This is a genomic window from Leptolyngbya sp. 7M, from assembly GCF_018128485.1.
On sequence record NZ_CP070897.1, the window covers coordinates 6,247,651 to 6,302,196 of the forward strand.

A 54,546-nucleotide genomic window follows, 5' to 3' on the forward strand; every position below is an offset into this window, starting at 1 on the left:
TTTTGGCGTGCTGTGCTGGGTGTCGGGCTGGCATCAGGTGGGAGTGGGGCTGCTGGGAGCGGCGGTGAGTGCGTTAGTGCTGTGGCAATTTCAGCGGCAGATCGCGCAGAATCTAGAGCGATAAAACTAGAGCGATAAAAAAAGATTGCCCTCCGGGCATTATCCCGCATGAGCAATCGAGTATGGTTCACACGCAAATTAATCCAGTCCAGTAACCGCAATCTAACCAATCGCCACAAAATCGGAGACTGCTAGAGTGTTGGCCTGGATGCCCGTTAAAATGGCTAGCACTTCGCCGGTTGCCTTGAGGCTGATCAGCGTATCAGCACTGCGGTCGCCGCCACCTTGGGTGATATTCAAGTCTGCCGGTGTGACACTGCTGGGATGGCCGATTAGATCCTCGCCTTTCTGGAAATCGCGGATGATGTCGGTGCCTTTACCTGCCTCGATGAAGAAGACATCGTTGCCCGCTCCACCGACGAGAATATCAGCCCCCTCGTTGCCGCGCAGGAAGTCGTTGCCATCGCCACCCCGCAGCAGATCGTTGGTAGATTCGCCCAGCAGAATGTCATTGCCCTGCAACTACCGGCAATAACGCCAACAACGAATGGATCACCTACTACGATCCGCCCAACCGGCGCTGGGGTTACGATGTCGGGTTGCAATATGCTCCGGCTGGCCCTGTGGCCCAACGGTTCCAGTTTGCAGAGGATGTGCGCAGTGAGTTCTATAGCGAACCGCCAGCGAATGATCCTTATGTGAGCAACCTCTGTAATAGCCTGAAGTCCGAAAAGCCTGATCTAAACTGTCCTGAGTAATTTCTGCGGAGAATGCGAATCATGTCAGCGTCCAACCATGCATCTCAAAATTCTCTGCTGTTACTGCTACGGCGTTCCTTAAAGGTTTCCAGTCCTGGCAGGCAGCGGCCTACAGAACAGGGGTTGACCATCATGGAATGCCTGGTAGCCATCCTGTTGATTGGGCTAACCGTGGCGATGGTGACACCGCCCTTGCTGATTGCTACGGCCACACGGGTGCAAAATCGCCGGGCCGAGCAGGCCATCCAGCTTGCTCAAGATGAGATCGACCGCATCAATACCCTAGTCCAGCAAGGCAACCATCAAAGCCAGCGGCTTCCAGCTGTGGTAAACGCTGCCAATCTCAAGGCTGTTGGTCCTCCGACTGGACTGACCAATCAGCTCAAAACCACCCGTCGAGATGGAGCGGCTTGTCCCCCTGGGTCGCCATTCAACGGTGCTTCTCGTTATACCAATCAGCAAATTCCGGCCAATCAGGCCGTACCGATCGATGTGGATGGAGATTGTAGACCAGAGTTCTTCATGCAGATTTTTCGGACGAGGGGAACGTTACTCCAGGCTGAACAGAATAAACCGCCTAACGAGCAGCGTTCCGCTAGGTTTGAAGTTGGTATTCGGGTCTATTCCTATCCGTTGGCCCAACCCAACCTCGGTGCGTTGAATCCCCAACCTGAACCAGCTCCCCTGTTAATATCTGACCGCCAAAGTAGAAAACAGTCAGAGAATCCGATGGTGGCGGTATATAAGCAAATGATTTGGGGTGAGCAGGCGGATGTGGTTTGTGAATCGGTGAGCGGAAACATTGCTTCGTGTCCGCAGTAGCTAAAGTAGGCGTTCTAGCTGTTTACTACGGGTTTATTTCTGCTTTGTTATTGCTGCATCTGCATCTGCATCTATCGTTTGGATTATAGAGCTGAACCACTATGGCTAATAGATTCTGGTCTCGCCTGAAAAAGCTATTCCTAAGATCTCATTGTTTCAATGCTCCGGACAATGCTGGCGGTTTCACGCATTTTTCTGCTGGCGTTCGTACTTGTTTGGCTGGTGAATCCCTGGGTAACGAAACTGCGTCAATCGGCTTGGGCTAGCGGCTTTCTAGATGGCGTCAATGCAGCTTCGCTGGGGCTGATGGCAGGCGTCTCCTATACGCTGCTGAGGACCGCAGTAGTGGATGGATTAACGGTCATGGTTGCGGTTTTGAGCGTGCTTGCCGTGTTTCGCTTCAAAGTCAATTCGGCTTGGTTGGTGTTGGCAGGAGGAATAATCGGATTGATAGCTAATTTATTGACGTGAGAAATGGAAGTATAGATAACAGCAAATAGTCTAACAGCCTGCATTGATAAATTGCATTGATTGTTAAAGCAGGCAATCGCCTCCTAACTCGGGGCGATGCTGTATATATGGGTTAGTCTGCTGTATTGCTATTTGCAGCAAACCGTTCCAAGCTAAGTGGATTAACCTAATGTTTCGATCAAGTAGTGCGAACCCCCTAGCAGACAGGAGACGTTCTCTACGTTTGATAGTTAATTTTGCCTATCTACCTCAATAGCTACAAATTTTACTTCTTGCTGCCATTTGTGTACAGAAGCACATATGTATTTTGAATCACAAAATACTCATTTCAGTTCAAGAAGCTAAATATATAACATCCACTGATAAATCTACGAATGACTTGATCTTCTGCGACTGCCTGTGCTAACGTGCTTCATACGGTAAATCGATAAAGTTACCGTATTTTAGAATTTGCAAGCAAGCGCATCATACTCGGGGGTTGTGAAGGGGCAGCCCTTCCTATTCTTGGCATGTACGGTTTCTCAGCAGGAGTTTTGGCGATGGATGTTCTTTGGTTTTTTCCAACCCACGGCGATGGCCGCTATCTCGGAACTGCGCTAGGTGGACGGGCCGTAACATCCGACTATCTGAAGCAGTTAGCAGGAGCCATCGATGCGCTTGGGTTTACAGGAGCGCTGTTGCCCACCGGACGTTCTTGCGAAGATGCCTGGATCACGGCTGCATCCCTGATTCACGTGACCAAACGGATGAAGTTCTTGGTCGCCATTCGTCCAGGATTATCTTCGCCGGGTATGGCTGCTCGCATGGCTGCCACCTTTGATCGCCTCTCCCAAGGTCGGCTGTTGATTAATGTGGTCACGGGGGGCGATCCAGTTGAGTTAGCCGGTGACGGACTGCATTTAGATCACGATGCTCGCTATGACCTAACCGATGAGTTTCTCTCAGTTTGGCGGGAGCTGATGGCGGGAAGGTGATCAAAACGCCAAAGCTGACGAGGTTGCGTAGGCTAACAGAAACCCGACTCAAATCGCGCAGTTGCAGATTTAGACCACCCTCAAACAAAATCAGCGCTACCGAGAGGGAGACAATCACCTCTAGCCCAACACCCAGCAGATTAGGGTGTAGCCAACCCATACCGTCAGCCCCTAGCAGGATGCCAAACAGCAGCAAAAACACGATGCTAGGCACTTTGAGGTAATCGGCCAACACTTGGGCACCGATTCCCGCAATAACGGCCAGGACCATTTGGAGGGTAATTTCAAGAGCAGCAGCATTCATAAAATCTGACTCAGGTGAACTACCCGCTATTTCTGATTCCGAGCTGCAATGATGGATGGTCTTGGCTCACTGTTTGGTCCATTCACCACTAGCGAAGGTTGATCCAACTTCACAGCAATCATAAGAAATAGCAGACGTGGTCTTGAGAATCTGTCTTGAGAATGCCTAGCTTCAGTTCCTACTCCCAACTGCTCGATTCTAGTATCAACGGTTTCCGTCGTCGGACCTATGAGCGCGATTTATGTTGTGCTTCTATTTTATAAGAACAATTTAAGTAACACATCAGTTACCGTAGTCTACTTAGCATAGCACTGGCCAGGAGGGATACCTGTATCTCTCAGATTACGCTCAAGCCGGCTTGCCTCAAGCTAGGAACTAGGGGACTTCAACAGCAGATAGTATAGCTGCCCAGTGTGGTTGATTTGGCCTGCTTGCTCGCCTGCGGCAGTGCCAGTCCCGATAAACAAATCGACCCGTCCAGCGCCGCGAATGGCTCCGCCCGTATCCTGGTCCAGCACATAGCGGCTAACGGGCAGCGGAGAATCCTCTCCCTGGCTTTCAAGAAGCTGAGTATGAATCAGGGCTAAAGCGCCTGGAGGCATTAACGATTTATCGGTCGCGATCGAGCGTCCAGCCGTGACCGGAACCCGCAGACTGCCAGTGGCTGGTGAACCAGTCGTTTCCTTAAAGAAGACGAAGCGGTTATTGCGCGGCAGGTATCGATCTAGCTCGGCTGGGTATTGGCGAAAGTAGGTTCTGACGGCAGCTAACGTCAGGTCGGATTCGGCAATCTTCCCGGCATTCACCAGTTCCCGCCCGATACTGACATAGGGATAGTCGGTACGTCCAGCGTACCCAATCGACATCACCGACCCGTCTGTGAGCTGGAGGCGAGCTGACCCCTGCACCTGCACCAGATAGGCTTCCAAGCGATCCCGTGGAATTACGAGAGGAATTACGAGAGGAATTACGAGGGCAGATCCATATTTCACCTGATCGCCTGGATGTCCTGAATGCAGTTTTGGTTGATGCAGAGATGCAGGTGATCAATGACGTTCTGGCGATTGTTGCTAAATACGGCACGCCAGCAGAAATCAACGCTAAAGCTGAGCAGGCTATGCAGCTCTCTACCTTGCTACGACAGGTGGAACAGATCCGGCCCGATTATATTCCGCAACTGCATTGGTTGAAGGAACAGGCCGAGAACCAGGCTTTTATCAGCATTGCCGACTACCGCCGCCAAATATTGGCTGACGCTGACGCCAATATGAACTTTGCCGATGCATTTGGCGTGACGCTAGAAATTAGCGCTTGCCAATATTTTCCCTGGATCATTGCCGCCGCTGAGCAGGTGATAGCTCGCCAAGAGTTGCTGCCCGCTCGCTTCATTCAGGTGCGCAATATGAAAGAGCAGGAGGCCGATGGGGATCTGGTCGGCATTCTCGCCGCAATGCAACTGATCGGCGCTAGTTTTGTCGCCACACTCGATACCAAAGGCACCGACGGTTCTAACATTCATCTAAACGGACCCAGCACCATTACCGGCTACTTCGGCGGAGTCGGTCAACCCAATGCCCATGCACTGCAATGGTTGGATGAATATCTTTATTACTACACCCGCTATGGAGTACGGCAGGTGTTGAATCTCAATCCCGGTACCGTGTTGCTCGGCTATCTGCTGCATCGCCTTGGTGTAAATATCGAGTTCAAAATTTCTGTATTCATGGGCAACGACAACCCCTACTCAGCGCTGTGGACCCTGCTGACCGCCAAACTGTTTGCCAGAGATGATGGCTCTACGCCACTAGTTGGCTTCAACTGGAGCAATTCGGTAGACAACGACACAATTGAACGCACTGCTCAGGTACGGCAGGCGCTGGGTTTGGAACAACAGGTGCGGTTTGAGCATCACATTACCGAAACCTGGAAGAGCATCGTGCGGCAGCCCTACAATCGGCGGGCTGAGCTGTTGTCCCTCGCGGATCACATTCCCAACATTTCGGCCAAGCATGAGGGCGGCGATCCAGCAATTGAACAAATTCGCGAACATCCTTCTGATATTCTCGATTATTTTCGTGATAAATCAGAGATTATTGCCGCTGGCGATTGGCAACACTTGACGCTGAATTTCCTTGATAAGTTAGATGCCGTCAATCAAACAGCCGAGGCATTGACCAAGCGGGGGTTCTGGGCACCCATGCGACCCGCTTCGGTCAAGGTAGACAAATCACAATGACCTTGGACTCTCCGTTCTACGTTGAACGTACTTTCTCCATGTCGAACCAGAATGACGCGAGTAACCAGGGTTCCGTCCTCCGTTGAAGCTAAACATTAGAGCTAAAAAATCAACAAGATTTTACCTCTTTTGGGATAGGAACGGGGGAGATAGGAGAGAAGCCTCAAGACAGCTTCATGCTTCTGTCCGGCAGATGCGAAACGATTGATGCGAAACTATACAAGGAGCGCAGTCCATAACATCTAGGGAAATGGGATGACCGTATCACTGAAACGCCTATTCTTGGTCGCCATTACGCTGTTAGTCATTCCCCTGCTGGGGTTATCGCTTTGGAGCAGCTTAACCGAACCGCAAATCACTGACCGGCTCCAGCTTTACCAAACTGACTTATTGCTGCATGTTAATGAGTTGCAGGTTGATGACCCTCAGGATGCAAACCTGCTGGCCGCTCGCAAGGCCGTTCTGGGTAATGATCCGCTCAAAACTGCGCTAGAGCAATACCAAGACGTGCGCCAATCGGCTGCTACCAATTTGCAAAAGTTTCAACAGCAGCTTCCTGCACCTGCGGCTTCCGACAACCCAATTGCCGCACCCACGGCTCCCATTCCCTCCACTCAGGATAAACTCCAGAACAGCCAAACCCTGACCAACATTCAAAAACAGTCCGACCTGCTCCAGCAATTGGACCTGCGGATTGGACTGCTACAGGCAGACCAGGACAATATTCAGTCAGCCCTCGCCACTTGGGCTAAGTTGACTCAATCCGGCAATCCCCCTAGTCAATCTGCTCAACTGGCGAATGTGCTGACCGGTCTCTGGAGCGAACCGCCCCAAATTTTCCCAAACGCCGAAGAGTTATTGCAAAAACAGCTAGAAGGATGGTTTCGCTACAAAGCCCTATCCAGACTGTATCAACTCCAGCAGCGTACCGAAGCCCTGAATACGCTGGAGGATCAGGAGCAGCAGGTCGCCCAACGAACCCTGGTAAAACTCGCCTTGGTGAGCACGGTACCGGCTTTGGGAGCGATTATTGGCGTGGCCTTGATTGTTTGGCTGAGTATCCGCTGGCTGTTAGGAGCCGGGCAACCCCGCGAAACCACCGGCAGTTTGGCATGGCAAGTGCCCTGGGATTGGGAAACGATTGCCTGGGTGCTGATCGTCGGGTTCTTCTTTGCCGGACAAATTGCCATTCCGGGACTCTGCGGTTGCAATTGTGCGAAGTGAATACTCGGTAGGCGAGCAGTTTCGGTTTCCCTGTGTCACGTTGCATGAGCCACCCAAGGCAATGGTGCTGAATTTTCAGCCCGGTGATGCCTTCGAGCGGGAAGCCTTTTTGATTCTGCTGGACAACTCGACAGGGGCGACCTACGAGGCGATTGTCTCCTTGACCCAAACCAAAGTTTTGTCTTGGCAACACATTCCGGGCGTACAGCCCAACATCATGGCTGATGAACTGGCCGAGTGCGAGGCGGCGGTCAAGGCTCATCCAGAGTTTCAGGCGGTTTTAGCAAAGCGCGGTATTACCGATCTGGATCTAGTCGTGGTAGACCCCTGGGCAATTGGCAACTTTGGCTTTGCCGACGAAGTGGGGATGAGGCTATCGCGCTGTTTGTGTTATTTGCGTAGCCGCCCCGACGGTAACTTCTACGCTCGCCCGATTGATGGGGTAGTGCCCGTGGTTGACCTCAATCAAATGCAGGTAGTGCGGATCGAGGATATGGGAGTGGTGCCAGTACCGCCCGAACCGAGCGAATATGCGGCCCGCTTTATGCCCTCCCTGCGCCCAGATATTAAGCCGCTGCAGATTACCCAGCCCCAAGGCCCCAGTTTTGAAGTGGAAGGGCACTTTGTCCGCTGGCAGAAGTGGCAGTTTCGGATTGGGTTTACGCCCCGCGAAGGCTTGGTCCTCTACACCGTAGGCTACGAAGATCAGGGTCGGGTTCGGCCCATTCTCTACCGAGCTTCGATGGCAGAAATGGTGGTGCCCTATGGCGATCCACGCCCGCAGCACTTCCGCAAAAATGCCTTTGATTTGGGAGAGCATGGCGTCGGCATGCTGGCCAACTCTCTGAAGCTGGGCTGCGACTGCTTGGGCGAAATTCGCTACTTTGATGCGGTGCTGACTAACAGCCGGGGCGAGGTTGCTATCACCGAAAATGCCGTCTGTATGCATGAAGAAGACTATGGCATTCTCTGGAAGCACACCGACTGGCGGCTAGATGAGGTAGAAGTGCGACGCTCGCGGCGGTTGGTGGTGTCGTTTATTGCCACGGTGGACAACTACGAATATGGCTTCTTCTGGTATTTCTATCAGGACGGCACAATCCAATACGAGGTGAAACTGACCGGCATTCTCCTCTGCGCTGCCTTGGTCGATTATCCCAAATACGGTACCGTCGTCGCTCCGGAGTTGAATGCCCTCAACCATCAGCACTTCTTCTGTATGCAGACGATCAGCTCCTGTCCGCGTACCAAACGAGCCGCGTTGATTCCGGCCACGAGTCCCTGGGCGGCAGCTTCTTCGTAACCCGTGGTGCCGTTAATTTGCCCTGCACAGAACAGCCCAGCAATCTTTTTGGTCATCAGCGTCGGGTAGCACTGGGTGGCAGGCAGGTAGTCGTACTCCACCGCATAGGCTGGACGCAACATGACGCAGTTTTCTAGACCGGGCAGCGAGCGCAGCATTTGTAGCTGGAGATTTTCCGGCAAGCCGGTCGAGAAGCCCTGGATATAGAGTTCCGGAATGTCGCGGCCTTCGGGTTCAATGAAGATTTGGTGCGATTCTTTGTCGGCAAAGCGGACAATTTTATCCTCGATGCTGGGGCAATAGCGCGGTCCTTTGGCATCTACCCAACCACCGTAGACCGGCGACAGATGCAGGTTTTCCCGAATCAGGCGGTGGGTTTCAGCCGTGGTGCGAGTCAGGTAACAACACATCTGCTCCCGCTCGACCCAAACTTCTGGATCAAAGCTAAACCAACGGGTTTCGGGATCGCCGGGTTGGGGTTCCATTTTGCTGTAGTCTACCGAACGGCGGTCTACCCGTGCTGGAGTGCCGGTTTTCAAACGTCCGGTTTCAAAGCCAAGCCGATTCAGCGTATCGGTCAAGCCTTCGGCGGCAAACTCACCAGCTCGTCCGGCTGCCATTGATTTGTTCCCAACCCAGATGCACCCGCCCAAAAAGGTGCCTGTGGTCAACACCACCGCTTTGCACTCAAACGCTACGCCAAAGTAGGTTTCCACGCCAATCACTTCGTCATTGCTCCCCAGCACCAAATCCGTTACCATCCCTTCGCGCACCGAGAGGTTGGGCTGATTCTCCACAAGCGTTTTCATCACAGCGGCGTATTCCCGCTTATCGGTCTGTGCCCGCAGCGCCCACACAGCCGGTCCGCGTGAGATGTTCAGCACCCGCTTTTGCAGATAGGTGCGATCCGCCATTTTGCCAATTTCGCCGCCTAGCGCATCTACCTCGTGGGTCAACTGCGATTTTGCCGGACCACCCACCGCCGGATTACAAGGCTGCCAAGCAATTTTGTCGAGATTCAGCGTCAGCAGCAATGTCCGACAACCTAAGCGAGCCGCCGCCAATGCCGCTTCACAGCCGGAATGCCCAGCCCCGACGACAATCACATCAAAATAATCTTGCAAGGTAACGGCAGATGAGTTCATGGGGTTCATGCTTGGTTTGTGCTCGTTGAGCTGGGCGCGAGTAGGGCGGATGGGCATGCAGGTTGAGCTGATCGAGCAAATCCGTCACATGGACGAGCGCATCGTAGTCGATGCCATCTACCTCCCAACCAAAGCGGAGCCGCAGACCGTTTAATACCTGCTCTAGAGCCACATTCCCAGCTCGCTCACCAATGCCGCCAAAGGTGCCAGAAATGCCCGTAGCTCCGGCCTGAACAGCCTGGATCGTATTTTCTAAGGCTAACCCCATGTCGTTGTGAAAATGAACCGATAGCGGTGCATGTTGAGTGTATTCCAGCAAGTCATGCATCCAGATATAGGTTTTTTCAGGTGTGAGGATACCAACCGTGTCACAGAGGAGGAACTGCTGTAGGTAAGGTTTAAAGCTGTGAATGCACTCGACCAGGAAATCAAAATCAGCACGGCTAGCATCTTCTGCTGCAAAACAAATCTTTAAGCCTAAGCTGGCTGCATAGCGGAGGTGCTTGAGCACAGTTTCAATCATGCTTTGCCGAATCCGATTGATCACAGGCTGAGGAATTGTATCGTCAATTGTTTTAGTTGCGTAGATTGGATGGCAACGGATAGCCACATCTCGCAAAAATAGCAGCCGATCGGAGACGGCATTGAACAGAATAATTTGTCCTACGCCACAGGCTTTTGCCTGATCAATCAATGGCCGCACCATCATGGTTGACGCCACGAGTTGCTGGCTCAATCCTTCCTGAAGCAGCGTTTTCACCAGATGTTCCTCCGTAGCGTGAATGGCTGGCATTAGGGCAATTTGATGCACACCCGTTGCAGCGATCCGATGGGCTAGGGTTCGCTTGGTTTCGCTCTCAAAAAAAATGCCGACCTGCTGTTCCCCATCGCGCAGTGTTTCATCTGAAATCTGTAGGTGGATTGTCTCCATGATCCAAAGTGCTGTGTTTCAGGCGGTGAAGGCACAATTGTTTTAGCAAAATGGTAGGTTCACAAGCGGTCAAATCTAGATTCTGCTGTATTTTACCGCAACCAGATAAAACAGTGGTTGTTTATGGTGGTTGGGGTGCGCAGAATGAGACAGAAAATAGGTATTCTCCTTTGCAAAGGGCGCGTAGAATTTTTGAATGTGGAACAGAAGTGGGGCGACTGAGTCCTGAGTCTTGAGTTCTCTGCTCTCGTATTAAAGTCATCTGCTCACAGCATGGATACATCTCTTCTGGCACAACTCACTGGCGGTTTAACCGATCCAGACAATCAGCGCCTGATCCCACCCAAGCTAGCGCCAACTGGGACATGGTTAAACCCAAATCGGCTGCAATTGGTTTCACCTTTTGGACGGCAGAGAGCACCCGATCATTGGCGATTTCGTCCTTTAGGAAGGCGTTCATCTTGTCGTTAGCGGCCCGCGAGTCGGACGGAGGCGGTTGACCGGGCTGATACTTGCCGGTGAGAATGCCCTGCGCCAGAGGCGACCAGACGATTTGGCCGATGCCATTGGCAGCACAGAGGGGAAACCCCTCCGCTTCGGGTTTGCGCCACAGCATCGAGTATTGGGGTTGGCTAGAGACAAACCGCTCTACGTCTGTCATCGATAGCGCAGCTTTGATCTGGTCCGGATTCCATTCGCTGAAGCCAATATAACGCGCCTTTCCTTGCCGCACCACTTCGGTCAGGGCAGTCATGGTTTCTTCGAGGGGCGTGTTCACGTCATAGCGATGGCACTGGTAGAGATCGACATAGTCGGTTTGCAGCCGTTGCAGCGAGGCGTCAATTTGTTTACGGATTTGAGCCGCCGACAGTCCTCGATCGGTATCCGACATGGGAAAGAACACCTTCGTAGCCAGAATATAAGAGGAGCGATCAACCCCTCGCAACACTCCACCTAGGAGTGTCTCAGCCGCACCCCGCCCATAGACATTGGCCGTATCGATGAAATTAATCCCTACTTCAAAAGCTTTGTGGATGCAAGCTTCGGCCTTCTGCCGCTCCACCCCACCCGAATAGGTCAGCCACGAGCCGAGGCTAATTTCGGAGACGGTTAATTCACTATTGCCCAACTGTCGATATTTCATCTTGCTTCCCTCAGCAGTAGGATTCTTTCAGTTTAAAGACAATCTAGACAACCTACTTACCCATTGACCACTTCACCACCATTGGTATGCAGAATCTGACCCGACATGTAGGAAGAATCGTCAGAGGCTAAAAACACATAGCTGGGTGCAATTTCCTCCGGCTGACCGGCTCGCTGCATCGGCACCTGTGCACCAAAGCTTTCGACTTTCTCTTCAGGAAAGGTCGATGGAATCAGCGGCGTCCAGATTGGGCCGGGTGCGACTCCATTCACCCGAATTCCTTTGCTAACGAGTGCCTGCGACAGCGAACGAGTAAAGGCTACAATCGCGCCTTTGGTCGTGGAGTAATCTAAGAGCTGCGGATTACCTTTATAAGCTGTCACCGATGTCGAGTTGATGATGGCACTACCTTCCTTCAGGTGAGGCAAAGCTGCTTTGGTCAGCTGGAAGATCATTGTCGTCATGGATCGTCCCGGCTTGGGAATAGAAAGCCTGAAAACAGAAACACCAGTGATTGCTGTGATTATGCCCAATCAACAGGGGATCAAAGAAATGGCCTGGAAGAGCTATCGTACTTCCATTGATGCCATTGAACAGCTCACGGGCTATGACTTCCTCACGACTGTTCCAGAACCGATTCAGTCTGCCCTCGAAGCTAAAGCAAATTAAAGGGTATTCCAGGTTAAAGCTTACTCCAGACTAGGCTACTCCAAGCCCATCAGCATTTCTTCGGTCATGATTGGAGTAACTGGAGCCACCGGAATGGCCTCTGTTTCCGGTAAAGTAAGAGTGGGTAAAGCCAATTCAGAGGTAATCTGAGTTTCGGGATCGCTAGAAGGCGATAGCCACGAACCGATCCCCGCTAGCTGCTGCCAATTCGCAGTAAAGGGAGCCATTGCGAGAGAGCAAGTTTTCCAGCTTCCTTGCACCGGTACCCCAAGCTGCTGACAATATCCACCTCGACGCCCTTCTGCCCTGTAGGAGCGGCAGTGGCGGCAAGCAGAAATTCTGTCATTCACGGGTTTCATAGACGAGGCATTCCCAGAGCGAATCTTCCACTTCATTCTCATCTCAGCTATTTATAGGTTTTGAACGAATAACGGGCATGTAAAGCTCGTGTAGTAAAGTTTTCAACGATCCCAAAGAGAAGATAACAATTTAGATTCTCTTTAGACTCCTGTTAAGTTACGGATACATTTCCAGCACCTGAGTATTTTCACAGGGCTTCTGGGTAACTCTACGGATATTTCTGTAAACTAACTAGGGATCACGGAAAAACCACTAAGCCTCAAATATTAAGCATTTCTTTAAAAACAAAAGAAACACCTAAAAATAGATATATCGTTCGCTCGATTACTCGGCATCTGTCCTAATGAATAAAGCGAATTGTCGCAGACTAACGCGGGGATCACGCAAGATTAAAGGACAGCAGAAAATTACGTTCTGTAATAAACATGGCAATTTATTAAAAACTAAGTTAAGGAAACCAAAGTTACGAATTAAAAGTATGCGGGTTGTGATCTGGGCCTTATTAACTAGGAATTGAATTAATGATTTGTTAAAAGATTTAGTGCAAAATCAATAAGTGATTGTTTTGTCAACTTCCTTTCAGTTCATGACCAGTTCTGACAAAATCCCCCTTACCGTAGATGCTGCCTGCCAACTCCTGCGGCAATCCAACTGCTTGAATGGCGTAGTTCAATCGGAATGCCTCGTTGATGGCGTTGTTGGCGATATGGTCGGTCATCCACATCGCCACCTCGGCGATCATCGCCGGGAATTCCTCGTACTCGATGCCGTGGAACTGTTCGACCGTGACCCGGCTGAGCAGCGCGGCGTCGATCACCTGGTCGCGGTAGAGTTCCTTCAGGCACTCCAGTTCCAGCCGCCGGATTTCGCGATAGGCGATGACGAGGAAATTGCCGCAGCCGCAGGCCGGATCGAGGAAGGTCATCCGCGCCAGCCGCGCCTGGAATTCGAGCAGCGCCTTGTCCTTCGCCGCCTTGCGCGCCTTCAGTCCGTCCAGTTCCGCCCGCAGGTCGTCGAGGAACAGCGGTCCGATCACCTTCAGGATATTGTCCTCGCTGGTGTAGTGCGCCCCCTTCGCCCGCCGCTCCTTCGCGTCCATCACGCTCTGGAACAGGCTGCCGAAGATCGCCGGGCTGACCGCCGCCCAATCGTGCCGCGCGGCATCGAGCAATTGTTCGCGCATCCTGGCATCGAACGCCGGCGTCCGCAGGTTTTCGTGGAACAGCGCGCCGTTGATGTAGGGAAACTGGCTCAGCTCGCCCGGCAGGTTGGATTGGCGCTCGTCCTCCGGCGTGTCGAGCACCTCGAACAGCTCGTTGATCACCCGGCCCACGTTGCTGCCGTCGGGCTTGGTGTCGTGCTCGATCAACTGGAGGAAGATGTCCTTCGGCTGGAAGATGCCGGTGTCGTCGGCGAACATGCAGAACAGCAGGCGCACGAGGAAGCGTTCCAGGTCGTGGCCGGTGTAGCCGTTCGCCTCCAGTGCATCGTGGATGCGGCCCATCAGCTCGGCCGCCTTGATGGTGACGCTTTCCTGCCGTTCGAAGCTGACCCGGCGGCCAAGCATGAAATCGAACGCCTGCACGTGCTTGTGCAGGTCGGCGAGCCGGAACTTGAGCTCCCGGCCCGTGTCGAGGTCGAGCAGGCGCCAGGTCTGGAAATCGCAGGTCAGGACGAAGCGCGGCTGTTCGGTGGCGTGCAGGCCGTCGAGATAGTCCAGCGCCTGCCCCTGGGCCCGGTCGAGATCGAGCCGCCCGCTCTTCTGTTCGATCAGCAAGACGCCGGGCCAGAACAGGTCGATGAAGCCGTGCTTCTGGCGCAGCAGCGCGACCCGCTTTTCGTAGATCGCGACCTGGCGGCGGCGGATGCCGAATATCTCGAAGAACTCGTTGTAGAACGAATGCGTCTCTCGAACTGAAGCCCCTCGTGCGCACGAAGGCGGCGATTGAACGGGCGATGGAGGAGTTGCGGGCTCGCTACGAGGCCGACGCTCCGCACCAGCACTTCGTGACGGACCACCACAGCATCGTGTGGGGAGACGGAGACCCCTGCGCCCGACTCATGTTCGTGGGCGAGGCTCCGGGGGCCGACGAGGATCGCCAGGGGGTGCCGTTCGTCGGCCGTGCGGGACAACTGCTGAACAAGATGATCGCGGCAATGGGCCTGTCGAGGGAGCAGGTCTACATCGCCAACGTGCTCAAGACCAGGCCTCCCGACAATGCCACGCCCACGAGCGAAGAGATCCGCCTGTGCGCACCCTACCTGTATGAGCAGATCCGGATTGTGTCCCCCCAGGTGGTGGTCACCCTGGGCCTGCCCGCGACGAGAGCGCTGCTGGGAACTATGGAATCAATGTCTCGCCTTCGGGGCCGGTGGGCAACCTTTACCCCTCCAGGACCCGAATCCACGCCTGTCAAGGTTATGCCCACGTACCACCCGGCTTTCCTCCTGCGGTCCTACACGCCGGAGAATCGCCGGTTGGTCTGGTCGGACCTTCAGCAAGTCATGGCCGAGCTTGGTCTTGACCAAGGTGTTCGCCCTAAAGTCGGTGAAGGGGAAGCGTAGTTTCCTGCCAGAGTGCACGTGTTGCACTGCGAATGCTGTTTTTTTGGATCTTGACCGGGTCTTCGCGCTCTAGAGTGCGGATTCTTCAGAGATCAGCCTCATTCCGGCTTGTGGGCCCTGAGAAATTGGCTAAACTACGTTCATCAGGCGAGTTGAGCCTGACCTGAACAAGACCCCCACGAGACCCGGCGCTCGGCTTCATGCCGAGTGCTCGGTTTGTTTTTGGACCTGCTCGCTTTCCTCGATCGCGCACGGAAACACACGGCATTCGCAGGCAGCGGATGCGCGTCGTTACGGCGAGTTCTTCGGGCTTGGCCCGGCCTTGAAGTTCAACGCGGTGTCGGGCGGGAGCTTGCCGATTTTGCTCAGGTGATACGTCATTCGCGGTTTGAGCCAGACATCGAAGGTGAACTCGACCTTGTCGCCGACGGCCAATCCCTCCAATGAGACGCCTGGCGCCAGCGGGAAGGGCATGGTCATCTCCTTCATGCCGACAACAGTGCCCTGAGCTCCGACGAAGTTCGGGATCTCCTCGTGGTGGATCTGCAGTTGGCTGGCGGGCTTGGTCGGGTCCGGCAGCGCGACGATCTAGCTAAACCGATGGGTGAAGGCTGGACAGTTACCGATTTTGAAACTCACGTTCGGGATGAATACACTACGTTTGGTTGGATTATAGAACGCATGCTGGAAGAGGCTGGATTCGTGGTAGAGACTGTAGAGCGCTCATCACCTGTAACGACTGCCTATGTCTGTCGAAAAAAATGCTCCTCCTAAACGCATTAAGGGGAGCTTAAGAGGAGCAGGCTGCATCAGATGGCTTGGGATAGGTGAGCGTCGCAGAACTATGCAGGTTTCTTTCTCAAGCGGCTCAGGCTGCTGGCAGCAACTAAACCGATCCCAGCTAAAACGGTGGGTTCGGGCACTTCGACTGGATTATCTCCACCGCCCGGAACCACAAAAATTGAGGCATGGGATAGCGCTTTGCCGTTATTGCCATTTCCCGCTAAGGAAACTCCCAATGTGTTCCACAATCCTCCAGTGATGGAAAGACTGGAAGGATTGGCAAAATAGTAGGCGCTCCAGGAGTTACCAGCTTTTAAGCTCAACACAAACGGACTGGTGATGGGGGTAGAAACACTCCACTTGCCAATGCCCTCACTGGTTTCCGTCCAGCTCAAAACAGACCCATTACCAGGTTCATCGACCTTTTCTAGCAAGGACCAATTGGTCAAACCACCAAAAATCCCAGCAGTCAGTTGATCGAGCAAGGGATCATCGCCACCACCTGCAGCGCCATCGGTGACATCATTACCTGTGAAAGAACCAATACAGCTTGTGTAGGCCAGTAAACCAGCCGTGACGCTGCCAGCAGTACAGTTCGCTGGCTGGCTAGAAGGATTGCCAGCAGGCTGCTTAGGAGCTTTATTGTCGGGCTTGGCACTAACCTCGATTGCCGATAGGCAAGCCGCACCCACAACTAGCAATGAAGTAAGCAATGACTGAATTTTTACCATGTTTTATAACCTAAGTTTTATGACCTGAGTTGAAATAGATTAAACAGAGTCAGCATCCGCTCGAAAAAGACTCATCTACGTGATCGTGGCGCTAACTAATGTATAGAAAATAACTTAATTTCAGAGATTTGCTGGTAGATTGAGTGGGTTTTAGCTCTGATTTCACTGAAGTTTTATCAATGGTTGCTCAGTATAAAATTAGTATAATAAATTACTTAAAGTCCCAGCCAAGCTGGTCTTTGTCCAAGCCTCTCAGGGTAGGACAAAGTCGTCCGCAGTTTAAAGGTCGCTCTCTAAACCAGAGACCACGGCTAGCGCGAGTTTCGCCATCTTGACGGGTGAGGTTTGCCACCGACCGTAAGACCCGCTCTCCCCACAGCAATTCGTAGGGGAAGGAGGGAATGTCACTCATGTGAATTCCCGCACAAACCACCACGCCACCTTTGACAACCGCCTTGAGCGCGGCTGGCACCAGAGCACCCACCGGAGCAAAAATAATTGCTGCATCCAACGGTTCAGGCGGAGCTTCGGTTGAACTGCCGGCCCACACGGCTCCCAGATCGCGAGCAAACTGCTGGCCCTGGGTATCGCCCGACCGCGTGAAGGCAAACACCTGTCTGCTCTGATAGCGTGCGGTTTGAATCACGATATGAGCAGCGGCCCCAAAACCGTATAGCCCAATCCGCTCGGCCTCTCCGGTCATGATCAGCGCGCGATAGCCAATCAGGCCAGCACAGAGTAAAGGAGCGGCTTGCAGATCGGGATAGCCAGCCGGAATCGCAAAACAAAAGCGCTCATCGGCAACGGTGTATTCGGCGTAGCCGCCATCCAGTTGATAGCCGGTAAACTGGGCGTTGTCACACAGGTTCTCTCGTCCGGTAAGGCAATAGCGGCAGTGGTTACAGGTATGTCCGAGCCAGGGTACACCGACGCGAGTTCCGGGTGGAAATGGTCCCTGTCCGTCTCCTCCTTGACCGACCACGGTTCCGACAATTTGGTGTCCCGGCACCAGCGGTAGTTTCGGTTGCGTTAACTCACCATCTACTACATGCAAATCGGTGCGGCAGACGCCACAGGTATGGACTTGAATCAGCACCTGTCCCGGCTGTGGCGTGGGAATGGGTAGCTCGGCTTCCTGAAGCGGAGAACCAGGAGCCTTGAGAATCATGGCACGCATGGCTAAATCTTTGATCGAGGGCCGATTGGATCGAAGGCGAACAAAGGCTTGGCGATAGATGGGCTATCTAACTGCTGCTAAGTCAGGCTGCATCGAAACTGGGGGGCGGTCGATTACCTGATCAATCAGGCCATAGTCCACTGCTTCTTGTGCTGACATAAAGAAATCGCGCTCCGTATCCTGCTCAATTTGCTCTAGGGATTTCCCTGTATAGTTCGCCATCCGTTGGTTAATCTGACGTTTGAGATAAAGGATTTCCCTGGCTTGGATCTCGATATCCACCGCCTGCCCTTCTGCCCCGCCGGAGGGTTGGTGAATCATAATCCGCGAACTGGGCAAACTGCTGCGTTTACCTTTAGTACCTGCACCCAGTAGAAATGCCCCCATACTATGTGGGAAGGGTTTCCCTGGGTGAGCGAGGAGGGTCGGTTTGGGGAATCGGATAAAAGCGTGGCTCCATAGGCAGAATTTAGCTCAGGCTTATGGTTTATTTTGGCTGAATTCTCTGAGTTGTGAAGCACGCCCATGATCAACCCATGCAGCCAGCGTGGGCCACGCTACTCCGGTTTACTGTCTGGGCTATCCTGCGATTTCTCCTGAAACCCGCGCACAATTCGAGACAGTTCATTCTTTTCATCAACCGCCACCCGCGACGGAGAGCCGCTGATGATACCCTCGAAGTTGCGGAACGAATCTTTGATTTCGGGTCCATCGCCGCTGATGATATATTCTCGAATTGCCTTGTCATGCCAAGAGCCACGCATCTTGAACACGTTGATCGCCCGCGCCATTTCGCCGCGAATCTCCACATACTGCAACAGCAAAATTGTGTCGGTGATGGTGGAAATATGGGAATCGGTGATCGAGTGGGACCCCATGAACTGATCGGTGGTGTTGGTGAAGAAGCCGGTAATTTCCTCCTGCTTGGCAAACCCCGTCACGCCGATCACAAACTGCCGAAAGGCATTGTTGCTGACGCCCCGCGCTAAAGCTGAGAGGGAATCAATCGCAATCCGGGAGGGTTTGAACTCCGAAATCTCTGACTTAATGATTTGTAGGTGATCCTCTAAGCCTGCCGATTCAGGATAGGCGCAGATGATTTTCAGCAGTCCCTGATGTTCCAGGTCTTCAAAATCAATGCCCCAGGAGTAGGCGTTCCGCGACAACTGCGCTCGCGATTCCTCATAGGCAAACAGCAGTGCCCGTTCGTTGACCCGGCAGCCATCCTGCAAGAATTTGCTCACCAACAGAGTTTTGCCCGTGCCGGTCGCGCCCGTTGCCAAAATGATCGAATCCTTGAAAAAGCCGCCGCCGCACATTTGATCCAGCGTTTTAACGCCGGAAGAGACGCGCACATTCGAGGATCGTTGGGTCAGTCGCATTGCGCCGAGTGGGAAGATGTTGATGCCCTGGTTGGTGATCGTAAACGGATACTCTCCCTTCATATGAGTGGTGCCGCGCAGCTTCAGGATCTCCATCGTGCGCCGCCGCCGTTCCCCTTCCAGAACATTGCGGACGATGATCACGTTATCAGAGACAAATTCTTCCACCCCAAACCGTGCCACTGGCCCATACTCTTCCAAGCGCTCCGTGGTCATGATCGTAGTGGCACCCACCTGCTTCAGCCGCGCCACTAATGGGGTACACCTTTGACTAAGTCGCCGATGGTGAACTTTTCAAAAATCTGTTGCTGGAGGTCTTCGGTGATTCCCAAACCTTGGTCAATCACCGAAATTTTGGCTTGTTTGCAGCGTGAGTTCGTGGTGGCAATTGTTGGATAGGCGACTTTTACAATCACTGAACGATTGGCAGGAGAAAATTTAATTGCATTCGAGATCAAATTGTCCAAAACGCGACGGAACAAATTAGCATCGATAGAAACCCTTTGTTCCTGGTCGGGAAGTTGAGCAACTAGCTGAATCTGCTTTTGGTCGGCAATTGCTCGTAAATGTTCGACCACTTCCATCACCAGATAATTCAAATCAACCTCAGTGCAGCTGAGGATCAACTTTCCCGATTCCATCTTGGCCATGATCAGCAAATCATTGATCATGGCCTCTAGCTGCTGAGCGGTTGATTGAATCACCTCAGCACTCTGTCTAGCTCGATCTTGCAGTTCCCCTTGACGCAGGAGAAAATCGCTGTAGAGCAGAATTGTGGTGAGGGGATTGCGCAAATCATGCACGATCATCCGCGATAGGTCTTCGCGCAGTTCTAGCATTTCCTTCAAGGTAGCCTCCGCCCGCTTACGCTCTTGGATTTCCTGCTGAAGCTGGGCATTTTGCTGTTCTAACTGACGCTGCATGTTAAGCAGATTTAGCTGATTTTCGACCCGCACCAGCACTTCCTCTAGGTGAAGGCACAACTAGCACTCAACGCAGCGGCAGTTTGCGGGTAGAATTGGCAGCCGGATAGCCAACAGGGAAATCAAGCGCTTTTGTCATTTGACCTTCAACCTTTGTGATCTGTGGAGCAGTGTCATAACCCAGATGATTTATTCTGAATCAGAACGCCATGCTAGGCGAAATCCTGTTGCCTCTGGTGTGTATTCGGCGTTCATTGCCGCGTGAAATTTTTCAGTGGTGCGATCAAGAACGTTTTTGGGAATGGCTTGCCAATCAGCAAAACTATTCCAGTGAATCACTATTACTAACTCATCGGGGCGGTCTGGATTCGTCCAGATTTCTTTGGTTTGAAACCCTGGATAGCTGGACAAAACCGGCGTCCAAATCGCCGCGTCTTGTGCGATGAAGTCCGGCTGCGCAGCAGCTGGAACTTGAAATTTCAACCATTCTACGGCTGGCAATTCGGCTGAGGTCAGCGGTTGGGCGGTGGCTGTTGGGGTAAATGCCAGAACTGCCAATCCTACTATCAGCGATAATGCTACGTGCTCCGGCCAGAGCGCTGTTAGTGGTCCCCCTGCTCTATGACGGCAAAATTATCGGCAGCATTTCCCTCCGGCAGATTCACCAGTCGCGCCAGTGGGAACCCGCTGAAGTGGAGCTAGCCCAGGCCGTGGCGGCCCAAGCCGCAATTGCCGTGCAGCAGTCTCGGCTCTACCAAACTACTCGCCAGCAGGCCGAAAAGCTGCTTGAACTGGATCGGCAAAAGACCGAATTTTTCCAAAATGTACCCCATGAATTTCGCACGCCGCTGACGCTGACGCTTGGCCCGCTGGAATCTGCAGTCGAACAACAGCAGGGACTGTCCTATGAGCAATCGGTGATTGCGCTGCGCAACTCACGCCGCCTCCTGCGTTTGGTCAACCAGCTCCTCGATCTTCAGCGCCTCGATGCTGGACGCATGCAGCCCCATTTCCATCCCTGCGACCTGTTGGCCTTCATCGAGCAAGTGGTGGACTCCTTCCGGCCCTACTGCGCTAAAAAGCAAATTGAGCTGCGGACCTGTTTAGAAGCTTGCCCCTCGGTTTATCTCGATCTGGAAAAGTTCGACAAGGTGCTCTATAACCTGCTGTCGAATGCGATCAAATTCACCGAAGCGGGCGGCAAAATCGAGGTCTGGCTACAAACGGCAGAGCATCACTGCTTGGTACAAGTAAGGGATACAGGCATTGGCATTCGGGCCGACCAGATTCCCTATCTGTTTGATCGGTTTCGACAGGCTGATGGTTCGGCTAGTCGCAGCTATGAAGGCAGCGGTTTAGGATTGGCGCTGGTGAAGGAACTGGTTGACCTGCATGGTGGCAAAGTTACGGTGGAATCTAGTTACGGTGAAGGCACGATCTTCTCAGTATTGCTGCCGCTGGGTAAAACCCATTTGCCAATTGCTCAAGTGAGCGAGCGACCGGCAGAATTGGAACAGAGCCGCGCCACAGTTGAATTAGCTGACATTGAAACCGAACTGCAAGGTCAGGAAGATTATGTTCAAGGGCAAATCGAGGGACTGAACAAAGCAGCTCCATCAGCCGTCTCACTAGAAATTCCTACAGTGATTTCCGGAGCAGAAACCGCCCCAATCTCTCAGACCACTTCTCAGACAGTCGATTCATCCGCCAGAATTCTGGTAGTGGATGACAATGCCGACATGCGTAGCTACGTTGCCAGCGTCTTGCAGCGGGCTGGATACCAGGTTTGTGCTGCCCGCCACGGAGAAGAAGGCTTTCATGGTTGGCTCTCTGTCTGTGCTCTAGCCGCTTCAGCTAACGGAAAAACCTGCTCAACGGTGACTTTGACCTGTCCTTGATCAATCAGTTGAGCAATGTGTTGCAATTGTGCAGGATTTCTGGGATTGACAAACACAGGCACTGCTCTGATGCCTGCTGGAATTCCGGTTTGGGGTACGCCCAGTGTAGATGCCAACACTCCACCAGAGCGCAGGATTTGCCACGATCGCACCTGCGTGTCTCCACCCACCAGATCCAGCACTACATCGACCGGTTTGACCTGTTGCTCAAATGGTTGAGCGGCATAATCAATCACTTGATCCGCACCCAGACCTTTCACATAGTCTGCGTTGACAGCCGATGCCGTGGCAATCACCGTTGCGCCCTTCCACTTGGCAAACTGAATGGCGTAACTTCCCACGCCGCCTGCTGCCCCGTGAATCAGTACCGTTTGCCCTGTCTGAAGATTCGCTCCATCAAATAGTGCCTGCCATGCGGTCATGGCTGCAATCGGTACAGAAGCTGCGTGGATGAAGTCGAGCATTTCAGGTTTGGGGGCGGTCGCCTCAGCATATCCCACGGCATATTCAGCATAGGAGCCAGAGCGCGTCATGTCTGCTACGCCATACACTGCCTGTCCGGGTTGCAGGGTTGTGACCCCTTCGCCAACCTCAGCCACGATGCCAGCCAGATCCGTGCCCACAATCACGGGCAGCGCATAATTGAACGCTTGCTTCAAGTAGCCCTCGCGAATTTTCCAATCGATCGGGTTGATTCCTGCCGCATATACTTGCACGAGGACTTCACCAGCTTGCGGTTCGGGGCGCAGTACTTCATCGTACTGGAGATTTTCAACTCCTCCGTAAGCATGAATGCGGATCGCTTTCATGGTGTCAGTTTTGCTTAGGGTTCCATTGAGTGGTTGCGGAGACTGACTCATGGGTTCCTCCTTGTTTACTTGAGTACAATACCAACGAAGTGCTAAAACTCAAAAGCTAGCGGATGATCTGCTCTACTTCATAGAGACCATGTTCGTTCACTGCGTAGTCTTGCCAATAGTTTGTTTCTTTGTCAAAACCGGGTTGCTGTCCCAGTGACTCAAAATCTTCGCGGCTGTTCCATCGAGCCAGTAACGCGATCGTTGATTTGTCGGTGCTAGGACACATCGCTGCCCATTGTAATCCAGAAATCATTTGCAGGACTCCAGGCATCATCTGGCTAATGACCGCTGCCAACTCAGATTGCTCCTGGACAACGTGATGGAGCTGCTGGTGCAGTCGGGTCGCAGCCCGCTAGAAGCGATCATGATTATGGTACCGGAAGCCTACCAGAATCAGCCGGATCTAGACGAGCATCCCGAAATTGTCGATTTCTATGAGTACTACAGCGGCATTCAGGAACCCTGGGACGGGCCAGCGCTGCTGGCTTTCAGTGATGGCAAAGTTGTGGGTGCCACGCTGGATCGCAATGGCCTGCGTCCGGCTCGCTACAGCATCACTCGCGATGGCTTGATTGTGGTGGCCTCGGAGGCAGGAGTGATAGAGCTGCCAGAAGCCGAGATTGTGGAGAAGGGACGCCTCGGCCCCGGTCAGGCAATCGCAGTCGATCTGGAACAGCATGAGATCCTGAAGAACTGGGACATCAAACAACGGATTGCCAGCCGACATCCCTATGGGAAATGGCTTGCCGCCCATCGTCGCGAACTCCAACCACAGGCGTTCCAGGACACCACCCAGCTCGATGCCGAAACTCTACTGCGCCAACAAATTGCCTTTGGCTACACCAGCGAAGATGTGGAAATGGTGATCGAGGAGATGGCATCCCAAGGCAAGGAGCCAACCTTCTGTATGGGCGATGACGTGCCGCTAGCCGTGCTGTCGAGTAGGCCGCGTCTGCTCTACGACTACTTCAAACAACGGTTTGCCCAGGTCACCAACCCGGCCATTGACCCCCTGCGGGAAAGCTTGGTGATGTCGCTGTCGATGCAGCTGGGGGAAAGAGGTAACTTCCTGGACGTAAAGCCGGAATATGCCCATTTACTGAAGTTAAACTCTCCAGTCCTTAACGACGCCGAGTTGGAGCAAATTCGCCAGTCCGAGTTTGCCACTGCCGATCTTGCAACCCAGTTCAAGATTGCTGATGGCCCGGATGGACTGCAATATGCCGTGCACCAACTTTGCCAGCAGGCAACCGCAGCCGTGCGAGACGGCAAGAAAATCTTGATTCTCAGCGATCGCCAGTCGCCAGCCGGAGTAGCAAGCCTCAGCCCAGACTATAGCTACATCCCACCCCTACTCGCCGTTGGAGCTGTTCACCATCACCTGATTCGGCAAGGTCTGCGGATGAAAGCTTCGCTGGTGGTAGATACGGCCCAATGCTGGAGCACCCATCATTTTGCTTGCCTAATCGGCTATGGAGCCAGCGCAGTTTGCCCTTACCTAGCATTGGAAACCGTGCGGCACTGGTGGTCCAGCAACAAAACCCAGAAGCGCTGCATGGGGTCATTCAACTCGGCAGATGCAACAACCTACGATCAGGATTTTTGGCTGTGGACTCAGCAGCAGGTAGACTTGCTCAAAAGCGAGCGCTGGACGGAGTTGGATGTGGATCCTTTAATCGAGGAATTGGAAACCTTGGGTCGCAGTGAGCATCGTCGATTCCGCAATTTTCTATTCACTCCATCACCGCCCCCGGTTTGCCTGGGTTAATTTTCTAAAGCCAGCGTTCTAAAAGGCTCTTGAGATCGTTTAGCTTGATGGGTTTGCTCAGATAGTCATCCATGCCCGCTGCCAAGCACTTTTCCTGGTCCCCCACCATAGCGTAGGCCGTTACCCCGATCACGGTAGTTCGATGAGGCTGGCCTTGCTGTGAGCGTTGACTTTCTTGGATTCGTAGCTGCCGCGTTGCCTCGTAGCCATCCAGAACGGGCATTTGACAGTCCATCAGCACAATATTGTAGGTGTGGATAGCCAGTTGATCGAGCGCCTGCTGCCCATCACTCACCGCATCGGCCTCATATCCCAATCGTTTCAACATTTGCAGCATCAGTTTTTGATTCAGTGGCGTGTCTTCTACTAGCAAAATGCGAGCCGTTGACGGTACGACTGTGCAATCTGATGCAGTCGAGTGCAAAGCTGGGGTTAGCTGAGATTGCAGCGATTCCAACGATGCTGTAAACCAGAAGGTAGCTCCTTTCCCCAGGGCACTCTCAACGCCAATGTCTCCCCCCATGAGTCGGACAATTTTACGGCAAATGGTTAACCCCAACCCGGTGCCTTCGTACTGGCGGGTCGCAGAAGTTTCTACCTGAGTGAATGGTTCAAAAATTCTGACCTGGTCCGCTGGAGCCAGACCAATGCCTGTATCTTGAACCTGAAAATGCAGTTTGATGGTTGAATCGTCATCGGACTCCTCCCAGCGTTTAATGGTGAGCCGCACGGTTCCAGTAGCCGTGAATTTAATCGCATTGCTGATCAGATTTGTGAGAACCTGCCGCAATCGATCGACTGGACCCAACAACCGATTGGGCACATCTGGTGTGATCGATGCTTCCAGCAATAGCCCTTTTGACTGGGCCTGCGGCTGAAACAGGGAGATTAGATCGGTGATCATGCCTCGCAGCGAAAATTCGACGGTGTCTAGTTTGAGTTCCCCTGCCTCTAATTTGGATAAATCCAGAATGTCGTTGATAATCGCCAGTAAACTTTCGCCTCCATGCGCAATGGACTGCACTGCCAGCAGCTTGGGCAACCTGTGCCGGTCCCTCTGCCGGGTCGATGCCCAATACCGGAATGCCCTTCACCATAAAGTTTTTCAGCAGGTAGCCATCGTTGCTGGCCGCCTCGATTACTAAACTGTTGCTGTTCAGCGAGCGCGAATCGATCAAAAATTCAGCGCTGGCGGCAAAGTGGTTGAGCAGTGCTTTCGAGACCGAGGAAAAGTAGGGATAATCGCGACAAAACAAAATTTCCGGCGGTACAGATTCGGTGATCTGAACCAGGGTGCAGTTTGGGCAAAATACCAGATCGAGCGGGGCAAAAATTTCTGGTGCTTGCAGTTGCGCTTCGGTCAATAGGGCATCTGCTAACGGTGTTTTACCGAAGGAAATAATCGGTTCGAGATGGGTGTGACCACAGGAAAAGCAGGTTGCAGACATAGCTTGTTAGATGAAGAAAGGCAGGATTAACCGATTGCCAGCCCAGGATAGGGAGTGTGAGTCAGCCAACCACCACCGGGTTTTGCCAACACCAACACATCTTGAGCACCAGGGATGTAATCAATCAGATCAAATACCGAGCCAAATACGCTGATTACTTCCGAACGCTTCTGAAACACGTCCCAGCCAGAGCCACCCACCTGAGTTGAAAGCGAAGCGCTGGGGCTAGAGCTAGTCAAGGTCAAGCGACCCGTGCGCTCATATTCCGTTCGTTCTTCACTAGTGAGATAGTTCCAGTGGGGATGGCGTTTGCCCACCACCGTACAGAGAAAAATGCCACCCGGACGCAGCACACGCCGAATCTCCTCTAGCCAGCTTTGCTGCCACTCCAAGGGAATATGGGTGAACACAGAAAGAGCAAACACCAGATCAAATGAATCGGGTTGGGCAAAGGCCAAAGGCGGCTGTAGATCGTTGGCATAAAACTCAATGCCAGGAATATGCTGCTGACACCAGTCAATCATCTCTAGATTCACATCCGATCCGACCAGCCGCAGCCCCTCGATGCAGCGAAAGTGACGCAGGTTGCGGGCTGTACCACAGCCTAGTTCGAGAATGCTGCCGATGGTGCGGGAGTTGATCGAAAAATGCTCTAGAATGTTGAACCAATTCGCCGCAATGTGATAGCCCCCTGCCAGGTAAACATCTTTATCGATCTGCTGCTGGAGTCCCTGCTGATCCATCGCCGAGGTTTTGATGATCAGCGAAGGAGGTGGAATCGGTCCAGGTTCGACCAGGCAAAAATCCTGCCCAAACCGACCGATCTGTATGGGAATAGTTGCACGCTCGGGATCAATTTCTCGCGCTCGTTCAAAGGCCATGATCGCATCATCGAACCGCCTCAGCGAACGCAATACTTTACCCAGCCCCATCCATGCCAAGACAGAGTGCGGTGCTAACCTACATGCTGTTTCGAGTGACGATAGAGCGGTTGGATCATCAGTCCCGATCAGCAGGTTGCCACGGTTTGTCCAAGCGTCCGGCTGGTTGGGAGCCAGAGCTATTGCATTTTCATAAGCGCGGTCAGCCCCGGAAACATCGCCCAGGTCGGCCAGCACATTGCCAAGCATGTTGAAATGTTGGGAATTTTCGGAAGACGAGGTCGCGAGAACGAGATAGTGCTTCGCCAGCGGCAGATCGCCGCTTTGGCGCGCTGTTAGCGCAGCCGCAACAAGGGCGTCAGGATGTTCCGGTTCGCCTACTGGCATGGCACTGCTGCTTACTTTCGTCGTACGCTTAGTCGCTCGGCCATTGTGCCGTTACAAGACGATGTCCACCAAACCTTGGCAGAGCGAAACAGAATCGGATCCGCTTCATGCAGGAACTCGCGTACGCAATGATCAGCGCAGCCTCTTTATCCGAAAGCCGTTACGTCCCTCGATACTGGCCATAAAGCTTCCCAGCGCGGCGCGGCGAATATGTATCTTGTGCCCGGGCTTAGGCTCAATTCCCGGATACTGACGTTCCGACTGCATCCAGGTGCCTCCTTCCTCCAGCACGAAAATGTAACCGTTGTAAGTCTCGCTGACGGAACGGATCACACCTTCCAAATTACGCACCTGCTCCTCGTGATTTCCGGTTTCATCGTCTCGCCCGAAAATGCGAAGGCGCGGCAGTGCTAGCCCGAACAATCCGCGCCGCGCCTCACGGATCTGCTCGCGATCGGCAATCATCAATTGACCTGTATCCCGAGCCTGGACCAGCGCATCGGTACGTCCGTCGTAGCACGCAAGGCGGTGCGTTGTGTCTTCGATCGCGCGACAATCGAACAGGTCCTGCAAGATGGGAGGAGTTGCCTGTTCTCCACCATCTTGCGCCCACGCAGCAGGGCCGCAGCATAGCGCGGCAAACACCGAAACCACCGCTAATGTGCCTGAATGTCTCATCATTGATCCTCCCAACCTCCCGGCGCAATATGGCAACCATTGGCGGCCAGCGTCAAATCGATAAGCGCACTTCGGCATTACAGGCAGCAATTATTGAACGAGATTGATGATCTTCAGAGACAAGACGGCGACAGAGAACCAGAATGGCAAGGCATCTTTCGCTGTCAAGGCGATATAAGTCGCGGCGATCACAACGACCGTGAAAAGCCCCGAACCAAAGAACGACAAAAGCCAAAGGTTTTGAGCATAAACGCGCGTGATCTTCATCTGGCGGTTTGTGAACTCAAAGAGTTCGGCTACTGAGCAGTTGCCGATCGAAGCTGTAAGAGCCTGTGGAACGAACTTTATCCTTAGACCGGCTTCCCTCAAAACGGTCGTAACTGCAAAATCGTCCGAAACAATATTCCGCCAGCGTTCGCTTATCTTCAGCTTCTCAAACGTGTCGCGTCGCATTGCCATCGAACCGCCCCAGCAGAAGTTGCCATCTTGATTCGGGCCAAGAGCAGATGCTATGGATGCATTCCACATTCCGCGAAGCTCACTAGCAAATGTCGCGGTCTCCGAGATGTACCAACGGTATCCCGTGGTGGCACCGATGGTTGTGTCATTGAGTGGGCGGATCAATGACCGAAGCCATTCGCTCGAAGGTCGGGCGTCGGAATCAACGAAGACGAATGCGTCGCTTCGTGAATCTGTATGCAGCACTCCTTCACGCAAATTCTCTGCTTTCTGTGCCGAAGCAGTTGCCTTTCTGGCAACTATCAACTTTGTGCTCAAACTCTTAGGAATCGTTTCTGAAAGCCCTTTGACAATAGAAACTGCCGGATCCTGAGCGTCATCTACGACGAATATGACCTCGAAGGATGGATAGTTTTGCGTCGCGAGTGCGGAAAGATTCTCTCGAAGCCCATCGTCAACACCCTTTATCGGAGCTATCACCGAAACGAACGGCAAATATATTGTCGGAGTGTTTCCTGACTCTTTCTTAAAGTAACTCAGATAATCCATTCCGCCGCGAAACGATCTGTAGCTGAACCAAACCAGCAGTCCCGCGAATATGTAGAACAAGTAGATCATTAGGTGGACATCCGGAATTTGCGGCTTTTAGGACTCAGTTATCTCGGAAATGACCTTCCGGAGCTCATGGATGGTCTTTTGGGATGCCCCGCGGTTTGCTTCCATGACCGATAGGGCGTTCTCGCCCAATTGCTTGCGTTTGCTTTCCTCTTCGATCAGATCTGCCAGTTGAACGAATAGTTCGTCGGCTACTGCCGATCCGCGAAGTTCTGGCAACTGTATCAGGGCATTATTCGCAAGAAAGGTACTGATGATCCCGGAAAAATTGAATGTATGCGGTCAGTTCATTGGCAATACTCTATTCATTCCCTTTTTCTTAATCTCAGTTGGGATGTTGGTGAATCCAGCCGTATTGCTACAGGAACCGCGCTCACTGCTGGTGTCGGGCGTGATGGTGGTGGTCGCGATTGTGGCCAAATGGCTACCTGCGGTGGGCACAGGCAAACTGTTTCGGTTTGACCACTCCAGCAACATGGTCGTGTTTGGCCTATCGGTGGCTCAAGCTGCCTCAACTCTGGCCGCCATTACCGTAGCCTACAAAATTGAACTGGTGGATCAGCTCACGGTGAACGGCACGATTGCTATGATCCTAGTCACCTGCATCGCCTCTCCCTGGATCACTCAACGCTGGGGGCAAACGCTGCAACCCAAACCAGTCGATGCAAAACCAGCTTTGGCCAATTCAACCAGTTCAACCCCGCCCCGCTATCGGATTTTGGTGCCTGTTGCTAACCCCAACACCGAAGACAACCTGCTGCAACTGGCGCTGCTGCTGGCTAAGACCACCGAAGGCACTCTGCTGCCGCTGCACATTTTGTTGGACCATGCGGGATCCATCTCGGCAGAGGCTAAGACTCGACAAGAGCAGCTATTGGCCGCGGCAGAAACCGTTGCCCATGCGGCTGTCACCGATGTTGAACCCATTGGCCGAATTGACGAGTCAATTGATAAAGGCATTTTGCGAACTGCGCAAGAGCGCAACGCCAATCTAATTATCTGCGGCTGGAAGGGTTACTCTACCTATCGCGATAACTTCTTTGGCAGCGCTATTGATAATGTGCTGCGTCGGGCTGTTGTTCCCGTGCTGGTGACTCGTTTTACCCATCCGATTAAAACCACCCAACGAGTTTTTCTAGCCGTTGATGAAGCGAATCTCATGGCCGCTAGCTTTCCTCAGGTGCTAAACCTAGCTAAAAGCCTTGCTGTTGAACTGAAAGCCTCTTTCTGCCTGCTGCACGACATTGCTGGGTCGCGTCGTGCTGCCAAACGAACCATCTTACCAGAAGGGATTCCAGCTCAACTCGTGCGCGGTCATTTTCCTGGCTACGTGGCTCGCACCCTCACCGCTGATGATCTATTGGTGCTGATGGCTAAAAACCATGCTGATTTCCTCAGTCTGCCCTCTTTAGGTATTGGTTCGGAAACGATCGCCCACCAAAACCCAAACCTGTCGCTGATTGTGGTGCATATCCCACCGACTTAATGCATGACCTCGCTTCACAATCCCAAAATCCAGCGGGAAATTCGACAAATATTTTTGGATTTCTATGCGGCTAGAGGCCATCAGGTGCTGCCTAGCGCTTCCCTTGTGCCAGAAGATCCCACTGTCCTACTAACGATTGCTGGGATGCTTCCGTTTAAGCCTATTTTTCTGGGACAGCGGCAGGCTGAGTTTCCGCGAGCTACAACTTCACAGAAATGCATCCGTACCAACGATATTGAGAATGTAGGTCGCACGGCTCGCCACCACACTTTCTTTGAGATGCTGGGCAATTTCAGCTTTGGTGATTATTTCAAGGAAAAAGCGATTGCTTGGGCCTGGGAACTGTCTACCGAAGTGTACCAATTGCCGCCTGAGCGCTTAGTTGTCAGCGTGTTTGAAGAAGATGACGAAGCCTTTGCAATCTGGCGTGATCAAATTGGCATTCCGCCCCGGCGGATTATCCGTATGGGTGCCAAGGATAATTTCTGGGAGTCTGGCCCAACCGGCCCCTGCGGCCCCTGCTCAGAAATTTACTACGACTTTCATCCCGAACAAGGCGACGACCACATCGATCTAGAGGATGATTCTCGTTTTATCGAGTTCTACAATCTTGTCTTCATGCAATATAATCAGGATGCAGAAGGCAAGCTCACCCCTCTAAAGGCCAAGAATATCGACACGGGCATGGGGCTAGAGCGCATGGCTCAGATCCTGCAGCAAGTACCCAACAATTACGAAACCGATCTGATCTTTCCCATCATCAAAACCGCCGCTCAGCTCGCTGGTATCACCTATGCTGAGGCCGATGAAAAAACCAAAGTCTCGCTCAAAGTGATTGGAGACCATGTGCGAGCCGTGGTCCATATGATTGCCGATGAAATTCACGCCTCAAATGTGGGGCGAGGCTATATTTTGCGCCGCCTAATTCGTCGGGTAGTGCGCCATGGCCGCTTGATTGGTATCGAAGGGGAATTCATTGCTCAAGTCGCAGAAACGGCAATTGCCTTAGCTGAGCCAGTCTATCCCCATGTGCGGCAACGAGCCGACCAGATTAAAGCAGAACTAGAACGGGAGGAATACCGCTTCCAAAAAACTCTAGAGCGTGGCGTCAAGCTATTGGAGAAGGTGATCGAACGGGCACAGCAGGAGAAGACAAACCTGATTTCAGGCCATGATGCCTTTGTCCTTTATGATACCTATGGCTTTCCGCTGGAGCTGACCCAGGAGATTGCCGAGGAGCAGGGCTTAACCGTTGATGCAAAAGGGTTTGCTGCCGAAGGGCCGGATCAAATGGATGAATTGTGAACCAACCGAGCTGTGCTCCAATTCGAGCACTGACGATCTTCGGCTTGATCAACAAAATTCGATCAACCTGAAATGGACTAGTTTGCTGGGAAACCGTGGCATAGTCCTCGCGATCGGGTTGGTAAAGCCAAATCACACCGGGCTGATCTGAGGCAGGTCTGTTCACGGCAAACCACAGAGCCGCCAGTGGGTTGACGCTCCAGTCAAGCAAACGAGTTGCTAAGCCATGATGCTGCATCACCGCCAGCCATTCCCAGTCGTTTTCGGGCAGTTGTTCTAGACAGGGAATGCTCCGCAGTTTGAAGTCTTCTAGCATGGCCTGCTCGGCTTCCAGAATCGGCAGGTAGGTCAACAGCCGCGCAATTTTGGGCAGCAGTGGCAAATCTCTTCTCTGGCCGCGATAGAGGGCGCGTTTCCCTTGGTTGATTGCTCCAATTGTGGTGATGAATTCGGCAGTCCTGTTGATAATAACTTCTTGCATAGACCAACTTGGATAGACTTGAGATTGAGCACGGTCAAGGGGTAGCTGAGCAAATTACTTCTATCGGTTGTCAGGTCCTCTAGTGTCTACCAATGTCTCGCAGGCGGCAAGCATCTTAGCCGCACTCTATTGACCTTATTAATTTAGCTGGATTACTTCAATAGATGAACGAGATGAACGGCTGCATTGCAACCGAGATTCTCATCTAAAGCCCCGCTATTAGTGAGACTATTAATGGGACTATAGATCATTGTTGCCTGAGGTTATAAACTAAAAAAAGGGCAATAGGTATAGTTACTTACTTTTTTGGTCGGTAAGTTATTGTACGACGCTCGATCTTCTGTCCATCCAAGCGTTAGCCGTTGTTGAGTAGAGAAAGTCATGGCTGTTGCGACAACCCAATCCCTCGAAGAACTTTGTATTAATTCCATCCGATTCCTGGCGATCGATGCCGTTGAGAAAGCCAAGTCCGGACATCCAGGACTGCCGATGGGTGCCGCTCCAATGGCGTTCGTGCTCTGGGATCAATTCATGCGGTTCAATCCCAAAAATCCCTATTGGTTCAACCGCGATCGGTTTGTGCTGTCGGCAGGTCATGGCTGCATGTTGCAGTATGCCCTGATGTATTTGACGGGTTACGACAGTGTGACGATCGACGAAATCAAAAACTTCCGCCAGTGGGGGTCGAAAACACCCGGACACCCGGAAAACTTTGAAACGCCCGGTGTGGAAGCGGCAGCCAAGTTGAAGCGGCAGTCCGAGATGTGGATGGTCTGGTCGATCTGCAGTTAGAACCGCAAGTGCCGATCCGTCAGGTGCAAATCCAGTTTGATCGGGCTGCTGCCGCTCGCTATGGTTTAACGGTCGGGCAACTTTCGGAGATGGTGGAAGTTGCTCTGAACGGACGGGTGGTTTCTCAGGTGCTAGAAGAACAGCAATTATTTGATCTGGTGGTCTGGCTCAAGCATGACGCGCGCAACAACATCGAGACGATTCGCAACCTGCTGGTGGATACACCTACCGGCCAAAAAATCCCCCTAGCCCAGGTGGCCCAGATTAACTATGACACTGGACCAAACACAATTAACCGAGAAAACGTGTCGCGTTTGATTGTTGTATCCGCAAACGTAGCCGGACGCGATCTGGGTTCTGTAGTGCAGGATGTTCAAGCTCACGTTAAGTCGGCGGTAGAACTGCCAGCCGGCTACTTTATTCAATACGGCGGACAGTTTGAATCCGAACAGCAGGCCAGCCGCAATCTCTTGATCTTCGGCGGATTGGCGATCATGGTGATTTCAATTTTAATGTACTTTGCCGTTAAATCGGTGGCTGGAATGGTGATGATTATGATTAACCTACCGCTGGCTCTAGTGGGAGGCATCGTTTCGATCGCCGTTGGTGGCGGTGTTGTCTCGGTTGCGTCGTTGGTCGGTTTTATTACGCTGTTTGGGGTGGCAACTCGCAATGGCCTCCTCCTGGTTGATAATTACAACCGCAAATTGGCTGAAGGATTGCCCTTACAGCAAGTCATTGTCGATGGTTCTATGGAGCGCTTAGTTGCGATTCTCATGACTGCGTTGACTTCGGCTCTGGGGATGGTGCCGCTGGTGCTGGGGGGTGGTGCAGGCCAAGAAATTCTCCAGCCGTTAGCGGTGGTGGTGTTAGGAGGCTTATTTACCTCAACAGCCCTGACGCTGCTGGTTCTGCCTGCTCTCTATGCTCGGTTTGGTCAATTTCTGGTTCCCAAAGGGCAGGCAGTTGTTGATCCAACTGCTGTGAGTTCGGATGGAAAGCAGCTAGCAAATGCCGTGTTGACTGATAGCCATTAGCCATTAGCCATTAGCCATTAGCTATTAGCCATTAGCCATTACTTACCTGTTATCAATTATTGATAAACGCCAATAACCAACGGCCAATATACCGCAAATTAATCATTTCTCAACTTGGAGATAGTCTATGAGATTGTTTCGTTTAGGACGACAGCTCGCTTTTTGCGGCCTGCGAAGTCAATGCAGAATTTGTCGTGCCCTTCAGAAACCTTATCGCCCTGCCATCCGCAAAATAGGCGCGTGTCCGGAGCTCGCCGTCATCGCTGAAATAAAAGACCAATTTCTCACCGGCATCAAACAGTAGTTCTTCGGTCTCGATACGTGCCGAGCGTTCCGTTCGCACATTTATCTTGAACAAGCTGTTAGGATAAGGCCCTTCGCCTCGGATCTCATAAAAGAAACGGACTGTCGAATTGTAGATCCCGACCGCAGGCCAAGCAGCACGTCCGCTGTTAACGCGCAGCTCGTTCATATATAAATCGGCCGATGTCGGATCTGCCTCAGCAGCAGCGATTTTTGCGTTTGCTTCGGTGTAGGCTTTCCTGATCGCCTCGATCTGCCGATCTACGTTCTGTGCCGAAACGAAAATTACGGAGGCGGTCAAGATCCCGCCGCCGCAACTGCTTGGGACAAATTCACTTTCATAGGGTTCATTTTGGCATCAAATTTCCGAACGCGATCATGATCCCCGTCCCGGGCTAAATTTCGCGCTTTTTCGACCTCTTCGGACCTATTTCCGCTTTGTTATCTTTGCAGTAAATGATCCTTTTACCGACTTGTCGGCTTCAGTAACATTGATCTCGCCGCTAACCGATTCATCGCTAACGGACGTGATCTTCACCTCGCCATCGGCCTTGTCGATATTGAAAGAGACCTTGTTCTCTTTCCCTTCGGAATAGACAGACACATTCAGATAATCGATCTTGTTATACTTTTCCGCCTTGGTCGTGTAGGTGCCGGTTTTAAGGGTCACCTTGTCATCAGTACCTTCTTCGCCGACCAGCTGGATCGCAACGCGTGCTTGACCGTCTGCCGTTAAAGGCTTGCCCATCGAGATCATTCCTGACGTCGTATCCAGATCGTAATTCGCCATCGCAAAATAATGCGACGCGGCCTTTGAAGATGTCGTCTGACCGTCTTTTGTGAATGAGAACGTTTTCGTCGAGGTTAATGAACCGGACGAAGTTATATTAAGCGTTGTGTTCTTATCGGCGATCTTGATATCAAGTTTTGAACCGCCACCGCCGCAGCCGAATGTGAGCATCAATAAAGAAAAGAGTATAAGCATTTGTTTGATCATCGTTTTCCTCACTATCTGAGTCTTATATAAGCAAGAGTCGTGTTGTTGTTCTCACCGGTCTTGAACGCGACCAAGGATCCGCCCGCGTCTCTCAACCCTATCAACTAATTGCAAAAACCGACAACCAGTGAATTTAGGCTAGATTCTGCCGGCTAAATGAGCGAGCTGCTTCATATGAACTAGGTAGATCGCCTGCCGTCCTGGTGCTATCCGAATCCAGCCTTTACTGTCTAGCTTTTCCAGAATTTTGTTGGTTTCATCGACCGTAATCTCACTGACATCAGCCAGATCTTGGCTAGGGATGTAAAAAATCTCGGTTCCGTAGGGAGTGGGCGTGCCGTAGCTTTCGCCTAAGCCCACCAGGGTATTGGCAAGCTTAATGGCCGGAGGCTGGTGGCGCAACTGAGAGCGATAATTGGTTTGGCGTAACCGCCTCACCATCAGTTGCAGCATCCGATGATGCAATTGCGAATCTTTGAAGAGGGTTTGGATAAAGCGTTGGGCTGCAATGCTCAAGAGCCGTACTGAGGAAAGGGCAACCACATCGGTAGAACGCGGTGACTCATCCAGAATCGCCATTTCACCAAAGAAATCACCCCGACCCAAAATGGCCAGCGTAATCACTCCGTCTCCCACATGGCGCCGTACCTTCACCCAGCCCGATTCCACAAAATAAACAGCATTGCCCCAAGCATCTTCCATCAAAACGGCGCGGTCCGCCGGGTACTCGTGTTCAACCGCAATCGAGAGCAACCACTCGACTGTCTCTGGGCTGGCCGCATTGAACAAAGGAAATAATTCACTAAAAGCAGCAGTTTGCATGAAAAGCGCTTGGATACAAAAACTAATACTTGTCCGTCATCAAACGGTTTCGAAAAACTTAAAGATGCAGATTCCTCGGGAAGGCAAACCTCATCATCTGCTAGCAGGATTGAAGAGCAGGGAATAACCACTTAGACCTATGTTACCCAGAAATCTCCGTAAATCTGCAATTATGCCTAGGTTTAGGAGACAAACGACAGCCTAGCCCAAACAGAGTGAGGACTGCGGTGCCAATCGTTCGATAATTTGCTTCAGCACAAGGGCCGTCCAGTCAATGTCAGCCTCGGTGGTATAGCGTCCCAGCGTCAGGCGAATTCCTGATTTAGCGGCCCGTTCACTGTAACCCATGGCTAACAGCGTTGGGCTGGGAACCAGTTTGCCGCTACTGCACGCTGAGCCGGAACTGATGGCGATGCCGGCTAGGTTCATTTGCCGCACAAAGGTTTTGCCAGTCAGTTGGTCTCCGTCTGCACAGCGGAGATAAAAGCTGACGTGATGGGGCAATTGTGATCAGGTACTGGGGATTCTCGCGTTGATGGGCCAACGCCCACTGCTGGAAGCGACTTTTGAAATTAACCGTTGATGCTGTCAGCACTAACGTATCGACAACCGCAGCAAACAGCGGTTCAACATAGACGCGCACCAAATTGATATCAGACCCTGTATCGAGGAAGTAAGCGCCAATCATTGCTTCAAAGGCGCTGCTGAGCAAGTTGGCATTCCGACGCCCACCATCTTTTTCAGCTCCCCGGCCCAGTTTCAGATGCTGATTGAGTCCGAGAAAAAGCGCAAATTGGGCCAACTGCTGCTCATCGACTAGAGCCGAGCGCAAGGGAGTCAGTTCTCCTTCGGGTTTGGTTGCAAAATGTTTGTAGAGGTACTCACCGCTGAGGAAGTTCAAGACGGCATCGCCTAAAAATTCCAACCGCTCATTGTGCAGTTGAGCATCGGAAAATTCATTGATGTAGGAACGGTGAGTCATGGCCTGCTGAAACAGATCCGGATTCTGAAAGTTTGGCAGCTTAAATGGATCACTCATGGTTGTTTAAGCAATTTCTCCAGAGGCATTTACGCTGATCGGGCTTCGCTGAGAAAAAAACTATTCTGCGCTCAGGTTAGGTTCAGCTTCTCAGTAAATCATTGAAGGTAAGTTGAATCTATTTTTAGAACTACAGCCTTTTCCAGGCTAATGAAGTACAAAAATTGGGGTGCAGGGGCACTGCCCCTGCGTGGGGGCGAAGCCCCCACACCCCCTATACCTTACGTAGGTGAAAAACGCTGTAAGAACGCAACACTCAACACTTAAAACCTAAAACTCAAACCTTTCCCATGCAACCTGTTATTCGGCTCGAACATATTCATAAAACCTATGGAACTGGCGATACCGAAGTTCATGCCCTCAATGATGTCAATCTGACCGTTGAGAAGGGTGACTATTGCGCCATTATGGGACCTTCTGGTTCGGGTAAATCCACGGCCATGAACGTAATTGGCTGCCTGGATCGACCGACATCTGGCAGCTATTACCTAGACGGGGTTGATGTCGCTGGTTTATCCGATCCAGAATTGGCCCATACCCGCAATCGCAAGCTGGGATTTGTCTTCCAACAGTTCCATTTGCTGCCGCAACTCTCGGCAATGGAAAACGTGATGCTGCCAATGGTCTATGCTGGAATTCCCACCCAGGAACGGAGGGAACGGGCGGCTGAGGCACTCACACGGGTTGGGTTAGCGAATCGGTTAAGTCCCACAAAGCTGATATGAAAGCCAATCTGCTCTCACATGGCGAAAAACAGTGGTTAGAGATCGGCATGCTGGTGGCGCAATCCCCCGACCTGCTGCTGGTGGATGAACCCGTCGCGGGTCTCACCGACGAAGAAACCGAACGGACGGGTGAACTGTTGGTTTCGCTAGCTGAGAGCCATTCGATTATTGTGATCGAACATGATATGGAGTTTGTGCGTCAGATTGCCCAGGGAACGGTAACGGTGCTGCACCAGGGTTCGGTGCTCTGCGAAGGCCCCTTTGATGTCGTCCAAACGAATCCGCGCGTGATTGAGGTATACCTCGGTCAGGAGATCGATCACGACGCGCCTGAAAGTATTCCCGCTGATTTAACATCTGCCGCTCTGCAAGAAATTGGGGAGCCGGATCAGATCCATACAGAGATCCATACAGATCTGTCATCCGCCGCCCTCCAAGAAATTGGGGAACCGGATCAGGTGTATTAGTTACTATTCTGTTTATCATCTCTTTTGCCATTTCTCTATTGCCCTCTATTGCCCTACTCATGGTTCAAACTGCTACCACGCTCGATTCTGCTGCCGCTGCCACGCCTTTGATGCTGCAAGTTTCTGATCTGAATGTCTATTACGGTGAGAGCCATATTCTCCGTAATGTAGACTTGAGCGTTCCCAAAGGCGAGATGGTTTGTTTGATCGGACGGAACGGCGTCGGCAAAACCACGCTGCTAAAAACGATCATGGGCCTGCTGAAGCCCCGCAGCGGCGATATCGTTTTCTCTGGGCGGTCAATTCTTGGCAGAACTCCCGATCAGCGGGCGCGCTTGGGCATTGGCTACGTGCCTCAGGGGCGGGAAGTGATTCCCCGTCTGACTGTGAAAGAAAACCTACTGCTGGGCTACGAAGCCAGAGCCGAACGACCTCGCAATACCCAGGCGATTCCTGAAGAGATTTTTGAGCTATTCCCGGTACTGAAGGATATGCTGTGGCGGATGGGCGGCGACCTCAGCGGTGGACAACAGCAGCAGCTCGCGATTGCTCGTGCCATCATGGGCCAACCGCAGCTTCTGGTCCTCGACGAACCCACCGAAGGCATTCAGCCCTCGATTATTCTCGATATTGAATCGGCGGTACGACGCATCGTGGCCACCACCGGCATTTCGGTGCTTTTGGTGGAACAACACCTGCACTTTGTTCGCCAAGCCGATCGCTACTACGCCATGCAAAAAGGTGGCATCGTCGCCCGTGGTCGAGCGTCGAGTCATCGGCGGCGTCACCGTCGAGGACGTGCTCCAGCCCGGCATGGTCGGCCAGATTGGCGCTGTCGACGTGGTCACCGGCGAGCGATTCGGGCAGATGCCGCGACGCGACTTCAAGGAGGACGCGGTGGTCATGCCTGTGTCGGTGCCCTGCGAACGGCTCTGCTATGAGGTGCTCATGCCACGCGCGCTGCTGGAGCGCAAGCCTCGGCTGCGCGTCCACAGCACTATCCAGACCGAGATGCCCTATGTTCGCGGCCCGGACTTCGCCGCCATTCCTGTTCCCGAGACGCTTGAGAACTTAGGAGACGCGCAGTCCGCACCATCAGCCCCGTATATCCCGCGTCACGCGCAGATGCTCCGCTGGATGCTCGATCAGATCGGCCCGGTGCCCGGTGGACTCGAACTCTGGCGCGTGCGCATGCGCTTCCCGCCCATTCCGATCTGCATCGCCGTCAGCTACTCCCTCACGGGCTGAGTGACGCCCCATCAACCCGAATCGACCCTCGCCTCGGGCGCGTGTGGCAGAGATGCACCTTTCGAGCGCATGGCGGTGTTGAGGACAGCCGCTCTACCATTACTTGCATGGCCATCGGTCCAAACACCCGCACGGGAGCGATCAGCCGCAAGGGCTACGCGGGCTACGAGCACGACCCGACGTTCGAGGGGGCGGGGCGGAACTTGTACCACGTGAGGCATCGCGTGTACGACGCAGACGTGGGGAGGTGGACGAGGCGGGACCCGCTCGGGTATGTGGACGGGATGAGCTTGTACGAGTACGTCATGTCCAATCCACTACTCTATGCTGATCCGCTTGGATTGGAGCGAAAGGGCGGCAAGGACGACTGGAAAGACATACCACCCGAGCTGAAGAAAGACAGACGTTTTGGAGACTATATCGAGACGTGCTGGAAACCTTCACAGAACTTTCCACCCGGTGGAGTCATGTCTCGCCAGCAACTGCTTGAGGCTGCCGAGGAGTACATCCGGGAGTACCCCAAGCGAGTATCCCAGAGAACGCGTGACCAGGTCCTTGAGAAGCTCCGTCGGATACGAGGACTACCTGGCACGATGATGATCGGACCGCTCGGGTTGCTCTTGATCGTGAGCGAAGTTGAGGGCGCTATCACCGACCGAGGGGCGCCATGCAGACTGCTTTTCGACGCCTTGAAGGAAGCGAGTCGCAGCGGCGATTGCAGCCCATCGCAGTTGGAGCGACTCGTGTATGCCAGCCTCGGAACCGTGATCAGCGTGCCGGGCGGCACCATCCAGGGCCGCGTTCTTGGGCCCGGCGTGAATCCATTCGGGTCCACCAATCCGGACGGGGTGTATGTGCTGAACTCAACCGGCGACGTCACGATCCGCGACGCGCGCATCCATGGGACGCTGGTCGTGCGAGCGCCGGGCCGGATGGTGACTCTCGCGGGGAGCGTGAACCTGGCGCCGGCGCGGGCTGACTATCCCGCGCTGATCGTCGAGGGGAACGTGACGATCGACACGTCGTCGTCGCCGCTGCTCGAGGTGGGGGTGCTCCGCAACCTCAACCCGCCGGGCGCGCCGTACATGGGCCAGACCGACGCGCTGCTGGATGACGCATACCCCAGCGAGATCACCGGGCTCGTGCACGTCCGCGGGGACGTTGCGGTCACGGGATCTCTCTTCATCAGCGGAGGGCTTCTGGTCGACGGTCCGAGCGGCAATCTTGATCTCAAGGGCTCCATCGCCGTGGAGTGGTCGCCGTCGATGGTGAACCAGCCGCTCATGGGCTATGCCGCGAGCGTGAGAATGGTGCCGGTCGCCGGGACGTGGCGACGCGTCCTTCTGCCGTGACCGGAGCATGGTCCGATCAGGCGGCGGCCCGCGGCTCGTCGGTCTGCGGCAGCGGCGTCGGGCTGAACTCGATCGTGTGCCGGGCGACCATCTCGTCGTAGGCCGCCAAGTCGAGCGACAGGAAGACTCGGGTCAACTCCGGGTCGAACTGCTCTCCGGCCTTGCTGCGGATCTCATCCAGGACCTTGTCGCGCGGCAGGGCTCCGCGGTACGAACGGGTCGAGCTCATCGCGTCGAACGTGTCGGCCAGGGCGAGCATGCGCGCGACGACGGGGATGGAGGTGCCGACCAGGCCGACGGGGTATCCCTTGCCGTCGAAGCGCTCGTGGTGGTGCAGCACGCCGGGAAGGATGTCCTCGAGCATGGGGATGCCCTTGAGGATGTCGTGCCCGATCCGCGGGTGCTTCTTGACGAGGTCGAACTCCTGCTCGGTGAGCCGTCCGCTCTTGCAGAGCACCGCCTCGGGAACGCCGATCTTGCCCACGTCATGGAGCAAGCCCGAGAGGTGGACGCGCTGGGCCTGGGCATCGGTCATGCCCGAGGCCAGCGCGAGCTCGCGGGCAAGGTAGGCGACGCGCTCACTGTGGCCGCACGTGTAGCGGTCCTTCGCGTCGATCGCCGCGGTCAGCGCACTGTTGGGTATCGCTACTCGTGCCGATCACCGGCAGCTCTTTCCTTATCTTTGTTCCCCGGCTTTTACCGTCACATCCTTCTTTCATTTCAACTTGGTCCAAGTTATGTACGTCAGACGATCACAGCACTTCGTTCAAGATCAGTTAGCCGTCAATCATTGATTTAATCACACGTAAGTTATGAAACGAAGGGTCTCTCCCGCGTAAAAGGCTCCAAACTGATGCGTAACAGCCTGAAAGACCAAGCTTTCTACAGATTCCGAGACCAGCAAGTGCGTTGACTAATCAGAACGGATTGCGCTACTTTTATTGAATCCAGTGCCTACCTGAGATCATTCGTGAAAATTCATTGAGATTTACCGGTAGATTGTGATTCTAGCCTCGAGGAGATAATAAATGAAGAAGAGATTTAGGAGCGGTTATTTCCGCTTTGTCGCGGTAACTATCGCGCTCAGCGCTTTGTTAGCAGGTTTTCTCGCTTTCTCTGACAACGGCATCGTTGCAGGGCCTGAGGGAGAAACAGGAGTTCTTGAGCGTATGATCGTTGCCAAAGGCCGCGTTACGCTAGACGTAGATCTAAGCTCGCTGACCCGCGGCAGCGGAAAACGTGGTTCTGGGCCAATGGTGTTTGATTCGGTACCCGATTCATTCTTCTCCATAGCTGTTTTCAACAATGAGTTCCGAAGTTCGCTTCCCGGAACCTTGGAAATGGTACCTCAGGAAACTTTTGACGTTCCCGGTCGTTTGCGAGGTTCATTTGAGAAGCTAATGATCGAACGTACCGGGACGGGCAGCGACTACGAATTAGTGGTCCGCGACGCAGAGGACGGCTATACCTTCTTCAATATCGAAGGCCATGAGTTTGATTACGACCCCGCCAGCCAACGCTTGGTGGTAAAAGGAGGTCGCGTACTTCTTGCCGATCAATTCGCAGAAGACCTCGGACTCAGGCCGGAACCGGGCAAGATACTTGGGGGGATAACTATCGAAGCAGTCATGCGTTCGGTTGAGATAACCCAGATCACAAACGGTTCGATGACGTCAAACAAACTTCCGGCAATGAACGATCCTGAAACCGGTACCGTTCCCGGACCGGACGTTATCGTTGGTGACATTGTTGGACTTGCTCAGTTTGGAAGTGCGAGTGGTACACAGGTCGGGCTCGCAGTTGGTACCGATTCTTGCAACGCGGGCACTGTCGATCTGAACTGGTTCGCTAACCCGAGCAACGATCATCCGCGTTCTAGCAACACTCCCTGGCTGGGCCAAACGATTCAGGGTCGAGTAGTGAGGACTATCGGGTGAGAACTTTTGGCCGTTTTCTGCTCGTTTTCTGCTCGTTTTCTGACCGCTTATGGATTACCGTATGCGGGATGTCGCAGATGCAGTAGACTTGTAACCCAAAGTCAGGGATGCAAGAAAGTCAGGGATGCAAGATTGCCAGAAATGGGCCGGATGGTTTTCAAGCAAACTTTCAGGCAAAGTTTTAGGCAAAGTTTTAGGCAAAAATTTAACGGCTGTGTTTCAAAGTCTCGTGATAAAGTGTGCGTCGTAGTTCTGGTTTGGCTTGATTTAGTTTGGCTTGATTTAGTTTGGCTTGATTTGCTATATCGCTATCTATTCACTGCTTAGCTCCCCACTCACCGGAGGTTCAGATGGAGTTTTGGGAATTTCTGATCCAGAAGGAAGGCGATCGCTCCTGGTTACCTTTGGAATCTCCCAGCGTCGAAATTTTGGAAGGACGATATCGTGTCGTGGCTCGCTCGCACCGAGCCAATACTGCGACGGAGATTCGCGTCATTCATTATGCAACGACCGAAACTCCCCCTGTGCGCCGAGTCCGCAAACGCTCTAGCCAAACCAATCCCGATGGCCTGATTGTGATTTTGCCCTTTACTCGCTTGCAACCGGGACTGTGGGAGTTGCGCTGCACTGGCGATGTGATGGCCGAAATGATGGGTGAAAACTGGCAGTATGCCGTCCAGTTGGATGTGGTGCCGCAAGAACAGCCCGCCGATGAGTGGAATCCTGACTGGCAAGGCACTGCTACGGAAACGACGAAGAAACCTACCGATGAGGCCGTTGCTGGAACGGTGCAGGCAGTCGCTGAAGCCAATCCGACGCCTGAGGTCAAATCGTCCCCCGTTCCAGAGGTGACTCCCTTGGCGGCAGCAACCGAAGCAGTACCGTCAATTGACCAACCAGTTGTTAGTCCACCAGAGGAACAGGTTAATCCAACCCCTGTTAGTGAAACCGTCAGTGAGATCGTCGATCCAGAATCCAGCCTCGATCAGCCAGCCTTGCCTGCTGCCGACCTATCGCAAGCGCTACAGCAAATTGAACAGGCGTCAGAACAGCTCGTCGACTCGATCTTCCGCAACTTGACCGATTTAACCAACGATGTGACCAGCGAAACCTCGTTGACGGATGAGGCCAAGACTGGCGAAATCCATAGCGCAGCGGAACCTGCCATCGGTGGCTAGAACCGCCGCCATTAGCGGTACGGCAACCGCCACCAGCAGAGCAGTCAACAACACAATGGATCGAAAAGCAGTGCAGGCTCAGCAAGAGCAAGCTGCTGCGATTCGGGCACAGCAGGAAATGGAGCAAATGAAAGCCCAACTAGCCGCCGTGCAGGCTATGCAGGTTGAGACTGCAACATCCGCTCCAGTCCCCGCCGCACCCTCACTAGCGACCCAGCCTGATCTGTTGGCCCAACTGACGCAGCTAGCCCAGCTAAAAGAAGCGGGTGCTTTGACAGAGGACGAGTTTCAGCGAGCCAAAGCCAAATTACTCGAGTAGAAGGATCAGGGTGCATTTAAGCAGTAGGCCATCACCACAGTGACTAAACTAACATAAGCGCTTTAAACTCTGCTTTATTCTCTGTTAGTTGAGCGTTTCGGCTAGAGAAAACAATGTTTGACTTAGAGACTGTTATGTTTGCCTTCGTCCTGCTGGCGATTCTACTGCTAGTCGGACGCTACTTGAAGCGCAAAACTCGCCTGTTTCAACGGTTGTATCTACCGGAGTCCGTGATCGCTGGAGTGTTAGGGCTGCTGCTGGGACCGCAGGTATTGGGAGTCATGGCCTCGGCTATAGCTGGACCTGATGCCCCTTTAGCAGGTGGTGTGTTTCCTGAGAGCATCCTGGCAGTCTGGTCCCAATCTCCGAAGGTTTTTATCAATGTGGTGTTTGCGTCGCTGCTGCTGGGAGAAGCGATTCCCTCACTCGGTCAGGTATGGCGCAAGGCGGCTCCTCAGGTGGTATTTGGAATGACGCTGGGGTTTGGGCAGTATGTGGTTGGGGCCTTAGTTACGCTACTGATTCTGATACCAGTCTTTGGGATTAGCCCAATTGCCGCCAGTTTAATTGAAGTCAGCTTTGCCGGCGGGCATGGCACGGCAGGTGGAATGATTGGGGTGTTTAATCAATTGGACTTTCCCGATGGCGGCGATCTGTCGCTGGGGCTGGCTACCATAAGCTTGGTAACGAGCATCGTGCTGGGTACCGCCCTGGCGAACTGGGGACGACGCCAGGGATATGTGGCAAACGCTAACCCAGATGTAGCCGAGCCAAAGGACATTCCGTCGTTGCATCTCGAGGAGCCGCTGGAGGTCAGCCGGCAGCGCCAGCGCTTGTTGCAAAATTTGCTGATGGATCCTCTGTCGATCAACTTTGGCGTTGTAGCTCTGGCGATTGCGGTCGGTTGGCTGATCTTTATCCTTCGATTCGCCAGTCAGGTCCTGCAGTTCCGCTAATACTTCGTCTTCGTGAACCACTTGATCGATCAGCTTGGCAGTTTGGGCTTGATCAGACATGAGTAGCCCCTGCTGATCGGCGAGGGTTTGTAACTGCTCTGGTTTTAAGTTTCGGCTTTTAGCAACCGTGGAGAGAAAACCTGTCCACAGATCACCCAGCAGTTTTTGAGTTTCTTCTTCAGCTTCGGGGCTATTTGCAGTACGGACAAACGGTTCCACAGCCGACTTATACTTACCGGCCCGAATCGGCTGCACCCCCACACCATATTTCTGCAGTGCTCCTGCAAAGAAGGCAGTCTCTACACTGAAACCATTGAATTCCAGAACAGCAGTAGGATTGAGCAGCACCTGATCGGCCACTGAGGTGAGGTAGTATTCTCGCTCGGTCCAGCCCGTGGTATCGTAGGCCAAAATTGGCTTGCCAGACTCACGGAACTTCTGCAGTGCTTGCCGCACTTCTTGCAGAGTGGCTAACCCCGACCCCAAGCCCGCCGGATTAATACTGCCCGATAGGTAGATTCCGGCAATCCGATCATCCTTAGCTGCACGTTCCAGCGTTTCTAGCACCGTGCGAAGCGGAATGGTGTTGCGGGGGCTGCTACCCGAAAGCGCCTGCCCAATCACTTCTCCCGGACTGTTGGTCAGACTAGAGTCGGTAATTTCCTGAGCCAAGTCAATTGTGAGAATCGAGTCTTTTTCAACGCGGGAACTAGCTTCTCGAGAAGCAGCAGTAATGGCAATCAGGAGCACGGTGAGTCCAGTAACGCTGAGCGTCAAAAACAGAAAGATACCCGTAAGCGTAGCGAAGGTCTGCTTGAGGAAATCGCGCATGGTCGAGGCAAATAAAGGCTAGGGAAGAAGCGTGGGCTGAGGGATCCAGCGTCACGAGTGCCGGAAGGAGCCGTATCTCTGGTGGTAATTAATACTGGCAGGTAATCAATACCGTAATCAATCGGGTAACCAAATGACCCAGAGGCAATTAAGACAACCTAGACAGCTCTAGCTCCAGTTTAAACGGTGAAAATTTAACTTCACTCACGAAGTGTTCTAAGTGATTCAACCAAATTAAACGGCGATAGGGCATGCAGGCACCTAATCCGGTACTAGATCTGTCACCAGACCCAGCAGCACAGGATATTGGTGCTACGCCCACATTACGCAAAGACACTAGAGAAGCTAAAGCATTTTGTTGACATTAATGTTCATAATTGAAGAATTCTCCCAGAAAATTTGAGATCAGCTCATAGTCATTCATATGATTACCTCCTTATGGGTAGATAGGAAAGGCACTTTCAATCCGGAATCCATCAGGTGCGGCTGGGTCAGCATGAAGACTGATTTTGACCTTGGTTGTGTCTCCTATGTTAACTGCTTGAATGATGGGATTCCTTCGACTACCAACGTTCGTAAATCCACCTGTTGCTGCACTCTAATGAGAGGAGCTTGTTGCTCGTTCGTATGTTTACACAAACACAATTGGATTTCCTTCCCTGCGGGCCGCTTGGATCAATTCAGTCATACTCTGAATGAATTGCTCTAAAAGGACCGTTTTATGTCCGGGTAATTGTTGTTTGAGTCGATTAATTTCAGTTTCTAGTTGATCTAATTCAACTAAATCGATGGTGTCTCCACTGTGAGACCCGCTGTAGACTACTTTTTCTAGCAGTAGAGACGTTTCATTCAGCAATAGGTTTGCGATTTCTTGATTGAGATAACCGATATCGCTGGAATTTCCAAGTCTACATTGAACGGCTATAAATCTACTGCTCGGATAATTAGACGCAAGATTGTCATCCTCAATAAAGACTTCGCCCGTTTCTTCATCAACTTGAAGGATATTTGAGTTAATATCGATTTTCAAGTTGTTTTTATGAGTGTAAACGACAGCATCTAAGCCCATGTCTATCCCCTTAAAAAGTTACAATTCCTTCTGTGGTTAAAACTGTAACACGTCCTTCTAAGCTTCCAATATTGCCTTGAGCACGTAGGATTTGGAGGCGTGCATTTTCTGCTGTTATTGGGACATTTCTAGCATCTATAAGAATCTGCTCACCTTGTTGTGCAGCTTTTTGTATAGCATTCTTGAGAGTGTTGGGTCCAGCACTGGTTAAAGTTTTAAGTTCTGTAGAAACACCATTAATTCGGAAGTCAGGAGTTTTACTAGGGACTCTTGGGACGATTTCAACAGTTTTACCTTGTCCCAGTAATTCTTCTACCATGCTTCTCTCTACTGGATTGATATCGTTAAGATTACCGATCAGTGTTCCAGGTGATGCTTTTTCTTGGACTGCTTCGATTGCTTCATCGGCGTTCTGGCGGGCCAAGAGTGCCTCAGGAGACCCCGGTGCCATCTGTTCCAAGACGTCCGCAGCTTGCTCGGCTTGGTCGGCGGCTTTCTGGGCTTTGGCTAAATCCCCAGCCGCACCAGCCACTACAGTGTCGATCAGGTCAGTTATGGCGCTGATGGTACAACGGCCAGGGTTTGGGAGCGGGGTGTCATTTTAGGAGAGTTGAATCTGAAACTGCTGGGGCAACACAACCTCAGTAATGCGCTAGCAGCCGTTGCGGTAGGGCGACTACTGGGATTGGATTTTGCTGAAATTGTAGCTGGTTTGGCAACCTTCGAGGGAGCACGGCGGCGGTTCGAGCGGCGAGGTGAAGCGAATCAAATTCTGTTTATTGATGACTATGCCCATCATCCCAGCGAAATTCGGGCCACGCTAGCAGCAGCTCGGCTGCGAGTTCAAGATAGCACCGGTTACAGGCGAGTCGTTGCTGTGTTTCAGCCCCACCGCTACAGCCGCACCATTGCGTTTCTCGACGAATTTGCCCAAGCATTTGCCGATGCCGATTTAGTCATTACGACCGATATTTACAGCGCTGGAGAAGCCAATTTGGGACAAGTGACCGGGCAGCAGCTTGCCGATGCAATTGCGGCTCATCAATCCTCGGTGATCTATCAGCCAACCTTGCCGGAAGTTTCGGCCTATTTGATGGAAACGCTTGAGCCGGGAGATTTAGTTCTATTCCTGGGTGCAGGCAACCTGAATCGGGTGATTCCAGAACTGGTGACGTTTTATCAGCAGGTGGAACAAAGTCGCTCACAGGTTTACTGTGGCTCGGCCTAGTGTCGAGTTATAGTTAGCCGATAAAGCGGTGATCTGAACTTCATTGACCTAAATTTACTTGTTACATCATTTAATTCGATACGATCATGGCTCTTTCCCAAGACTCACCGAGCATTCATTCCTCTGCTGCAAAGGTAACTAAATCGCTCATGGTAGATGCGGGTCACTCGTGGTTTGCACCGCTGGGGCGGCAGCCTCAGGCAATACGCCTTCCTGGTACAGATTGCCTGATTAAGCCCCAGGTACCGCTTTCTACACTCACTTCGTTCAAGGTTGGTGGTCCGGCTGAGTTGTATGTTGCGCCCCGCTGTATTGAGGACTTGCAAGCCAGTTTGGACTGGGCTAACTCACGTGGTTTGCCGATTACCTTGCTGGGAGCAGGCAGCAATTTGTTAATCAGCGATCAGGGGCTGCCCGGACTGGTAATTGGCACACGGCGACTACGCTACGGCTATTTTGATGAGGTCAATGGTCAAGTGATCGCAGCAGCGGGTGAACCAATTGCACGTTTGGCTTGGCGAGCCGCAGAACGAGGTTGGGGCCACCGGAGCCACGCCAGGTAGGGGCTGGCCTCCCTGGTGGGCAAAGTGGGCCAAATCCCCGACCACAAAAATATTCGGGTGGCCCGGAATGCTCAGATCCGGCTCCACCATCACCCGCCCCACCCGGTCTAGTTCGGCTCCGGTGCGTTGCTCCAGCACCTTGCCCATAGTCGATGCCTTCACACCTGCGGCCCAGAGAATTGTACGAGCCGGAATTTGCTGCATCTCGTTACCCCGCTTCACGGTGACAATGTGATTGTCGATATTCGTCACCAGCGATTGGGTTTGTACGGTCACTCCTAACCGGGCCAGCGCCTGAGCTGCCTTCTCCGAGAGTTCTGGCGGGTAGGGGGGCAGCACCCGGTCTAAGCCTTCGATCAGCAGAATTTTGGTTTCGGTGGTGTCGATGTTGCGGAAGTCGGATTTCAGCGTGTTAAAGGCGAGTTCGGCAATCGCGCCGGCCAGTTCCACCCCAGTCGGACCGCCGCCGACAATCACAAAGGTCAACCAGGCTTGGCGCTTGGCAGGATCGGTTTCTTTCTCCGCCGCTTCAAAGGCGACAAAAATCCGCCGTCGCATCTCTAAGGCATCTTCGACAGTTTTCAGTCCAGGCGCGGTGGGCTTCCAGTGGTCATTGCCGAAGTAGTGATGGCTGACGCCGGTAGCCACGATCAGCGTGTCATAGTCAATTTGGCGATTGCGCAGCATTACTCTTTGCTGGGCTGGGTCAATATCGCTGACTTCGTCCATCAGCACCTTGACGTTGCGGTACCTGCTGAGGATGCCGCGTAAGGGAGAAGAAATGTCGGCTGGCGAGAGGGTCCCCGTTGCTACCTGATACAGCAGGGGTTGGAACAGGTGAAAATTGCGCTTGTCGATCAGGGTGACGTGCGCTTCGGATTTTCCCAGTTCCTTGGCGGCATAAAGTCCCCCAAAGCCGCCGCCTACAATCACTACGCGGTGTGCGGGTTGAGTCTGATTCGCCATGCTCGAACGCTCCTTAGAAGGCAGTCACAGAAAGGCAGTTACAGAAAAGCAGTCACAGAAAAGCAGTTACAGAAAAGCAATCACAGAGACGGTGCTCCCTTGTAGCTTAACTTAGGTTCCCCAAATTCCAGGTAGCTAGTGCTACGGGGATCAGAGATCCTCACCAAACTTTTGCATCGTCTGTATCAACTGTTCAATTTCGGCCTCGGTGGTGAAGTAGTGCACACAGGCGCGAACGCAAGTAGGCAACGAATTGGGGATAGTAGGGCGGATTGTAGGGCATCAGCACCATCGGCGGCGTATCGAAGCCATCCACCAGAAACAAACAGCCGTTATGGGTCGAGAGATTGATCGGGCCACGCACTAACGTCATGCCCTGTGCTCGCAGCCAGTTACAGGCGGCTTCTAGCAATGCTTGCGCCACACTAAAATCATCAATGCACTCAAAGTAGCCGAATAAGCCGACCTTTTGGCCTTCCCGTTCGATCAGTCGATCGTTCACGGCAGCCACAATTCGCCCAACTACCTCTTGGTCCCGCAGAGCCAGGAAGCGCTGCAATCGGCCATAGTCAAAAAATGGGTTATCGGTAGCGAACGTTTTAGCGACGCTGCTGCGCAATGGCGGCACCCAGTTGGGGTCATTGGCATAAACCCGCTGCGGCAAATCTAGAAATCGATCGGCATCCTGGGGTGTATCAACAGTGCGAATTTCGACAGCTGATTGAGAAACAGTGACCATAGGAGAGCCAGGATTAGCGGTACTTTTTGAACACCAACGTCACGTTATGACCGCCAAACCCAAACGAGTTAGACAGCGCCACTTCGACCGGCTGCTTGCGACTCTGGTTGGGGACATAGTCCAAATCACAGGCTGGATCAGGATTTTCCAGGTTAATCGTGGGTGGGATTTGATCATTAGCCACTGCCATTGCCGTCGCCACAGCTTCGATGCCGCCCGATCCTCCCAGCAAATGGCCGGTCATCGATTTAGTAGAACTGATCGCCACGTCGTAGGCATGGTCGCCTAAAGCCGTTTTGATCGCCGTGGTTTCAGTCGAGTCGTTGGCCGGGGTACTGGTGCCGTGGGCGTTGATGTAGCTGACTTGTTCAGGGCTAACACCCGCATCCTTTAAGGCCAACTGAATCGCTCTAGCGGCCCCTTCTCCGCCCGGAACTGGAGAGGTCATATGATAGGCATCGCAAGTCATGCCGTAGCCGACAATTTCAGCGTAGATTTTGGCACCCCGGCTCAGGGCATGCTCCAGTTCTTCTAGGATCAGAATGCCAGCGCCTTCTCCCATGACAAATCCATCGCGGTTGATGTCAAAGGGACGGCAGGCATGGGCCGGGTCATCATTGCGAGTCGAGAGGGCTTTACAGGCCGCAAAGCCAGCCAGCGACAAGGGTGTCACCGCCGCCTCGGTTCCGCCGCAAATCATGGCCTGAGCATAGCCCCGCTGCACCAGTCGAAAGGCATCGCCAACCTGCATCGATCGCAAAAAGTTGACTACGGCTTTGTGCAAAATTTGCACGGCTTTTGGTTGTCCAGTCGAGCCGGAAGTGTAGAGCAGATAGGCAAGCTGATCAGGGTCAATCACCCTCGGCGGGTTCGCGGTTGGGTAAGCGGCAGGCTGGAATTGATCGAGATAGCAGATGGTTAAATCGGCAGCGAGGGGGGGCAGCGAGGAATCGGTCAGCAGCACCGTTGCTTGGGCATTTTGCAGCATCCACTGCAGCCGCTCGGCTGGGAAAGCAGGATCGAGGGGAAGGTAAGCGGCTCCGGCCTTGAGCACGGCTAGTAGCGCGATTAGCATGGTGGGCGAGCGATTCAGGTACAGGCCAATCGGAGCATCTGGCGTTACGTTCAGCGTCAGTAAATAATGCGCTAGCTGATTCACTACCTGATTCAGCGTTTCATAGGAAAACTGTTGATCCTCAAACACCAGGGCAATTGCATCGGGTGTCTGCTCGACCTGAGTTTCAAATAACTCGTGAATCAAGTTTGGCTCTATCAAAACCTGATTAGCAGCATTCCATTGAGCTATCTGCTGCTGTTCTGCTGTCGTCAGAATATTTAGCTCACCGAGGCGTTGAGTTGGGTTTATCGTTAACTGATCCAGTAAAATCTCCAGGTGATTCAGCATTCGCGTGATGCTTTCGGCTGAAAAGCGTTCCGAGTCGTAGAGGATTCTGAGCGTGATCGCCGCATCAGCAGTCACATAGAGGCTAAGCGGATAATTGGTTTGCTCGCTGGTTTGAATCGATTTCAGGCTGGCAATTGCTGATTTTAAACCGGGGTTAATTGGATAGTTTTCAAAAATCAGCAGACTTTCAAACAAAGGCAGCGAACGAGGTATGTCGCTCCAGCGGTGAATATCAATCAGTGAACTATATTCGTATTGCCGCAGGTCTAACTGCTGAAGCTGAATTTGCTGTAACCAGGGCAGGATTGGCTGCTGGGGAGCAAGTTTGATCCGCATTGGTAACGTGTTGATGAATAGGCCAATCATCGCCTCAGCCTGGGGTAAATCCATCGGACGACCGGCACAAGTCACCCCAAACACGACATCTGTTGCGCTACTGTAGCGACTGAGCAGCAGAGCATAGGCGGCTTGCACTAGGGTGTTTAGCGTTAGCTGCTGCTGTTGGGTGAAGGACCGCAAGCGAGCTGTGAGCTGAGGAGAGATCTGGAGCTGCTGCTCTTGGTATATGGCAGGTCCAGCTTGCATAGAGCGAAACGGGCGGAATCGGCTGATAGACAATCCCAACGCGCGGGCTAAGTTGCGTATCCTGCTGGAACAGGGTGCTTTCTCCTTCTAATCTGCCAATATACTCTTGATTAGCCAAATCATATCGCGCCCCCAGCAATAGCTTCAGATTGTCAAAAATTGAGATCAAATCTTGGGCATAAACTCCGACATAGCTGCGACGCTGAGTGGCATCGTATCCCCGTTCCAGACCAAAATCGCGGTTGCCATAGTCTGGGTCAAACAGGTCAATCGTATCGCCACCGAAAAACAGTTCAAAGCTCTCATCCTGGCGACGCAAATCAACACCAAACAGCAATTCGTGCTCGACTGATCCGGTGTTCACAGTACCCACAACATCGGTTACTAGTGAATAGGTTGTCGTTCCGCCCGTGGTGGTGGAGGCATCACGATTCACTGTGCGGTTGTCGGGTTGGAGCAGACCCAGTCCCAATAACTCCCGTTCCAGCACATCGGCAATTTCAACCCGAAACGCATTACGGACTTTCCAAGTCTCGCTCAATTGATGCTCTAGACGGTAGCCCAGGTTGAAGCTCTCATAGACAATGTCACCAAAATCGGGTTCGCCTAAGTAGCGCGATCGCGGCACCTCTCCTAACGGGTTCTCCAACACTGTTCCTACGGCAGGTAAGCCCGGATAGTTCAGGCGAGAATCTCGTAAATAGCTGCCTTCGAGGATTAAAGAGGTGTCTCTGCCCAACCGAAAGCTCAGCACAGGCGCAACAAAGATCCGTTCAACATCGACAAAATCCACGAAGGTGCCCGAATTTTGATACTGGGCATTCAAGCGATACCCGATTGTGCCGTCAGCATTCAGTGGCCCTGAAAGATCGATGCTAGGGCGATAAAAGTCATAGTTGCCGATCGTCCCCTCTACTTCATAGAAAGGCTCATCCGTGGGCAGTTCTGTCACTAAATTAATTAGTCCGCCCGGTTCTCCCTGTCCATAGAGCACCGATGCTGGGCCTCTGAGCACTTCAATCCGCTCCACGTTGGCTAGTTCCTGCTGAAAAGCGCCGCCAGCGCCAAGGTTGCGAATGCCATTGGTAAAAAAGTAATTAAAGCTTTGAAAACCGCGAATGATGGCAGTATCACCCGATGGGCTGAGTGAAGATTCTTGGCTCGAAAGTCCGCTGACATTGCGGAGGGCATCGCTGATTTGGGTGACTTGCTGATCGTCGATCCCCAAGCCACGTCCACCACCCGTAACTAAGGCAATGTTTCCACCCAGATTTTCCATATAGAACACCGTTTTACGTTCAACAAATTCATGTTCAAAAAATCACGTACCTAATTCATCTTCCACTAAACTCATCTGTTCTAGAAGACTCCTGATCTCTTTTCACATATTTCAATCAGCACTATATTCTGAAGGGCTTAAATCAATCCATTGCGTAAACCATTCTCCATCTTCCGCATCTTCCCCATCTCCCTTACCCCCCTCCCCGCTTCTCCGTCCGTGCCAAAGAAACCTTCTGTGACCGTTTCCGTTTCCCTGCATGGAGCGGTTTCTCCTGCATCACTCGATAGGGTTCTAACCTTTCTGTTCCTACGGCAAGATAATTTGTTTCACTCCATTGACTCAAACGTTCGACGTTGCCTGGATCGGTGGCTAGGAGATGTTCTTCGATCAATTCACAGAGTAAATGAATCACCAAAATCTGCACCTCTTGAATTCGCTGAGTTTCTAGCGCTGGAATCACAATCGCAATATCGGCCAA

At 52.8% G+C, this 54,546-nt stretch carries 63 protein-coding genes and 6 pseudogenes (2 of these 69 cut by a window edge); 27 read left to right on the forward strand and 42 right to left on the reverse strand.

What is annotated here, in order from left to right; all coding sequences use genetic code 11:
• Positions 1 to 124, forward strand: partial view of a hypothetical protein gene (locus JVX88_RS33325; protein ID WP_211622924.1) — the 3' end only. The gene continues 374 nt to the left of window position 1, outside the view; 124 of the gene's 498 nt are visible here — the last part of the coding sequence; its start codon lies off the left edge, out of view; it ends in the stop codon at positions 122 to 124.
• A 98-nt stretch (positions 125 to 222) separates the two neighbouring features.
• Here the strand turns inward: JVX88_RS33325 and JVX88_RS33330 are convergent, their stop codons facing one another.
• Positions 223 to 582 carry a hypothetical protein gene (locus JVX88_RS33330; protein WP_211622926.1) on the reverse strand — a complete coding sequence of 120 codons (360 nt, stop codon included), beginning with the start codon at positions 580 to 582 and terminating at the stop codon, positions 223 to 225.
• A gap of 257 nt (positions 583 to 839) precedes the next feature.
• Here JVX88_RS33330 and JVX88_RS33335 point away from each other — a divergent pair, with 257 nt between their 5' ends.
• From JVX88_RS33335 to JVX88_RS33345, 3 genes are all read left to right on the forward strand, one after another.
• The gene (locus JVX88_RS33335) at positions 840 to 1,640 is read left to right on the forward strand and encodes a type II secretion system protein (RefSeq protein ID WP_211622928.1); all 801 of its coding nucleotides are present in this window, start codon (positions 840 to 842) and stop codon (positions 1,638 to 1,640) included.
• Positions 1,641 to 1,799: 159 nt separating this feature from the next.
• Positions 1,800 to 2,111: a chromate transporter gene (locus JVX88_RS33340; protein WP_211622930.1), complete on the forward strand. Its 312-nt coding sequence runs from the start codon at positions 1,800 to 1,802 to the stop codon at positions 2,109 to 2,111.
• Between the two features lie 509 nt (positions 2,112 to 2,620).
• Complete coding sequence (locus tag JVX88_RS33345) at positions 2,621 to 3,085, forward strand: LLM class flavin-dependent oxidoreductase (protein ID WP_317134530.1); 465 nt, start codon at positions 2,621 to 2,623, stop codon at positions 3,083 to 3,085.
• Here the strand turns inward: JVX88_RS33345 and JVX88_RS33350 are convergent.
• The gene (locus tag JVX88_RS33350) at positions 2,967 to 3,389 is read right to left on the reverse strand and encodes a cation:proton antiporter (RefSeq protein WP_211622932.1); all 423 of its coding nucleotides are present in this window, start codon (positions 3,387 to 3,389) and stop codon (positions 2,967 to 2,969) included. The genes JVX88_RS33345 and JVX88_RS33350 overlap by 119 nt on opposite strands.
• A gap of 368 nt (positions 3,390 to 3,757) precedes the next feature.
• Positions 3,758 to 4,318 (reverse strand): MltA domain-containing protein, encoded by a 561-nt coding sequence (locus JVX88_RS33355; RefSeq protein ID WP_317134531.1) that lies wholly within the window; start codon positions 4,316 to 4,318, stop codon positions 3,758 to 3,760.
• Between the two features lie 8 nt (positions 4,319 to 4,326).
• On the opposite strand from JVX88_RS33355, the gene JVX88_RS33360 reads away from it, so the two are divergent.
• Positions 4,327 to 5,625 (forward strand): hypothetical protein, encoded by a 1,299-nt coding sequence (locus JVX88_RS33360; protein ID WP_211622934.1) that lies wholly within the window; start codon positions 4,327 to 4,329, stop codon positions 5,623 to 5,625.
• Here the strand turns inward: JVX88_RS33360 and JVX88_RS43540 are convergent.
• A pseudogene (locus JVX88_RS43540) lies at positions 5,625 to 5,693 on the reverse strand (hypothetical protein); the annotation flags it as partial. The gene JVX88_RS33360 and the pseudogene JVX88_RS43540 sit on opposite strands and share 1 nt — an antisense overlap.
• 187 nt (positions 5,694 to 5,880) lie before the next feature.
• On the opposite strand from JVX88_RS43540, the gene JVX88_RS33370 reads away from it, so the two are divergent.
• Positions 5,881 to 6,849, forward strand: a complete 969-nt coding sequence (locus JVX88_RS33370; protein WP_211622936.1) for a hypothetical protein — start codon at positions 5,881 to 5,883, stop codon at positions 6,847 to 6,849.
• Positions 6,839 to 8,152 carry a hypothetical protein gene (locus JVX88_RS33375; protein ID WP_263975364.1) on the forward strand — a complete coding sequence of 438 codons (1,314 nt, stop codon included), beginning with the start codon at positions 6,839 to 6,841 and terminating at the stop codon, positions 8,150 to 8,152. Before JVX88_RS33370 ends, JVX88_RS33375 begins: the two co-directional genes overlap by 11 nt.
• Here the strand turns inward: JVX88_RS33375 and mnmG are convergent.
• The 4 genes from mnmG to JVX88_RS33395 form a co-directional block, all read right to left on the reverse strand.
• Positions 8,053 to 9,297 carry a tRNA uridine-5-carboxymethylaminomethyl(34) synthesis enzyme MnmG gene (gene mnmG, locus JVX88_RS33380; protein ID WP_317134532.1) on the reverse strand — a complete coding sequence of 415 codons (1,245 nt, stop codon included), beginning with the start codon at positions 9,295 to 9,297 and terminating at the stop codon, positions 8,053 to 8,055. The genes JVX88_RS33375 and mnmG overlap by 100 nt on opposite strands.
• Positions 9,260 to 10,228 carry a 2-isopropylmalate synthase gene (locus JVX88_RS33385; protein WP_211622940.1) on the reverse strand — a complete coding sequence of 323 codons (969 nt, stop codon included), beginning with the start codon at positions 10,226 to 10,228 and terminating at the stop codon, positions 9,260 to 9,262. The genes mnmG and JVX88_RS33385 overlap by 38 nt, the downstream gene beginning before the upstream one ends.
• A gap of 298 nt (positions 10,229 to 10,526) precedes the next feature.
• Entirely contained in the window at positions 10,527 to 11,372 is an 846-nt protein-coding gene (locus JVX88_RS33390; protein WP_211622942.1) for an aldo/keto reductase family protein, read from the reverse strand.
• Positions 11,373 to 11,428: 56 nt separating this feature from the next.
• On the reverse strand, positions 11,429 to 11,827 hold the full coding sequence (locus tag JVX88_RS33395; RefSeq protein ID WP_263975365.1) for an SDR family oxidoreductase: 399 nt from the start codon (positions 11,825 to 11,827) through the stop codon (positions 11,429 to 11,431).
• Positions 11,828 to 11,834: 7 nt separating this feature from the next.
• Between JVX88_RS33395 and JVX88_RS33400 the strand changes: the two genes are divergently transcribed.
• The gene (locus JVX88_RS33400; RefSeq protein WP_211622944.1) at positions 11,835 to 12,041 is read left to right on the forward strand and encodes a DNA/RNA non-specific endonuclease; all 207 of its coding nucleotides are present in this window, start codon (positions 11,835 to 11,837) and stop codon (positions 12,039 to 12,041) included.
• A 35-nt stretch (positions 12,042 to 12,076) separates the two neighbouring features.
• Here the strand turns inward: JVX88_RS33400 and JVX88_RS33405 are convergent, their stop codons facing one another.
• Positions 12,077 to 12,436, reverse strand: coding sequence for a hypothetical protein (locus tag JVX88_RS33405; protein WP_158672927.1), 360 nt, complete (start codon positions 12,434 to 12,436; stop codon positions 12,077 to 12,079).
• Positions 12,437 to 12,969: 533 nt separating this feature from the next.
• Positions 12,970 to 14,277, reverse strand: a complete 1,308-nt coding sequence (locus JVX88_RS33410) for a type IIL restriction-modification enzyme MmeI (protein ID WP_315875374.1) — start codon at positions 14,275 to 14,277, stop codon at positions 12,970 to 12,972.
• Between the two features lie 50 nt (positions 14,278 to 14,327).
• Here JVX88_RS33410 and JVX88_RS33415 point away from each other — a divergent pair, with 50 nt between their 5' ends.
• Both JVX88_RS33415 and JVX88_RS39845 read left to right on the forward strand, forming a co-directional pair.
• Positions 14,328 to 14,966 carry a uracil-DNA glycosylase gene (locus JVX88_RS33415; protein WP_211622948.1) on the forward strand — a complete coding sequence of 213 codons (639 nt, stop codon included), beginning with the start codon at positions 14,328 to 14,330 and terminating at the stop codon, positions 14,964 to 14,966.
• Positions 14,967 to 15,173: 207 nt separating this feature from the next.
• Positions 15,174 to 15,413: a hypothetical protein gene (locus tag JVX88_RS39845; protein WP_225931269.1), complete on the forward strand. Its 240-nt coding sequence runs from the start codon at positions 15,174 to 15,176 to the stop codon at positions 15,411 to 15,413.
• Between the two features lie 12 nt (positions 15,414 to 15,425).
• On the opposite strand, the pseudogene JVX88_RS44695 reads toward JVX88_RS39845, so the two are convergent.
• Positions 15,426 to 15,554, reverse strand: a pseudogene (locus JVX88_RS44695) (hypothetical protein); the annotation flags it as partial.
• Here JVX88_RS44695 and JVX88_RS33425 point away from each other — a divergent pair.
• The gene (locus JVX88_RS33425; RefSeq protein WP_211622950.1) at positions 15,504 to 15,740 is read left to right on the forward strand and encodes a hypothetical protein; all 237 of its coding nucleotides are present in this window, start codon (positions 15,504 to 15,506) and stop codon (positions 15,738 to 15,740) included. The pseudogene JVX88_RS44695 and the gene JVX88_RS33425 sit on opposite strands and share 51 nt — an antisense overlap.
• A 68-nt stretch (positions 15,741 to 15,808) precedes the next feature.
• Here the strand turns inward: JVX88_RS33425 and JVX88_RS33430 are convergent, their stop codons facing one another.
• The 6 genes and pseudogenes from JVX88_RS33430 to JVX88_RS33455 all read right to left on the reverse strand — a co-directional run bounded on the left by JVX88_RS33430 (position 15,809) and on the right by JVX88_RS33455 (position 20,520).
• Positions 15,809 to 16,480: a PEP-CTERM sorting domain-containing protein gene (locus JVX88_RS33430; RefSeq protein WP_211622952.1), complete on the reverse strand. Its 672-nt coding sequence runs from the start codon at positions 16,478 to 16,480 to the stop codon at positions 15,809 to 15,811.
• 211 nt (positions 16,481 to 16,691) lie between these two features.
• On the reverse strand, positions 16,692 to 17,657 hold the full coding sequence (locus JVX88_RS33435) for a zinc-dependent alcohol dehydrogenase family protein (RefSeq protein WP_211622954.1): 966 nt from the start codon (positions 17,655 to 17,657) through the stop codon (positions 16,692 to 16,694).
• Positions 17,658 to 17,720: 63 nt separating this feature from the next.
• Positions 17,721 to 18,047 (reverse strand): annotated as a pseudogene (locus JVX88_RS33440) (ATP-dependent Clp protease proteolytic subunit); the annotation flags it as partial.
• A gap of 167 nt (positions 18,048 to 18,214) precedes the next feature.
• Complete coding sequence (gene kaiC / locus JVX88_RS33445) at positions 18,215 to 19,291, reverse strand: circadian clock protein KaiC (protein WP_317134533.1); 1,077 nt, start codon at positions 19,289 to 19,291, stop codon at positions 18,215 to 18,217.
• The gene (locus JVX88_RS33450; protein ID WP_211622958.1) at positions 19,291 to 19,995 is read right to left on the reverse strand and encodes a sensor histidine kinase; all 705 of its coding nucleotides are present in this window, start codon (positions 19,993 to 19,995) and stop codon (positions 19,291 to 19,293) included. The genes kaiC and JVX88_RS33450 overlap by 1 nt, the downstream gene beginning before the upstream one ends.
• A 156-nt stretch (positions 19,996 to 20,151) precedes the next feature.
• A complete protein-coding gene (locus JVX88_RS33455) occupies positions 20,152 to 20,520 on the reverse strand; it encodes a TIGR03792 family protein (protein ID WP_211622960.1) in 369 nt (122 codons plus the stop codon).
• A gap of 17 nt (positions 20,521 to 20,537) precedes the next feature.
• On the opposite strand from JVX88_RS33455, the gene JVX88_RS33460 reads away from it, so the two are divergent.
• Positions 20,538 to 21,860, forward strand: a complete 1,323-nt coding sequence (locus JVX88_RS33460) for an ATP-binding protein (protein WP_263975366.1) — start codon at positions 20,538 to 20,540, stop codon at positions 21,858 to 21,860.
• Here JVX88_RS33460 and JVX88_RS33465 read toward each other — a convergent pair.
• Positions 21,779 to 22,720: an NADP-dependent oxidoreductase gene (locus tag JVX88_RS33465; protein ID WP_211622964.1), complete on the reverse strand. Its 942-nt coding sequence runs from the start codon at positions 22,718 to 22,720 to the stop codon at positions 21,779 to 21,781. The two genes, JVX88_RS33460 and JVX88_RS33465, sit on opposite strands and share 82 nt — an antisense overlap.
• 55 nt (positions 22,721 to 22,775) lie before the next feature.
• Positions 22,776 to 22,973 carry a hypothetical protein gene (locus JVX88_RS33470; protein WP_211622966.1) on the reverse strand — a complete coding sequence of 66 codons (198 nt, stop codon included), beginning with the start codon at positions 22,971 to 22,973 and terminating at the stop codon, positions 22,776 to 22,778.
• A gap of 66 nt (positions 22,974 to 23,039) precedes the next feature.
• Between JVX88_RS33470 and JVX88_RS33475 the strand changes: the two genes are divergently transcribed.
• Positions 23,040 to 24,488, forward strand: coding sequence for a DUF29 family protein (locus tag JVX88_RS33475; RefSeq protein ID WP_211622968.1), 1,449 nt, complete (start codon positions 23,040 to 23,042; stop codon positions 24,486 to 24,488).
• Between the two features lie 4 nt (positions 24,489 to 24,492).
• On the opposite strand, the gene JVX88_RS33480 is transcribed toward JVX88_RS33475, so the two are convergent.
• From JVX88_RS33480 to JVX88_RS33505, 6 genes and pseudogenes are all read right to left on the reverse strand, one after another.
• A complete protein-coding gene (locus tag JVX88_RS33480) occupies positions 24,493 to 25,530 on the reverse strand; it encodes an ATP-binding protein (RefSeq protein WP_263975367.1) in 1,038 nt (345 codons plus the stop codon).
• Between the two features lie 220 nt (positions 25,531 to 25,750).
• Positions 25,751 to 25,936: pseudogene (locus JVX88_RS44700) on the reverse strand (class I SAM-dependent methyltransferase); the annotation flags it as partial.
• Between the two features lie 26 nt (positions 25,937 to 25,962).
• Positions 25,963 to 27,204 (reverse strand): methyltransferase domain-containing protein, encoded by a 1,242-nt coding sequence (locus tag JVX88_RS33490; protein WP_211622974.1) that lies wholly within the window; start codon positions 27,202 to 27,204, stop codon positions 25,963 to 25,965.
• 132 nt (positions 27,205 to 27,336) lie between these two features.
• Positions 27,337 to 27,885 carry a hypothetical protein gene (locus JVX88_RS33495; protein ID WP_211622976.1) on the reverse strand — a complete coding sequence of 183 codons (549 nt, stop codon included), beginning with the start codon at positions 27,883 to 27,885 and terminating at the stop codon, positions 27,337 to 27,339.
• Positions 27,886 to 27,972: 87 nt separating this feature from the next.
• Positions 27,973 to 28,959 carry a glycosyltransferase gene (locus tag JVX88_RS33500; RefSeq protein WP_211622978.1) on the reverse strand — a complete coding sequence of 329 codons (987 nt, stop codon included), beginning with the start codon at positions 28,957 to 28,959 and terminating at the stop codon, positions 27,973 to 27,975.
• Between the two features lie 27 nt (positions 28,960 to 28,986).
• The gene (locus JVX88_RS33505) at positions 28,987 to 29,175 is read right to left on the reverse strand and encodes a hypothetical protein (RefSeq protein WP_211622980.1); all 189 of its coding nucleotides are present in this window, start codon (positions 29,173 to 29,175) and stop codon (positions 28,987 to 28,989) included.
• Positions 29,176 to 29,209: 34 nt separating this feature from the next.
• Here JVX88_RS33505 and JVX88_RS33510 point away from each other — a divergent pair, with 34 nt between their 5' ends.
• Both JVX88_RS33510 and alaS read left to right on the forward strand, forming a co-directional pair.
• Positions 29,210 to 30,442 carry a universal stress protein gene (locus JVX88_RS33510; RefSeq protein WP_211622982.1) on the forward strand — a complete coding sequence of 411 codons (1,233 nt, stop codon included), beginning with the start codon at positions 29,210 to 29,212 and terminating at the stop codon, positions 30,440 to 30,442.
• A 3-nt stretch (positions 30,443 to 30,445) separates the two neighbouring features.
• Positions 30,446 to 31,747 carry an alanine--tRNA ligase gene (gene alaS / locus JVX88_RS33515; protein ID WP_317134534.1) on the forward strand — a complete coding sequence of 434 codons (1,302 nt, stop codon included), beginning with the start codon at positions 30,446 to 30,448 and terminating at the stop codon, positions 31,745 to 31,747.
• Between the two features lie 160 nt (positions 31,748 to 31,907).
• Here alaS and JVX88_RS44705 read toward each other — a convergent pair.
• Positions 31,908 to 32,228: pseudogene (locus tag JVX88_RS44705) on the reverse strand (FRG domain-containing protein); the annotation flags it as partial.
• 381 nt (positions 32,229 to 32,609) lie between these two features.
• Here JVX88_RS44705 and JVX88_RS33520 point away from each other — a divergent pair.
• Complete coding sequence (locus JVX88_RS33520; RefSeq protein WP_317134535.1) at positions 32,610 to 33,020, forward strand: hypothetical protein; 411 nt, start codon at positions 32,610 to 32,612, stop codon at positions 33,018 to 33,020.
• Positions 32,993 to 34,057 (forward strand): efflux RND transporter permease subunit, encoded by a 1,065-nt coding sequence (locus JVX88_RS33525; RefSeq protein ID WP_317134536.1) that lies wholly within the window; start codon positions 32,993 to 32,995, stop codon positions 34,055 to 34,057. Before JVX88_RS33520 ends, JVX88_RS33525 begins: the two co-directional genes overlap by 28 nt.
• 142 nt (positions 34,058 to 34,199) lie before the next feature.
• On the opposite strand, the gene JVX88_RS33530 is transcribed toward JVX88_RS33525, so the two are convergent.
• The 5 genes from JVX88_RS33530 to rnc all read right to left on the reverse strand — a co-directional run bounded on the left by JVX88_RS33530 (position 34,200) and on the right by rnc (position 37,218).
• The gene (locus JVX88_RS33530; RefSeq protein WP_211622984.1) at positions 34,200 to 34,661 is read right to left on the reverse strand and encodes a hypothetical protein; all 462 of its coding nucleotides are present in this window, start codon (positions 34,659 to 34,661) and stop codon (positions 34,200 to 34,202) included.
• 126 nt (positions 34,662 to 34,787) lie between these two features.
• Complete coding sequence (locus JVX88_RS33535) at positions 34,788 to 35,357, reverse strand: hypothetical protein (RefSeq protein WP_211622986.1); 570 nt, start codon at positions 35,355 to 35,357, stop codon at positions 34,788 to 34,790.
• A gap of 138 nt (positions 35,358 to 35,495) precedes the next feature.
• A complete protein-coding gene (locus tag JVX88_RS33540) occupies positions 35,496 to 36,179 on the reverse strand; it encodes a Crp/Fnr family transcriptional regulator (RefSeq protein WP_211622988.1) in 684 nt (227 codons plus the stop codon).
• A 201-nt stretch (positions 36,180 to 36,380) separates the two neighbouring features.
• Positions 36,381 to 36,527: a hypothetical protein gene (locus JVX88_RS43545; RefSeq protein WP_317134537.1), complete on the reverse strand. Its 147-nt coding sequence runs from the start codon at positions 36,525 to 36,527 to the stop codon at positions 36,381 to 36,383.
• Positions 36,528 to 36,561: 34 nt separating this feature from the next.
• Entirely contained in the window at positions 36,562 to 37,218 is a 657-nt protein-coding gene (gene rnc / locus JVX88_RS33550; protein WP_317134538.1) for a ribonuclease III, read from the reverse strand.
• Between the two features lie 290 nt (positions 37,219 to 37,508).
• On the opposite strand from rnc, the gene JVX88_RS43550 reads away from it, so the two are divergent.
• Genes JVX88_RS43550 through JVX88_RS33565 form a run of 4 tightly spaced genes read left to right on the forward strand, consistent with a single transcriptional unit; the run spans position 37,509 to position 39,658 of the window.
• Positions 37,509 to 37,943 carry an ABC transporter ATP-binding protein gene (locus JVX88_RS43550; protein WP_317134539.1) on the forward strand — a complete coding sequence of 145 codons (435 nt, stop codon included), beginning with the start codon at positions 37,509 to 37,511 and terminating at the stop codon, positions 37,941 to 37,943.
• Complete coding sequence (locus tag JVX88_RS43555) at positions 37,940 to 38,410, forward strand: hypothetical protein (RefSeq protein WP_317134540.1); 471 nt, start codon at positions 37,940 to 37,942, stop codon at positions 38,408 to 38,410. Before JVX88_RS43550 ends, JVX88_RS43555 begins: the two co-directional genes overlap by 4 nt.
• A gap of 59 nt (positions 38,411 to 38,469) precedes the next feature.
• The gene (gene urtE, locus JVX88_RS33560) at positions 38,470 to 39,351 is read left to right on the forward strand and encodes an urea ABC transporter ATP-binding subunit UrtE (RefSeq protein ID WP_263975368.1); all 882 of its coding nucleotides are present in this window, start codon (positions 38,470 to 38,472) and stop codon (positions 39,349 to 39,351) included.
• Between the two features lie 7 nt (positions 39,352 to 39,358).
• A complete protein-coding gene (locus JVX88_RS33565) occupies positions 39,359 to 39,658 on the forward strand; it encodes a hypothetical protein (RefSeq protein WP_211622990.1) in 300 nt (99 codons plus the stop codon).
• Positions 39,659 to 39,669: 11 nt separating this feature from the next.
• On the opposite strand, the gene JVX88_RS39870 is transcribed toward JVX88_RS33565, so the two are convergent.
• Complete coding sequence (locus JVX88_RS39870; RefSeq protein ID WP_225931870.1) at positions 39,670 to 39,879, reverse strand: hypothetical protein; 210 nt, start codon at positions 39,877 to 39,879, stop codon at positions 39,670 to 39,672.
• Between JVX88_RS39870 and JVX88_RS33570 the strand changes: the two genes are divergently transcribed.
• Complete coding sequence (locus tag JVX88_RS33570; protein WP_225931807.1) at positions 39,799 to 41,010, forward strand: RHS repeat-associated core domain-containing protein; 1,212 nt, start codon at positions 39,799 to 39,801, stop codon at positions 41,008 to 41,010. The genes JVX88_RS39870 and JVX88_RS33570 overlap by 81 nt on opposite strands.
• 16 nt (positions 41,011 to 41,026) lie before the next feature.
• Here JVX88_RS33570 and JVX88_RS33575 read toward each other — a convergent pair whose 3' ends face one another.
• Together JVX88_RS33575 and JVX88_RS33580 are read right to left on the reverse strand one after the other, a co-directional pair.
• Positions 41,027 to 41,653: an HD-GYP domain-containing protein gene (locus tag JVX88_RS33575; protein WP_211629003.1), complete on the reverse strand. Its 627-nt coding sequence runs from the start codon at positions 41,651 to 41,653 to the stop codon at positions 41,027 to 41,029.
• Entirely contained in the window at positions 41,589 to 41,729 is a 141-nt protein-coding gene (locus tag JVX88_RS33580; RefSeq protein ID WP_211622994.1) for a hypothetical protein, read from the reverse strand. The genes JVX88_RS33575 and JVX88_RS33580 overlap by 65 nt, the downstream gene beginning before the upstream one ends.
• A gap of 309 nt (positions 41,730 to 42,038) precedes the next feature.
• Between JVX88_RS33580 and JVX88_RS33585 the strand changes: the two genes are divergently transcribed.
• The 3 genes from JVX88_RS33585 to JVX88_RS33595 all read left to right on the forward strand — a co-directional run bounded on the left by JVX88_RS33585 (position 42,039) and on the right by JVX88_RS33595 (position 44,444).
• Positions 42,039 to 42,947 carry a hypothetical protein gene (locus JVX88_RS33585; RefSeq protein WP_211622996.1) on the forward strand — a complete coding sequence of 303 codons (909 nt, stop codon included), beginning with the start codon at positions 42,039 to 42,041 and terminating at the stop codon, positions 42,945 to 42,947.
• Positions 42,948 to 43,297: 350 nt separating this feature from the next.
• Positions 43,298 to 44,125: a hypothetical protein gene (locus tag JVX88_RS33590; RefSeq protein WP_211622998.1), complete on the forward strand. Its 828-nt coding sequence runs from the start codon at positions 43,298 to 43,300 to the stop codon at positions 44,123 to 44,125.
• Complete coding sequence (locus JVX88_RS33595; protein WP_211623000.1) at positions 44,118 to 44,444, forward strand: SHOCT domain-containing protein; 327 nt, start codon at positions 44,118 to 44,120, stop codon at positions 44,442 to 44,444. The genes JVX88_RS33590 and JVX88_RS33595 overlap by 8 nt, the downstream gene beginning before the upstream one ends.
• Before the next feature lie 563 nt (positions 44,445 to 45,007).
• On the opposite strand, the gene JVX88_RS33600 is transcribed toward JVX88_RS33595, so the two are convergent.
• The 3 genes from JVX88_RS33600 to JVX88_RS41465 all read right to left on the reverse strand — a co-directional run bounded on the left by JVX88_RS33600 (position 45,008) and on the right by JVX88_RS41465 (position 47,832).
• A complete protein-coding gene (locus JVX88_RS33600) occupies positions 45,008 to 46,231 on the reverse strand; it encodes a S49 family peptidase (protein ID WP_211623008.1) in 1,224 nt (407 codons plus the stop codon).
• Between the two features lie 631 nt (positions 46,232 to 46,862).
• Positions 46,863 to 47,300, reverse strand: coding sequence for a hypothetical protein (locus JVX88_RS33605; RefSeq protein WP_211623010.1), 438 nt, complete (start codon positions 47,298 to 47,300; stop codon positions 46,863 to 46,865).
• Between the two features lie 10 nt (positions 47,301 to 47,310).
• On the reverse strand, positions 47,311 to 47,832 hold the full coding sequence (locus JVX88_RS41465) for a hypothetical protein (RefSeq protein ID WP_211623012.1): 522 nt from the start codon (positions 47,830 to 47,832) through the stop codon (positions 47,311 to 47,313).
• 78 nt (positions 47,833 to 47,910) lie between these two features.
• On the opposite strand from JVX88_RS41465, the gene JVX88_RS33615 reads away from it, so the two are divergent.
• A complete protein-coding gene (locus tag JVX88_RS33615; RefSeq protein ID WP_317134541.1) occupies positions 47,911 to 48,528 on the forward strand; it encodes a glutamate ligase domain-containing protein in 618 nt (205 codons plus the stop codon).
• Between the two features lie 149 nt (positions 48,529 to 48,677).
• Positions 48,678 to 49,007 (forward strand): annotated as a pseudogene (locus JVX88_RS33620) (FAD-binding protein); the annotation flags it as partial.
• On the opposite strand, the gene JVX88_RS33625 reads toward JVX88_RS33620, so the two are convergent.
• The 5 genes from JVX88_RS33625 to JVX88_RS33650 form a co-directional block, all read right to left on the reverse strand.
• A complete protein-coding gene (locus JVX88_RS33625) occupies positions 48,969 to 50,057 on the reverse strand; it encodes an NAD(P)/FAD-dependent oxidoreductase (RefSeq protein ID WP_317134542.1) in 1,089 nt (362 codons plus the stop codon). The pseudogene JVX88_RS33620 and the gene JVX88_RS33625 overlap by 39 nt on opposite strands.
• Positions 50,058 to 50,250: 193 nt before the next feature.
• Positions 50,251 to 50,796 carry a hypothetical protein gene (locus JVX88_RS33630; RefSeq protein ID WP_211623014.1) on the reverse strand — a complete coding sequence of 182 codons (546 nt, stop codon included), beginning with the start codon at positions 50,794 to 50,796 and terminating at the stop codon, positions 50,251 to 50,253.
• A 13-nt stretch (positions 50,797 to 50,809) separates the two neighbouring features.
• On the reverse strand, positions 50,810 to 52,720 hold the full coding sequence (locus JVX88_RS39880; RefSeq protein ID WP_410503815.1) for a beta-ketoacyl-ACP synthase II: 1,911 nt from the start codon (positions 52,718 to 52,720) through the stop codon (positions 50,810 to 50,812).
• Positions 52,635 to 54,065 (reverse strand): TonB-dependent siderophore receptor, encoded by a 1,431-nt coding sequence (locus JVX88_RS33645; RefSeq protein ID WP_211623016.1) that lies wholly within the window; start codon positions 54,063 to 54,065, stop codon positions 52,635 to 52,637. The genes JVX88_RS39880 and JVX88_RS33645 overlap by 86 nt, the downstream gene beginning before the upstream one ends.
• 193 nt (positions 54,066 to 54,258) lie before the next feature.
• Positions 54,259 to 54,546: the final stretch of an SIS domain-containing protein gene (locus JVX88_RS33650; protein WP_211623018.1), read on the reverse strand. It continues 702 nt past the right edge of the window; the window shows 288 of its 990 coding nt (coding positions 703–990); its start codon lies beyond the right edge, outside the window; it ends in the stop codon at positions 54,259 to 54,261.

Coding starts and splice junctions, on each gene's coding strand:
- JVX88_RS33335 (WP_211622928.1), top strand. CDS start 840: ATGTCAGCGTCCAACCATGCATCTCAAAATTCTCTGCTGTTACTGCTA.
- JVX88_RS33340 (WP_211622930.1), top strand. CDS start 1,800: ATGCTCCGGACAATGCTGGCGGTTTCACGCATTTTTCTGCTGGCGTTC.
- JVX88_RS33345 (WP_317134530.1), top strand. CDS start 2,621: ATGTACGGTTTCTCAGCAGGAGTTTTGGCGATGGATGTTCTTTGGTTT.
- JVX88_RS33350 (WP_211622932.1), bottom strand. CDS start 3,389: ATGAATGCTGCTGCTCTTGAAATTACCCTCCAAATGGTCCTGGCCGTT.
- JVX88_RS33370 (WP_211622936.1), top strand. CDS start 5,881: ATGACCGTATCACTGAAACGCCTATTCTTGGTCGCCATTACGCTGTTA.
- mnmG (WP_317134532.1), bottom strand. CDS start 9,297: ATGAACTCATCTGCCGTTACCTTGCAAGATTATTTTGATGTGATTGTC.
- JVX88_RS33385 (WP_211622940.1), bottom strand. CDS start 10,228: ATGGAGACAATCCACCTACAGATTTCAGATGAAACACTGCGCGATGGG.
- JVX88_RS33390 (WP_211622942.1), bottom strand. CDS start 11,372: ATGAAATATCGACAGTTGGGCAATAGTGAATTAACCGTCTCCGAAATT.
- JVX88_RS33395 (WP_263975365.1), bottom strand. CDS start 11,827: ATGATCTTCCAGCTGACCAAAGCAGCTTTGCCTCACCTGAAGGAAGGT.
- JVX88_RS33400 (WP_211622944.1), top strand. CDS start 11,835: ATGGATCGTCCCGGCTTGGGAATAGAAAGCCTGAAAACAGAAACACCA.
- JVX88_RS33405 (WP_158672927.1), bottom strand. CDS start 12,436: ATGAAGTGGAAGATTCGCTCTGGGAATGCCTCGTCTATGAAACCCGTG.
- JVX88_RS33430 (WP_211622952.1), bottom strand. CDS start 16,480: ATGGTAAAAATTCAGTCATTGCTTACTTCATTGCTAGTTGTGGGTGCG.
- JVX88_RS33435 (WP_211622954.1), bottom strand. CDS start 17,657: ATGCGTGCCATGATTCTCAAGGCTCCTGGTTCTCCGCTTCAGGAAGCC.
- JVX88_RS33460 (WP_263975366.1), top strand. CDS start 20,538: ATGCTACGTGCTCCGGCCAGAGCGCTGTTAGTGGTCCCCCTGCTCTAT.
- JVX88_RS33465 (WP_211622964.1), bottom strand. CDS start 22,720: ATGAGTCAGTCTCCGCAACCACTCAATGGAACCCTAAGCAAAACTGAC.
- JVX88_RS33470 (WP_211622966.1), bottom strand. CDS start 22,973: ATGATTTCTGGATTACAATGGGCAGCGATGTGTCCTAGCACCGACAAA.
- JVX88_RS33475 (WP_211622968.1), top strand. CDS start 23,040: ATGGAGCTGCTGGTGCAGTCGGGTCGCAGCCCGCTAGAAGCGATCATG.
- JVX88_RS33490 (WP_211622974.1), bottom strand. CDS start 27,204: ATGCCAGTAGGCGAACCGGAACATCCTGACGCCCTTGTTGCGGCTGCG.
- JVX88_RS33495 (WP_211622976.1), bottom strand. CDS start 27,885: ATGATGAGACATTCAGGCACATTAGCGGTGGTTTCGGTGTTTGCCGCG.
- JVX88_RS33500 (WP_211622978.1), bottom strand. CDS start 28,959: ATGATCTACTTGTTCTACATATTCGCGGGACTGCTGGTTTGGTTCAGC.
- JVX88_RS33510 (WP_211622982.1), top strand. CDS start 29,210: ATGATCCCGGAAAAATTGAATGTATGCGGTCAGTTCATTGGCAATACT.
- alaS (WP_317134534.1), top strand. CDS start 30,446: ATGACCTCGCTTCACAATCCCAAAATCCAGCGGGAAATTCGACAAATA.
- JVX88_RS33520 (WP_317134535.1), top strand. CDS start 32,610: ATGGCTGTTGCGACAACCCAATCCCTCGAAGAACTTTGTATTAATTCC.
- JVX88_RS33535 (WP_211622986.1), bottom strand. CDS start 35,357: ATGATCAAACAAATGCTTATACTCTTTTCTTTATTGATGCTCACATTC.
- JVX88_RS33540 (WP_211622988.1), bottom strand. CDS start 36,179: ATGCAAACTGCTGCTTTTAGTGAATTATTTCCTTTGTTCAATGCGGCC.
- JVX88_RS43545 (WP_317134537.1), bottom strand. CDS start 36,527: ATGGGTTACAGTGAACGGGCCGCTAAATCAGGAATTCGCCTGACGCTG.
- rnc (WP_317134538.1), bottom strand. CDS start 37,218: ATGAGTGATCCATTTAAGCTGCCAAACTTTCAGAATCCGGATCTGTTT.
- JVX88_RS43550 (WP_317134539.1), top strand. CDS start 37,509: ATGCAACCTGTTATTCGGCTCGAACATATTCATAAAACCTATGGAACT.
- JVX88_RS43555 (WP_317134540.1), top strand. CDS start 37,940: ATGAAAGCCAATCTGCTCTCACATGGCGAAAAACAGTGGTTAGAGATC.
- urtE (WP_263975368.1), top strand. CDS start 38,470: ATGGTTCAAACTGCTACCACGCTCGATTCTGCTGCCGCTGCCACGCCT.
- JVX88_RS33565 (WP_211622990.1), top strand. CDS start 39,359: ATGCCACGCGCGCTGCTGGAGCGCAAGCCTCGGCTGCGCGTCCACAGC.
- JVX88_RS39870 (WP_225931870.1), bottom strand. CDS start 39,879: ATGCCTCACGTGGTACAAGTTCCGCCCCGCCCCCTCGAACGTCGGGTC.
- JVX88_RS33580 (WP_211622994.1), bottom strand. CDS start 41,729: ATGAAAGAAGGATGTGACGGTAAAAGCCGGGGAACAAAGATAAGGAAA.
- JVX88_RS33585 (WP_211622996.1), top strand. CDS start 42,039: ATGAAGAAGAGATTTAGGAGCGGTTATTTCCGCTTTGTCGCGGTAACT.
- JVX88_RS33590 (WP_211622998.1), top strand. CDS start 43,298: ATGGAGTTTTGGGAATTTCTGATCCAGAAGGAAGGCGATCGCTCCTGG.
- JVX88_RS33600 (WP_211623008.1), bottom strand. CDS start 46,231: ATGCGCGATTTCCTCAAGCAGACCTTCGCTACGCTTACGGGTATCTTT.
- JVX88_RS33605 (WP_211623010.1), bottom strand. CDS start 47,300: ATGGGCTTAGATGCTGTCGTTTACACTCATAAAAACAACTTGAAAATC.
- JVX88_RS33625 (WP_317134542.1), bottom strand. CDS start 50,057: ATGGCGAATCAGACTCAACCCGCACACCGCGTAGTGATTGTAGGCGGC.
- JVX88_RS33630 (WP_211623014.1), bottom strand. CDS start 50,796: ATGGTCACTGTTTCTCAATCAGCTGTCGAAATTCGCACTGTTGATACA.
- JVX88_RS33645 (WP_211623016.1), bottom strand. CDS start 54,065: ATGGAAAATCTGGGTGGAAACATTGCCTTAGTTACGGGTGGTGGACGT.